At 69.9% G+C, this 55,011-nt stretch carries 59 protein-coding genes, 1 tRNA gene and 1 pseudogene (2 of these 61 only partly in view); 37 read left to right on the forward strand and 24 right to left on the reverse strand.

Features of this window, described 5'->3' with window-relative positions:
- The 3 genes from I4J89_RS21180 to I4J89_RS21190 all read left to right on the forward strand — a co-directional run.
- On the forward strand, positions 1-415 hold the 3' portion of the coding sequence (locus I4J89_RS21180; RefSeq protein WP_196415733.1) for a LuxR C-terminal-related transcriptional regulator. 2,249 nt of this gene lie to the left of the window's left edge; 415 of the gene's 2,664 nt are visible here — the last part of the coding sequence; its start codon lies off the left edge, out of view; the stop codon is at positions 413-415.
- Between the two features lie 3 nt (positions 416-418).
- Positions 419-1,297: an alpha/beta hydrolase gene (locus I4J89_RS21185; protein WP_196415734.1), complete on the forward strand. Its 879-nt coding sequence runs from the start codon at positions 419-421 to the stop codon at positions 1,295-1,297.
- 85 nt (positions 1,298-1,382) lie between these two features.
- On the forward strand, positions 1,383-2,036 hold the full coding sequence (locus I4J89_RS21190; protein ID WP_196415807.1) for a DNA alkylation repair protein: 654 nt from the start codon (positions 1,383-1,385) through the stop codon (positions 2,034-2,036).
- Here I4J89_RS21190 and I4J89_RS21195 read toward each other — a convergent pair.
- Positions 2,030-2,515 carry a hypothetical protein gene (locus tag I4J89_RS21195; protein ID WP_196415735.1) on the reverse strand — a complete coding sequence of 162 codons (486 nt, stop codon included), beginning with the start codon at positions 2,513-2,515 and terminating at the stop codon, positions 2,030-2,032. The genes I4J89_RS21190 and I4J89_RS21195 overlap by 7 nt on opposite strands.
- Positions 2,516-2,647: 132 nt before the next feature.
- Positions 2,648-3,016: a VOC family protein gene (locus I4J89_RS21200; RefSeq protein ID WP_196415736.1), complete on the reverse strand. Its 369-nt coding sequence runs from the start codon at positions 3,014-3,016 to the stop codon at positions 2,648-2,650.
- Positions 3,017-3,108: 92 nt separating this feature from the next.
- Here I4J89_RS21200 and I4J89_RS21205 point away from each other — a divergent pair, with 92 nt between their 5' ends.
- The 10 genes from I4J89_RS21205 to I4J89_RS21250 all read left to right on the forward strand — a co-directional run bounded on the left by I4J89_RS21205 (position 3,109) and on the right by I4J89_RS21250 (position 12,611).
- The gene (locus I4J89_RS21205) at positions 3,109-4,098 is read left to right on the forward strand and encodes a helix-turn-helix transcriptional regulator (protein WP_196415737.1); all 990 of its coding nucleotides are present in this window, start codon (positions 3,109-3,111) and stop codon (positions 4,096-4,098) included.
- 16 nt (positions 4,099-4,114) lie between these two features.
- Entirely contained in the window at positions 4,115-4,927 is an 813-nt protein-coding gene (locus I4J89_RS21210; RefSeq protein ID WP_196415738.1) for a metalloregulator ArsR/SmtB family transcription factor, read from the forward strand.
- Positions 4,924-5,511 carry a dihydrofolate reductase family protein gene (locus I4J89_RS21215; RefSeq protein ID WP_196415739.1) on the forward strand — a complete coding sequence of 196 codons (588 nt, stop codon included), beginning with the start codon at positions 4,924-4,926 and terminating at the stop codon, positions 5,509-5,511. The genes I4J89_RS21210 and I4J89_RS21215 overlap by 4 nt, the downstream gene beginning before the upstream one ends.
- A 147-nt stretch (positions 5,512-5,658) precedes the next feature.
- Positions 5,659-6,639, forward strand: a complete 981-nt coding sequence (locus I4J89_RS21220; RefSeq protein ID WP_196415740.1) for a LacI family DNA-binding transcriptional regulator — start codon at positions 5,659-5,661, stop codon at positions 6,637-6,639.
- Positions 6,640-6,661: 22 nt separating this feature from the next.
- Complete coding sequence (locus tag I4J89_RS21225) at positions 6,662-7,873, forward strand: ABC transporter substrate-binding protein (RefSeq protein WP_196415741.1); 1,212 nt, start codon at positions 6,662-6,664, stop codon at positions 7,871-7,873.
- A complete protein-coding gene (locus tag I4J89_RS21230; protein WP_196415742.1) occupies positions 7,870-8,913 on the forward strand; it encodes an ABC transporter ATP-binding protein in 1,044 nt (347 codons plus the stop codon). Before I4J89_RS21225 ends, I4J89_RS21230 begins: the two co-directional genes overlap by 4 nt.
- Positions 8,910-9,797, forward strand: a complete 888-nt coding sequence (locus I4J89_RS21235) for an ABC transporter permease (protein WP_196415743.1) — start codon at positions 8,910-8,912, stop codon at positions 9,795-9,797. Before I4J89_RS21230 ends, I4J89_RS21235 begins: the two co-directional genes overlap by 4 nt.
- Entirely contained in the window at positions 9,794-10,630 is an 837-nt protein-coding gene (locus I4J89_RS21240; RefSeq protein ID WP_196415744.1) for an ABC transporter permease, read from the forward strand. The genes I4J89_RS21235 and I4J89_RS21240 overlap by 4 nt, the downstream gene beginning before the upstream one ends.
- A complete protein-coding gene (manD, locus tag I4J89_RS21245) occupies positions 10,627-11,835 on the forward strand; it encodes a D-mannonate dehydratase ManD (RefSeq protein ID WP_196415745.1) in 1,209 nt (402 codons plus the stop codon). Before I4J89_RS21240 ends, manD begins: the two co-directional genes overlap by 4 nt.
- Before the next feature lie 323 nt (positions 11,836-12,158).
- The gene (locus I4J89_RS21250) at positions 12,159-12,611 is read left to right on the forward strand and encodes a MarR family winged helix-turn-helix transcriptional regulator (RefSeq protein WP_196415746.1); all 453 of its coding nucleotides are present in this window, start codon (positions 12,159-12,161) and stop codon (positions 12,609-12,611) included.
- Positions 12,612-12,623: 12 nt separating this feature from the next.
- Here the strand turns inward: I4J89_RS21250 and I4J89_RS21255 are convergent, their stop codons facing one another.
- Positions 12,624-13,238 carry a dihydrofolate reductase family protein gene (locus I4J89_RS21255; RefSeq protein ID WP_196415747.1) on the reverse strand — a complete coding sequence of 205 codons (615 nt, stop codon included), beginning with the start codon at positions 13,236-13,238 and terminating at the stop codon, positions 12,624-12,626.
- Between the two features lie 122 nt (positions 13,239-13,360).
- On the opposite strand from I4J89_RS21255, the gene I4J89_RS21260 reads away from it, so the two are divergent.
- The 3 genes from I4J89_RS21260 to I4J89_RS21270 are packed head-to-tail and all read left to right on the forward strand — an operon-like array spanning position 13,361 to position 15,119.
- Positions 13,361-14,272 (forward strand): SPFH domain-containing protein, encoded by a 912-nt coding sequence (locus I4J89_RS21260; protein WP_196415748.1) that lies wholly within the window; start codon positions 13,361-13,363, stop codon positions 14,270-14,272.
- Between the two features lie 3 nt (positions 14,273-14,275).
- Complete coding sequence (locus I4J89_RS21265) at positions 14,276-14,491, forward strand: type II toxin-antitoxin system antitoxin (RefSeq protein ID WP_196415749.1); 216 nt, start codon at positions 14,276-14,278, stop codon at positions 14,489-14,491.
- Between the two features lies 1 nt (position 14,492).
- On the forward strand, positions 14,493-15,119 hold the full coding sequence (locus I4J89_RS21270; RefSeq protein ID WP_196415750.1) for a GOLPH3/VPS74 family protein: 627 nt from the start codon (positions 14,493-14,495) through the stop codon (positions 15,117-15,119).
- Positions 15,120-15,128: 9 nt separating this feature from the next.
- On the opposite strand, the gene I4J89_RS21275 is transcribed toward I4J89_RS21270, so the two are convergent.
- From I4J89_RS21275 to I4J89_RS21295, 5 genes are all read right to left on the reverse strand, one after another.
- Positions 15,129-15,908, reverse strand: coding sequence for an ABC transporter ATP-binding protein (locus I4J89_RS21275; RefSeq protein WP_196415751.1), 780 nt, complete (start codon positions 15,906-15,908; stop codon positions 15,129-15,131).
- Positions 15,905-16,936, reverse strand: a complete 1,032-nt coding sequence (locus I4J89_RS21280) for a FecCD family ABC transporter permease (protein WP_196415752.1) — start codon at positions 16,934-16,936, stop codon at positions 15,905-15,907. Before I4J89_RS21280 ends, I4J89_RS21275 begins: the two co-directional genes overlap by 4 nt.
- Before the next feature lies 1 nt (position 16,937).
- Positions 16,938-17,966, reverse strand: coding sequence for a FecCD family ABC transporter permease (locus I4J89_RS21285; RefSeq protein ID WP_196415753.1), 1,029 nt, complete (start codon positions 17,964-17,966; stop codon positions 16,938-16,940).
- A gap of 8 nt (positions 17,967-17,974) precedes the next feature.
- The gene (locus I4J89_RS21290; RefSeq protein ID WP_196415754.1) at positions 17,975-18,982 is read right to left on the reverse strand and encodes an ABC transporter substrate-binding protein; all 1,008 of its coding nucleotides are present in this window, start codon (positions 18,980-18,982) and stop codon (positions 17,975-17,977) included.
- 95 nt (positions 18,983-19,077) lie between these two features.
- Positions 19,078-20,238: an ROK family transcriptional regulator gene (locus tag I4J89_RS21295; RefSeq protein WP_196415755.1), complete on the reverse strand. Its 1,161-nt coding sequence runs from the start codon at positions 20,236-20,238 to the stop codon at positions 19,078-19,080.
- A gap of 56 nt (positions 20,239-20,294) precedes the next feature.
- Between I4J89_RS21295 and I4J89_RS21300 the strand changes: the two genes are divergently transcribed.
- Entirely contained in the window at positions 20,295-21,140 is an 846-nt protein-coding gene (locus I4J89_RS21300; RefSeq protein WP_196415756.1) for a LacI family DNA-binding transcriptional regulator, read from the forward strand.
- Between the two features lie 328 nt (positions 21,141-21,468).
- Here I4J89_RS21300 and I4J89_RS21305 read toward each other — a convergent pair whose 3' ends face one another.
- Entirely contained in the window at positions 21,469-21,912 is a 444-nt protein-coding gene (locus tag I4J89_RS21305; RefSeq protein ID WP_309238402.1) for a hypothetical protein, read from the reverse strand.
- A gap of 102 nt (positions 21,913-22,014) precedes the next feature.
- Between I4J89_RS21305 and I4J89_RS21310 the strand changes: the two genes are divergently transcribed.
- The 4 genes from I4J89_RS21310 to I4J89_RS21325 all read left to right on the forward strand — a co-directional run bounded on the left by I4J89_RS21310 (position 22,015) and on the right by I4J89_RS21325 (position 25,694).
- Complete coding sequence (locus tag I4J89_RS21310) at positions 22,015-22,695, forward strand: response regulator transcription factor (protein ID WP_196415757.1); 681 nt, start codon at positions 22,015-22,017, stop codon at positions 22,693-22,695.
- Positions 22,692-23,936, forward strand: coding sequence for a sensor histidine kinase (locus tag I4J89_RS21315; RefSeq protein WP_196415758.1), 1,245 nt, complete (start codon positions 22,692-22,694; stop codon positions 23,934-23,936). The genes I4J89_RS21310 and I4J89_RS21315 overlap by 4 nt, the downstream gene beginning before the upstream one ends.
- A 144-nt stretch (positions 23,937-24,080) precedes the next feature.
- The gene (locus tag I4J89_RS21320; RefSeq protein ID WP_196415759.1) at positions 24,081-25,061 is read left to right on the forward strand and encodes an alpha/beta fold hydrolase; all 981 of its coding nucleotides are present in this window, start codon (positions 24,081-24,083) and stop codon (positions 25,059-25,061) included.
- A gap of 24 nt (positions 25,062-25,085) precedes the next feature.
- Positions 25,086-25,694, forward strand: a complete 609-nt coding sequence (locus I4J89_RS21325; RefSeq protein WP_196415760.1) for a TetR/AcrR family transcriptional regulator — start codon at positions 25,086-25,088, stop codon at positions 25,692-25,694.
- Positions 25,695-25,738: 44 nt separating this feature from the next.
- Here I4J89_RS21325 and I4J89_RS21330 read toward each other — a convergent pair whose 3' ends face one another.
- Both I4J89_RS21330 and I4J89_RS21335 read right to left on the reverse strand, forming a co-directional pair.
- Entirely contained in the window at positions 25,739-26,350 is a 612-nt protein-coding gene (locus I4J89_RS21330; protein WP_196415761.1) for a PepSY domain-containing protein, read from the reverse strand.
- A 98-nt stretch (positions 26,351-26,448) separates the two neighbouring features.
- Entirely contained in the window at positions 26,449-27,441 is a 993-nt protein-coding gene (locus I4J89_RS21335; RefSeq protein ID WP_196415762.1) for a CPBP family intramembrane glutamic endopeptidase, read from the reverse strand.
- A gap of 124 nt (positions 27,442-27,565) precedes the next feature.
- Between I4J89_RS21335 and I4J89_RS21340 the strand changes: the two genes are divergently transcribed.
- Positions 27,566-29,548 (forward strand): sensor histidine kinase, encoded by a 1,983-nt coding sequence (locus tag I4J89_RS21340; protein ID WP_196415763.1) that lies wholly within the window; start codon positions 27,566-27,568, stop codon positions 29,546-29,548.
- A gap of 20 nt (positions 29,549-29,568) precedes the next feature.
- Positions 29,569-30,192, forward strand: a complete 624-nt coding sequence (locus I4J89_RS21345) for a response regulator (RefSeq protein ID WP_230859373.1) — start codon at positions 29,569-29,571, stop codon at positions 30,190-30,192.
- A gap of 119 nt (positions 30,193-30,311) precedes the next feature.
- Here the strand turns inward: I4J89_RS21345 and infA are convergent, their stop codons facing one another.
- Both infA and I4J89_RS21355 read right to left on the reverse strand, forming a co-directional pair.
- A complete protein-coding gene (gene infA, locus I4J89_RS21350) occupies positions 30,312-30,536 on the reverse strand; it encodes a translation initiation factor IF-1 (RefSeq protein WP_196415764.1) in 225 nt (74 codons plus the stop codon).
- 40 nt (positions 30,537-30,576) lie between these two features.
- Positions 30,577-31,338 (reverse strand): GNAT family N-acetyltransferase, encoded by a 762-nt coding sequence (locus tag I4J89_RS21355; protein WP_196415765.1) that lies wholly within the window; start codon positions 31,336-31,338, stop codon positions 30,577-30,579.
- A 204-nt stretch (positions 31,339-31,542) separates the two neighbouring features.
- Between I4J89_RS21355 and I4J89_RS21360 the strand changes: the two genes are divergently transcribed.
- Positions 31,543-32,148, forward strand: a complete 606-nt coding sequence (locus tag I4J89_RS21360) for a hypothetical protein (RefSeq protein WP_196415766.1) — start codon at positions 31,543-31,545, stop codon at positions 32,146-32,148.
- A gap of 18 nt (positions 32,149-32,166) precedes the next feature.
- Positions 32,167-32,757 carry a DinB family protein gene (locus tag I4J89_RS21365; protein ID WP_196415767.1) on the forward strand — a complete coding sequence of 197 codons (591 nt, stop codon included), beginning with the start codon at positions 32,167-32,169 and terminating at the stop codon, positions 32,755-32,757.
- A 15-nt stretch (positions 32,758-32,772) separates the two neighbouring features.
- Here I4J89_RS21365 and I4J89_RS21370 read toward each other — a convergent pair whose 3' ends face one another.
- From I4J89_RS21370 to I4J89_RS21380, 3 genes are read right to left on the reverse strand one after another with little or no spacing between them, the layout of a single operon-like run.
- Positions 32,773-33,201, reverse strand: coding sequence for an MmcQ/YjbR family DNA-binding protein (locus tag I4J89_RS21370; protein WP_196415768.1), 429 nt, complete (start codon positions 33,199-33,201; stop codon positions 32,773-32,775).
- A gap of 8 nt (positions 33,202-33,209) precedes the next feature.
- The gene (locus I4J89_RS21375) at positions 33,210-34,157 is read right to left on the reverse strand and encodes a DMT family transporter (protein WP_309238403.1); all 948 of its coding nucleotides are present in this window, start codon (positions 34,155-34,157) and stop codon (positions 33,210-33,212) included.
- Positions 34,154-34,537 (reverse strand): winged helix-turn-helix transcriptional regulator, encoded by a 384-nt coding sequence (locus I4J89_RS21380; protein ID WP_196415769.1) that lies wholly within the window; start codon positions 34,535-34,537, stop codon positions 34,154-34,156. The genes I4J89_RS21375 and I4J89_RS21380 overlap by 4 nt, the downstream gene beginning before the upstream one ends.
- Between I4J89_RS21380 and I4J89_RS21385 the strand changes: the two genes are divergently transcribed.
- Complete coding sequence (locus tag I4J89_RS21385; RefSeq protein ID WP_373688147.1) at positions 34,536-35,234, forward strand: NADPH-dependent F420 reductase; 699 nt, start codon at positions 34,536-34,538, stop codon at positions 35,232-35,234. The two genes, I4J89_RS21380 and I4J89_RS21385, sit on opposite strands and share 2 nt — an antisense overlap.
- A gap of 16 nt (positions 35,235-35,250) precedes the next feature.
- Here the strand turns inward: I4J89_RS21385 and I4J89_RS21390 are convergent, their stop codons facing one another.
- Positions 35,251-35,433, reverse strand: coding sequence for a hypothetical protein (locus tag I4J89_RS21390; RefSeq protein ID WP_196415771.1), 183 nt, complete (start codon positions 35,431-35,433; stop codon positions 35,251-35,253).
- Between the two features lie 294 nt (positions 35,434-35,727).
- Between I4J89_RS21390 and I4J89_RS21395 the strand changes: the two genes are divergently transcribed.
- The gene (locus I4J89_RS21395) at positions 35,728-37,011 is read left to right on the forward strand and encodes an ROK family protein (RefSeq protein ID WP_309238404.1); all 1,284 of its coding nucleotides are present in this window, start codon (positions 35,728-35,730) and stop codon (positions 37,009-37,011) included.
- Here the strand turns inward: I4J89_RS21395 and I4J89_RS21400 are convergent.
- Positions 36,957-37,916 carry an NAD(P)-dependent alcohol dehydrogenase gene (locus I4J89_RS21400; protein WP_196415772.1) on the reverse strand — a complete coding sequence of 320 codons (960 nt, stop codon included), beginning with the start codon at positions 37,914-37,916 and terminating at the stop codon, positions 36,957-36,959. The two genes, I4J89_RS21395 and I4J89_RS21400, sit on opposite strands and share 55 nt — an antisense overlap.
- Positions 37,917-38,022: 106 nt before the next feature.
- Here I4J89_RS21400 and I4J89_RS21405 point away from each other — a divergent pair, with 106 nt between their 5' ends.
- Positions 38,023-38,664 carry a TetR/AcrR family transcriptional regulator C-terminal domain-containing protein gene (locus I4J89_RS21405; RefSeq protein ID WP_196415773.1) on the forward strand — a complete coding sequence of 214 codons (642 nt, stop codon included), beginning with the start codon at positions 38,023-38,025 and terminating at the stop codon, positions 38,662-38,664.
- A gap of 89 nt (positions 38,665-38,753) precedes the next feature.
- Positions 38,754-38,838, forward strand: a tRNA-Leu gene (locus I4J89_RS21410).
- A gap of 243 nt (positions 38,839-39,081) precedes the next feature.
- Here I4J89_RS21410 and I4J89_RS21415 read toward each other — a convergent pair.
- Positions 39,082-40,146, reverse strand: coding sequence for a tyrosine-type recombinase/integrase (locus I4J89_RS21415; RefSeq protein ID WP_196415774.1), 1,065 nt, complete (start codon positions 40,144-40,146; stop codon positions 39,082-39,084).
- Positions 40,143-40,487, reverse strand: a complete 345-nt coding sequence (locus tag I4J89_RS21420) for an AbrB/MazE/SpoVT family DNA-binding domain-containing protein (RefSeq protein WP_196415775.1) — start codon at positions 40,485-40,487, stop codon at positions 40,143-40,145. Before I4J89_RS21420 ends, I4J89_RS21415 begins: the two co-directional genes overlap by 4 nt.
- A gap of 1,488 nt (positions 40,488-41,975) precedes the next feature.
- Between I4J89_RS21420 and I4J89_RS21425 the strand changes: the two genes are divergently transcribed.
- From I4J89_RS21425 to I4J89_RS49635, 8 genes and pseudogenes are all read left to right on the forward strand, one after another.
- A complete protein-coding gene (locus tag I4J89_RS21425) occupies positions 41,976-42,317 on the forward strand; it encodes a histone-like nucleoid-structuring protein Lsr2 (protein ID WP_196415812.1) in 342 nt (113 codons plus the stop codon).
- Positions 42,318-43,372: 1,055 nt separating this feature from the next.
- Positions 43,373-43,561, forward strand: a complete 189-nt coding sequence (locus tag I4J89_RS21430; protein WP_196415776.1) for a hypothetical protein — start codon at positions 43,373-43,375, stop codon at positions 43,559-43,561.
- A gap of 397 nt (positions 43,562-43,958) precedes the next feature.
- Positions 43,959-44,768: a DUF2813 domain-containing protein gene (locus I4J89_RS49615; protein ID WP_230859312.1), complete on the forward strand. Its 810-nt coding sequence runs from the start codon at positions 43,959-43,961 to the stop codon at positions 44,766-44,768.
- Positions 44,759-45,355, forward strand: a complete 597-nt coding sequence (locus I4J89_RS49620) for an ATP-dependent endonuclease (protein ID WP_230859313.1) — start codon at positions 44,759-44,761, stop codon at positions 45,353-45,355. The genes I4J89_RS49615 and I4J89_RS49620 overlap by 10 nt, the downstream gene beginning before the upstream one ends.
- A 7-nt stretch (positions 45,356-45,362) precedes the next feature.
- On the forward strand, positions 45,363-46,442 hold the full coding sequence (locus tag I4J89_RS49625; protein WP_309238405.1) for a UvrD-helicase domain-containing protein: 1,080 nt from the start codon (positions 45,363-45,365) through the stop codon (positions 46,440-46,442).
- Positions 46,429-47,076 carry a 3'-5' exonuclease gene (locus tag I4J89_RS49630; RefSeq protein ID WP_230859314.1) on the forward strand — a complete coding sequence of 216 codons (648 nt, stop codon included), beginning with the start codon at positions 46,429-46,431 and terminating at the stop codon, positions 47,074-47,076. Before I4J89_RS49625 ends, I4J89_RS49630 begins: the two co-directional genes overlap by 14 nt.
- 233 nt (positions 47,077-47,309) lie before the next feature.
- Positions 47,310-47,708, forward strand: a pseudogene (locus tag I4J89_RS51975) (integrase); the annotation flags it as partial.
- A 301-nt stretch (positions 47,709-48,009) separates the two neighbouring features.
- Entirely contained in the window at positions 48,010-48,420 is a 411-nt protein-coding gene (locus tag I4J89_RS49635) for an integrase core domain-containing protein (protein WP_230859315.1), read from the forward strand.
- A gap of 294 nt (positions 48,421-48,714) precedes the next feature.
- Here the strand turns inward: I4J89_RS49635 and I4J89_RS21450 are convergent, their stop codons facing one another.
- The 4 genes from I4J89_RS21450 to I4J89_RS21465 all read right to left on the reverse strand — a co-directional run.
- Entirely contained in the window at positions 48,715-50,688 is a 1,974-nt protein-coding gene (locus tag I4J89_RS21450; protein ID WP_196415777.1) for an APC family permease, read from the reverse strand.
- Positions 50,689-50,831: 143 nt separating this feature from the next.
- Positions 50,832-51,761 carry a DUF389 domain-containing protein gene (locus tag I4J89_RS21455; RefSeq protein ID WP_196415778.1) on the reverse strand — a complete coding sequence of 310 codons (930 nt, stop codon included), beginning with the start codon at positions 51,759-51,761 and terminating at the stop codon, positions 50,832-50,834.
- Positions 51,762-51,951: 190 nt separating this feature from the next.
- Positions 51,952-52,629: a response regulator gene (locus tag I4J89_RS21460; RefSeq protein ID WP_196415779.1), complete on the reverse strand. Its 678-nt coding sequence runs from the start codon at positions 52,627-52,629 to the stop codon at positions 51,952-51,954.
- Positions 52,626-55,011 carry the 3' portion of a DUF4118 domain-containing protein gene (locus I4J89_RS21465; RefSeq protein ID WP_196415780.1) on the reverse strand. Its footprint extends 95 nt past the window's final position, so the window shows 2,386 of its 2,481 coding nt (coding positions 96-2,481); its start codon lies off the right edge, out of view; the stop codon is at positions 52,626-52,628. The genes I4J89_RS21460 and I4J89_RS21465 overlap by 4 nt, the downstream gene beginning before the upstream one ends.

Below are 55,011 nucleotides of genomic sequence, written 5' to 3' on the forward strand. Positions count from 1 at the left end.
CAACCCGTTCGAGGCGGCAAGGACGGCTCTGCTGCTGGGTGAGCGCCTGCGCCGCGCGAAGCGGCCGGGCGAGGCGCGGGCGCATCTGCGGATGGCGTGGGAGACGTTCGAGCGGGCCGGCGCGCGACCGTGGGCCGACCGCGCCCAGGGTGAGCTGCGGGCCGCCGGCGAGACCGGGCCCGCCCAGCCGTCGGCCGTGCTCGACGCGCTGACTCCGCAGGAGCTGCGGATTGCGGGCATGGTCGCCGACGGGTTGTCGAGCAAGCAGATCGCCGCCCAGCTGTTCGTGAGCCCGCGTACGGTCGAGTACCACCTGTACAAGATGTATCCGAAGCTGGGCATCGGCTCGCGTACGGAACTGGCGCGACTAGTAGTTCTACAGAAGGCACCGGTAGCGCGAGCGGACATGCTCTGACGCATGCCTGAAGTGAACATCTGGAGTGAAGAGTTCGGCGCCGTGACGGACGAGCCGATCCTGCTGATCATGGGTTCGATGTCGCAGGGCGTCCTGTGGCCGGACGAGTTCGTCGGCCGCCTTGTCGCCGGCGGCCGCCGGGTGATCCGCTACGACCACCGGGACACCGGCATGTCCGGCACGGTGGACTTCGCGGCGGAGCCGTACACGTGGGACGACATCAAGGACGACGTGTACCGCGTACTGGACGCCCACGGCCTGGAGAGCGCCCACCTGGTCGGCCACTCGGCGGGCGGCCTGCTCGGCCAGTTCGTCGCGGTGGAGCGGCCGGAGCGGGTGCGCTCGCTGACCACCATCGGCTCCTCGCCGCTCGGCGGCGGCGAGGGTCAGGTGATCATGCGGGCGCTGATGGGGCAGCCGCAGCCCGAGGGGAGCCTGCCCGAGCCGGCGCCGGAGTTCGTGGCCTTCTACCGCGCGCTGATCGCCGCCGCACCGCCGGAGGGCCGGCGCGCCCGGATAGACGGCATGATCGCCGAGCAGCGGGTGCTGCACGGCACCGGGCTGCCGTTCGACGAGGACGCGGCGCGGCGGCTGCAGGAACGGATCTACGACCGGGCCGGTGACCTGTCGGCGGTGGTCAACCACCGGCTGGCCGCAATGGCCAAGCCGGACTTCGAGCCGGTGGGCGTGCTGCACCAGCTGAAGGCGCCCACGCTGGTCATCGAGGGCAGCCACGAGCCGGCGAAGCCGGGCCACGGCGCGATCATCGCCGAGCAGATCCCGGAGGCGCGGCTGATGATCGTGGCGGGCATGGGGCACACCCTGCCGCCGGAGGTGCACGAGGAACTGGCCACCGCCATCCTCGCGCATACGGCGCGGTGACGCTTCGATCACCGGGCTTCTCGTAGGCTGGTTCCCACAGTGCCGGCAGGAGGTTGGCGTGACTGAGACGACGGTGGCCGAGGTGATGGCCGAACTGGCCGCGCTCGAGGACCCGAAGGCACGCGCGGTCAACGAGAAGCACGGTGACGACCACGGTGTGAACCTCAGCAAACTTCGCGCGCTCGCGAAGCGGCTGAAGGTGCAGCAGGACCTCGCCCGGCAGCTCTGGGCGACCGGCGACACCGCGGCGAGACTGCTGGCGCTGCTGATCTGCCGCCCAAAGGCGTTCGACCGCGACGAGCTGGACGCCATGCTGCGCCAGGCACGCACCCCGAAGGTGCACGACTGGCTGGTGAACTACGTGGTCAAGAAGAACCCGCACGCCGAGGAACTGCGCCTGGCCTGGTTCGCCGATCCGGATCCGGTGGTCGCGAGCGCAGGCTGGGCGCTGACCACCGAACGCGTGGCGAAGAGTCCCGCCGGCCTCGACCTGGCGGGTCTCCTCGACACCATCGAGGCCGAGATGAAGGGCGCCCCGGACCGGCTCCAGTGGGCGATGAACCACTGCCTGGCCCAGATCGGGATCGACCACGCCGAGTACCGGGCCCGCGCCCTCGACATCGGCGAGCGCCTGGAGGTGCTCAAGGACTACCCCACTCCGCCGAACTGCACCTCGCCCTTCGCCCCGATCTGGATCAACGAAATGGTGCGCCGCCAGCATGCGGCGGCAGGTCAGTAGCGAGCCACGACCTGCCGCACGGGATGACCGAGCGCGGCGGCGATCATCGCCAGTTCGCCGTCGCGCAGCGCACTCGCGTCGACGACGAGCGGGTCGCCGGTCCCCGCTCGTGCGGGTTCGGTCGCGAACAGCACGAATCTCGCGAACCCGGCCGGCTGGTCGTAGACCAGCCGGTTCAGATCGGACTCCCGGCCGCAGCAGGACGGGCGCACGCCCAGAGCCCGGAAGTTCGTGGCATACGCCTCGTCCATCCGCTCCTGCCACCATTCGATCGCCAGCTCACCGGCGCAGCCCGGACACCGTACGCCCTCGAAGTTCTCCCCCGGGTCGACGAAGACCGGATCCTCATGCCAGTCCATCGCCACTTCGCGGGCCCCGGGATACACCAGGGCGAGAACGGCCCGCGCCGCCCCGGCCGCCGCCGCGCCCGGAGTCCAGAACGGATCAGCCGGAATGACCGACAGGACGTTCGTACTCATCCCGGCCATGCTCCCCGTGCCTGGGCCCGGCGGTCGCGGTGGGGCCGGGACCAGGCAGGTGGCCGCGCGGGACAGCGGGCACGGCCGGGATTTCGGCGGGACTGCCGAACCCGTACCGATAAAGATCTGGAATCAGACCGCCGTGGAGATGCAGAAGGGGTGGCCGGCGGGGTCGAGCAGGACCCGCCAGCGGTCCGGCTGCGGCTGGAACTCGGGCTTGGTGGCGCCGATGCCGAGGACGGCGGCCTCGGCCGCGTCCAGGTCGTCGACGCTGAATTCCAGGTGGGACTGCTTCGGTACGTCCGGGGAAGGCCAGGTGGGCGGGACGTACTTGTCGACCTTGGCGAAGCCCAATCCGTTGGGGCCCATCTCGCCGAGGAAGACGAATTCGTCGCTGGTGTAGCTGATCTCCAGGTCGAGCAACTTGCCGTAGAAGGCGGCCAGGGCGGCCGGGTCGGCACAGTCCAGCGAGAAACCTGCGTAACGGGCGAGTGCGGACACGTCGTGCTCCTCTTCGTGTTGATCGGTACGACCACCACCCTGCCAAGCCTGACTGACATCTTCTGTCAGGCATCTGTGGCAGTCTTCGGGGCATGCGTGCGAGCCGGCTTCTCTCCCTACTGCTGTTGTTGCAGGACCGCGGCCGGCTGACCGCGCAGCAGATCGCCGAGGAACTGGACGTGTCGGTGCGCACGGTCTATCGGGACGTCGAGGCGCTGTCCGAGGCCGGGGTGCCGGTCTACGCGGAGCTGGGGGCGGGCGGCGGCTATCAGCTGCTGGACGGCTACCGCACCCGGCTGACCGGCCTCACCCCGCAGGAGGCCGGGTCGATCTTCCTGGCCGGCGTGCCGGACGCCGCGGCCGAGCTGGGTCTCGGGGCGGTGCTGACGACCGCCGAGCTGAAGTTGCGGGCGGCTCTGCCGGCGCGGTTGAACCGGCACGTGGGCGAGGTCCGCGATCGGTTCCATCTGGACGCGGCCGGCTGGTTCCGGGAGACCGAGACGCATCCGCATCTGTCCGCGCTGGCCGGGGCGGTGTGGAACCGGCGGCGCTGCCAGATGCGGTACCGGCGTTGGCGCGCGCCGCACGAGGTGGACCGGGTGGTCGAGCCGCTCGGCATCGTGCTGAAAGCCGGCGTCTGGTATTTCGTGGCCCGGGTCGACGGTGACCTGCGCACCTACCGGGTGGCGACGATCCTCGACCTGGAGGTGCTGGACGAGACGTTCGACCGGCCGGCGGACTTCGACCTGGCGCGGACCTGGGCGGAGTGGGCCGCCGACTTCGAGCGCCGGCTGCACCGGGACGTCGCCACGGTTCGGCTCGCCCCGGCGGCGCTGGACCGCGTTCCGTACCTGATGAACCGCGCGATGGCCCGCAACGTCCGCGACGCTCCGAACCCGCCGGACGCGGACGGCTGGACCACGATCACCCTGCCGATCGAGTCGGTGCGCCACGCGCATGCCGAGTTCCTGCGCCTCGGCGAGGACGTCGAGGTTCTCGAACCGGCCGAGCTGCGCGAGATGATGCGGGCCAGCGTGACCGCAATGGCCCGGCTTTATTCCTTGACAGGAATATTCTCCTAGGATAATACTTCCAGGCATGGAGGAACTTCTCACCGCGCTGGCCGATCCGGCCCGCTGGCGGCTGGTGACGCTGCTGGCCGAGCGACCCCGGCCGGTGGGCGTCCTGGCCCAGCTCGCCGGGGCACGGCAGCCGCAGACGACCAAGCACCTGCAAACCCTGGAGCGGGCCGGCGTCGTCGCCTCCCAGCGCACCGGCCAGCGCCGCGTCTACGCACTGCGGCCTACGGCCTTGCGCGATCTGGCGGCGGCGCTGGCCCGGCTTGCGGACGACGCGGAGCAGGCAGGCAAAACCTTTGATCGGTACGGGGTGAGCCTGCACGCCGAGCGACTGGCCGCCGCCGGCGCGGGGTGGGCCGACGGGCGCTCGTTCCGGTTCCAGCGATCCCTGACCGGGGACCCGGAGCGGGTCTGGCGCCACCTGACCGAGACGTCCCTGCTCGCCCGCTGGTGGACGTCCGACGACCTGCGCTTCTCCGAGCTGGTGTTCGAGGCGCGGCCCGGCGGGCGGATCGTCCAGGAATATCGGGACGCCGACGACACCGACGGCTCCGACCTGGTCGCCGGCCGCGCCGAGGGCGTGGTCGACGACGTGCTCCCCGCTCAGCGCCTCGCCTACCGCCTCTCCCCCTTGCTGCCCGGCGGCGGCATCGCCTTCACCGCCCACGTCGAGTTCACGCTGCACCCCTCCGGCACCGGCACGGACCTCGGCGTCCACTACCGCATCACCGACAGCACCATCGACTCCGCCGACTTCGTCGCGGGCATCGAGATCGGCTTCGGCCAGAGCCTCGACAAGCTCGCATCCACTCTCACCAGGAGCGTCGAATGACCCGTCGTGTCGTCACCAACATGAGCCTGTCCCTCGACGGCCAGTACGCCCAGCCGGACAACCCGATCGACATGAGCTGGGTGCTGCCGTACGCGGTGACCGACGTCGCCCGCGACCACCTGACCAGCCTCTATGAGCCGGCGACCACGGCACTGCTGGGCCGCACCAACGCCGAAGGCTTCCTCGGCTTCTGGCCCACCGTCATCGGCATGGAGGGCGCCGACCCGCGCGACCAGGCCTTCGCACAGTGGCTGGTCGACACCGACAAGGTGGTCCTGTCCTCGACGCTCGGCGCGGCGCCGTGGGAGCGCACGACCGTCGCCGACAAGCCGGCCGCCGAGGTGGTCGCCGACCTGCGGGCAGCCGAGGGCGGCGACATCCTGGTGCTGTCCAGTGCCAGCGTCATCAAGGCCCTGCTGGCCGCCGACGAGGTCGACCGGCTGGCCATCATGATCTTCCCGGTCTTTCTGGGCGGCGGCCCGCGCCTGTTCGACGACGGCCTGCCCGCCGGCAAGTGGGCGCTGGCCGGCCAGGCCGCGGGCGAGCACGGCACGCTGTCTCTCGTGTACGACCGCATCCGCTGACGTTCGGAGTGAAGGGCCTCCCGCACGCGCGGGAGGCCCTTTTCGCATCCGGGTCCCCGGCAACCAGCGCTTGACAATATTCCGGAAACGATTCCAGACTGGCCGCAACCCATCGATCTCCATCGAAAGATCAGGGGGGCGCCGGCCGTGGCAGTGACGATCAAGGATGTGGCGCGGCTCGCCGGGGTGTCGCAGTCCTCGGTCTGCCGGGCGCTGGCCGATCCCGACCAGGTGCGGCCGGAGACCCGTGAGCGGGTGGAGACGGCCGCGCGCAATCTCGGCTACGTGCCGAACCGCGCGGCCCGCAGTCTGATCACCGGCCGGACCGGCAACATCGGGGTGGTCCTCCCGGATCTGGCGAACCCGTTCTTTCCCAGCGTCGTCAAGTCGATCCAGACGCAGGCCCGCCGGTTCGACTACGCCGTGTTCCTCAGTGACACCGACGAGGACCCGGCGGTGGAGGTGCCGCTGATCCGGGCCCTGGCCAAGCAGGTGGACGGGTTCCTGCTCTGCTCACCCCGGGCCGCCGACGACGAGATCAAGGCGTTCGCCGGCCAGACGCCGATCGTGGTGCTGAACCGGCGGATCACCGCGTTCCCGTCGGTCACCGCCGACAGCGCGGACGGGATGCGCCAGGCGGTGGCGCATCTGCACGCACTCGGGCACCGGCGGGTCGCGTACGTGGCCGGCCCCCGCACCTCATGGTCGAACCGGGACCGGCTACGCGGCCTGAGAAGTGCCACCACCTCGTACCAGATGGAATTGATCGAGATCGGCAACGTGGCGCCGACCGTCCAGGGCGGCACCGCCGCGGCCGACCTGGTCATCGCCTCCCCGGCCACCGCCGTGCTCGCCTACAACGACCTGGTCGCGCTCGGCCTGCTGAACCGGCTCCAGGCCCGCGGCATCGACGTACCGGGCCGGATCAGCGTCGTCGGGTTCGACGACATCCTGCTCGCCGGCCTGGTCAGCCCCGGCCTGACCACGGTCGCCATCGCCAAGGAACACATCGGACGGGTCGGAGTGGAGCTGCTCCTGGAGCTGATGGCCGACGGGGAGCGCCCCACGGCCAGTCGCCGGGTGCTGCCCACCCAGCTCATCGTGCGCGGCTCCACCGGTCCACGCTAATCATCCCCCTCAGGAGACCACCATGCCGTCCAGCAGACGCCAGTTCCTCACTCTCGGTGCCGTCACCGTCACCGCTCCGCTGATCGTGGCCTGTAGCCCGCCAGAAGGCGAGAGCACGAACGCCGACGGGCCGGTGCCGGAGAAGCCCGCCCAGCCGGTCACCCTCAACGCCCTCGACGTCGCCGGCAACCTCCAGCTCACCCAGGGCATGATCGACGACTTCGTGGCCAAGAACGGCGAGGTGGTCACGAAGGTCACCTACACCAAGGCCACCGCCCCGGAACTGGTCGGCAAGATCAAGGCACAGCAGGACGCCGGCCGCGTCGACATCGACCTGGTGCTCACCGGCGTCGACGGGCTGGCCGCCGGCATCGACCAGGGCCTGTGGACACCGCTGCTGCCGGCCCACGCGGCGCGGCTCACCGGCATGCAGAACTATCTGCCGGGCGCCGCGAACATGCAGAAACTCGCCGGCGACCACGGTGTCACCGTCACCTACTACCCGTCCGGGCCGCTCATCGAGTACCTGCCCGCGAGGGTGCCCGACCCGCCGAAGAACGCGCAGGCCCTGCTCGACTACGCCAAGGCCAACCCGGGCGCGGTCCAGTACGCCCGGCCGTCCAACTCCGGGCCCGGCCGCACCCTGCTGATGGGCCTGCCCTACCTGCTCGGCGACACCGACCCGAAGGACCCGGTCAACGGCTGGGCCAAGACCTGGGCCTACCTGAAGGAGCTGGACGCCCAGATCACCCTCTATCCGTCCAGCACCAGCGAGACGATGAAGAACCTGGCCAACGGCTCGGCGAAGATCATCGCGTCGACGACCGGCTGGGACATCAACCCCCGGGTGCTGGGCACCGTGCCGAAGGACGCGCGGGTCGGCACCCTGGAGGGCTTCCACTGGGTCACCGACGCGCACTACGCCGTCATTCCCAAGGGCGTACCGGCCGACAAGCAGGCCGCCCTGCTCCTGCTGCTGAACTGGATGCTCACGCCGGAACAGCAGGCCAAGGCGTACGACAAGGGCTACTTCTACCCCGGCCCGGCGATCAAGGACGTGCCGCTGTCGATGGCACCGGCCGAGAGCCAGCAGGCCATCAGCGAGTTCGGCCGCCCCGAGTACGAGCAGCTCATCGCGGACAACCCCCTCGAGGTGCCGCTGGACGCCAAGGCCCTGGTCGCCGCCTTCGACCGCTGGGACCGCGAGATCGGCGGCTCGAAGGTGAAGAAGTGACCCGCTTCGAGCGGCTGCGCCTGGACGGCGTGACCCGCCGGTTCGGCGGGGTGGACGCGCTCGCCGGGCTGAGCCTGGAGATCCGGCGGGGCGAGTTCATCGCCCTGCTGGGCCCCTCCGGGTGCGGCAAGTCCACGGCGCTGAACTGCCTGGCCGGGCTGCTGCCGCTCAGCTCCGGCAGCATCTGGCGCGACGACACCCGGCTGGACACGCTGCCTCCGGAGAAACGCGGGTTCGGGATGGTGTTCCAGAACTACGCGCTCTTCCCGCACATGTCCGTACAGAAGAATGTCTCTTTCGGTCTGCAGATGCGCGGCGTGCCGCGCGCTGAGGCCCGGCGCCGCACCGCGGACGCGATCCGCCTGGTGCATCTGGAGGAGCACGCCCGCAAGCTGCCCGGCCAGCTCTCCGGCGGGCAGCAGCAGCGCGTGGCGATCGCCCGCGCGGTCGTGGTCGAGCCGTCGCTGGTGCTGATGGACGAGCCGCTGTCCAACCTCGACGCCAAGCTGCGCCTGGAGATGCGCACCGAGATCCGCCGGCTGCATCAGGCGCTGGGCCTCACCACGGTCTACGTCACCCACGACCAGGAGGAGGCGTTGTCGCTGGCTGATCGCCTGGTGGTGCTGCGCGACGGCCGGGTGCAGCAGATCGGCAGCCCGGAGGAGGTGCACACCCGGCCGGTCAACCGGCACGTGGCCGACTTCATGGGCTACCGCAATCTGCTGCCGGGCAGCGCCGACGGCGCTTACACCAAGATCAATAACACGGGGGTACGGGTAAAGGGCACTCCCATCGGCAGCGTCAGTGACGGCTCCCCGGTCGTCGCGGCGATCCGCCCCGAGGACGTGAGTCTCACCGGTGACCTGGAGGCCACCGTGGAGGTCGCCGAGTATCAGGGCCGGGAGATCGCCGCCGAGGTGCGGACCGACGATGGGCTGGTGCTGCACGTGCGTACCGGTCAGCGGCATGCCCCGGGTGACAAGGTGCGGCTGGGGTTCCCACCGGACCGGCTGTTGATCTTCCCGGCGGACGCCTCATGAGCACCGCGACGGTCGCGCTGCGGCACCGGCTCGCCGAGCGCGGCGTGGACACCCAGATGCTGCTGCTCGTGCCCGCCACGGTGTTCGTGGTGGCGCTGTTCATCTACCCGTTCGGCTACGGCCTGGCCGTTTCCCTGCAACCCCGCGAAGGCGGGATGCTCGCCGCCTACCAGGGGTTCTTCAGCGACGCCTACCAGCGCGACACCATCATGACGACGCTGTGGATCGCCCTGCCGGCGGCGCTGCTCAACGTCGCCGCGTCGGTGCCGATCGCCTACCGGATGCGCGGCCGGTTCCGCGGCAAGCGGCTGCTGACCACCGTCCTGGTCGTGCCGATCACCCTCGGCACGGTGCTCACCGCCGAAGGGCTGCTCAACTTCCTCGGACCGGCCGGCTGGTTCAACCGGTTCCTGCTCACCACCGGGCTGACCGACGCGCCGATCCGGTTGACCAACAACTACTGGGGAGTGTTCTTCTCGCTGGTCATCACCGGGTTCCCGTTCGCGTTCCTGCTGGTCCTGTCGTACCTGTCCGGCATCGACCCGAGCCTGGAACGCGCCGCCGCCACGCTCGGCGCCGGGTGGCGCCAGCGGTTCTTCCGGATCACCCTGCCGCTGCTCGCTCCGGGGCTGGCTACCACGTTCTGTCTGACGTTCGTGCTGGCGTTCAGCGTCTTCCCGTCGGCGATCCTGGTCGGCGATCCGTCCGGCAGCACCCGGGTCATCTCGATCGCCGCGTACGAGGCGGCCTACGTGCGCTACGACTACGCGGCCGCGTCCGCCGCCGCGATCATCATGGGCGTCGTCGAGCTGATCGTCATCGCGATCGTGCTCGGCCTGCGCGGCCTGCTTTACACCGGCTCCACGGCAGGGGGCAAAGGATGAGACGTTCCATCGTCGCCAGCCCGGCCGCCTGGCTGGTCTGGGGTGCTGTGATCATCTTCTTCATCGGGCTGGCCGGGGTGATCGGGTCGGTCGTGGTCAACTCGTTCGGGCTGCGCTGGTTCGACTCGTGGCTGCCCGAGGCCTACACCACCCAATGGTACGGCCAGGCCTGGGACGAGTTCACCCTGCTGCCGGTGCTCACCGTGACCCTGGTCGTGTCCCTGCTCGTCGTGGGCATCTCGGTCGCCGTCGGCGTGCCCGCCGCGTACGTCCTGGCCCGCCGGGCCTTCCCCGGCAGCCGGATCCTCTACCTGCTGTTCCTGCTGCCGATCCTGATGCCGCCGATCACCTACGGCATCCCGCTCGCGACGGTCCTCTACAAATACGGGCTCGCCGGGCACCTGTCCGGCGTGGTGCTGGCCAACCTGGTGCCGTCGATCCCGTTCGTCATCCTCACCATGACCCCGTTCATCGAGCAGATCGACCCGGCGATCGAACGGGCGGCCCGGATGTGCGGCGCGCGTACCCGTCATGTCTTTCTGCGCATCCTCGCGCCGCTGCTGATCCCCGGCATCCTGGCCGCCTCGATCCTGGTGGTGGTCCGCACCGTCGGCATGTTCGAGCTGACCTTCCTGACCGCCGGGCCGGACTCGCAGACCCTGGTCGTGGCACTGTTCTACTCGATGTCGGCGGCCGGCATCCGGGCCCAGCAGTCGGTGGACGCGATGGCCGTCATCTACTGCGTGATGATGCTGGTCCTGCTCGTGGTCGCGTTGCGGTTCGTCAACCCCACCCAGCTGGTGGCCCGGGTCAAGGAGGACCCGTCGGAATGAGGATCACGCAGGCGCGGGTCATCGTGACCTGCCCGGGCCGCAACTTCGTCACCCTGAAGATCGTCACCGACGAGGGGGTGACCGGGGTGGGGGACGCGACTCTGAACGGGCGGGAGCTGGCCGTGGCCGCCTATCTGACCGAGCATGTGGTGCCCGCGCTGATCGGGCGGGATCCGGCGCGGATCGAGGACACCTGGCAGTACCTGTACAAGGGCGCCTATTGGCGGCGTGGGCCGGTCACCATGTCGGCGATCGCGGCGGTGGACACGGCGCTGTGGGACATCAAGGGCAAGGTGGCCGGGTTGCCCGTCTACCAACTGCTCGGTGGGCGGTCGCGAGAGGGGGTAACCGTCTACGGCCACGCCAATGCTCCCGATACCGAGTCAGTCTTGTCCGAAATATCGGCCTATGTGGATCGCGGTTACCGGGCCGTTCGGGTGCAGACCGGCATCCCCGGTCTGGAAAGCACCTACGGTGTGTCCGGCGGCACGGCGTTCTACGAGCCGGCCGACGCCGCCGTTCCCACCGAGAACGTCTGGTCCACAGCGCACTACCTGGAGCACGTGCCGTCCGTCTTCGCGCGGGTGCGCGAGGAGTTCGGCCCGACACTGAAGCTTCTTCACGACGTGCATCACCGGCTCACCCCGATCGAGGCGGCCCGGCTCGGGCGTTCGCTCGAACCCTATGCGCTGACCTGGATCGAGGATCCGGTGCCGGCCGAATTACCGGAGGGCTTCCGGCTGATCCGGCAGCACACCACCACCCCGATCGCGGTCGGCGAGGTGTTCAACACGATCTGGGACTGCCAGCAGCTGATCACCGAGCAGCTGATCGACTACATCCGGACCACCGTGGTGCACGCCGGCGGCATCACCCACCTGCGGCGCATCTTCGATCTGGCCGCGCTGTACCACGTACGCAGCGGCTCGCACGGCGCGACCGACCTGTCCCCGGTATGCATGGCCGCCGCCCTGCACGTGGACCTGGCCATCCCCAACTTCGGGCTGCAGGAGTACATGCGGCACACCGACGAGACCGATGGCGTCTTTCCGCACAGCTACCACTTCGCGGACGGCTACCTGCACCCGGGTGAGGAGCCGGGGCTCGGCGTGGACATCGACGAGGAGCTGGCCGGCCGGTACCCGTACCGGCCGGCGTCACTGCCGGTCAACCGCCTGCGGGACGGCACCATGCACAGCTGGTGACGTCAACCGGCGCACGCTGCCGAGCGCGCGGTCCGGACATCGCCCCCGTGCGTCAGGAACCCCCGGTCGAGACGCGCTGCGAGCCGGTGCAGTGCGCCGGCGACGAGCAATCGGAGCCACCCCGGCGGACGGTCCGGCACTTCTGGACTGCATGGCAGGGCGGAGTGCATGAGCCGGGTAGCCGTGCCTTTGACCAGGGGAATCATGGGGAGATCCTGCATCGGACAGTCCTTTCTTCACGATCAAGTGCCCCGTAAAATCTAGTTGCAGACGCGGGCTATTGCAAGCGCCGGTAATCGGCAGAGGCGGTGTACTGTGGCGGCATGGAGGTGCAGGAGCAGGGCGTCGACGACGCCGTGGCATGCGCGCAGAGCTGGCGCGCGCTGGCCGGTTTGCACGCCCGGATCGAGCAGCGCCTGGAGCGCGCCTTGCAGGCCGCGCACCGGCTCAGCGTCGTCGAGTATTCGGTGCTTGAGCTGCTGTCCCGTCAGGACCGCTGGCACATGCGGATGCAGCAGCTGGCCGCCGCGGTCGTGCTCAGCCAGAGCGCCACCACCCGGCTGGTCGCCCGGATGGAGGACCAGGGCCTGCTGAGCCGCTACCTGTGTGAGAACGATCGCCGGGGCATCTTCACCGAGGTGACCGAGGCCGGCCTGCGGCTGCTGACCGAGGCGCGCCCGACCCACGACGAGGCGCTGCGCGCGGCGATGCGCGACGCCGAGCAGCTGCCGGAGTTCGCCGGCCTGGTCAGCGCGCTGCGCGGCCGGGCTACCTGACTGGCCGGCAGGTCAGGCGACGTCGTAGATCAGGTGCGTCGCGGTCGATGTCGGGATCACGCTGCGCTGCACCAGCGTGCGCGGCACGCCGCCGCCGAACAGTGGCGTCCCGGCGCCCAGCACCACCGGCGCGAGGTGCAACGACAGGGTGTCGACCAGCCCGGCGTCGAACGCCGCGCGGATCGTGGCGCCGCCACCCATCAGGACGACGTCGAGGTCCGTTCCACGGTCTGACGAAGCCGCCTCCGCGCGCTCCCGCGCGGCGGCGACGGCGTCCGGCACACCGGTGGTGACGAACGTCCAGTCGAGCTCAGTGAGTCGCACCGACTCCGGCGGCGAACTCGTCACGACGACGAAGGCCGGCTTCCCGACCTCACCAGCGCCGTAGCCGGTCTCGTCGTTCCAGCCGGTCGGCCCGTCGACCAGATCGAAGAGCCGGCGGCCGAGCACGACGGCGCCCGAGCGGGCGGTCGCCTCGCGCAGCAGCCGGCGATCCTGCGGGTCGGCGGAGAACGCCCAGGTGTGCAGGGCCTCGCCGCCGGTGCCCAGGCCGTTGTCCGGGCCGGGTTCGGGCCCGGTGACGAACCCGTCGAGGGAGATCGAGATGTCAGCGATGATTCGGGTCATGCCCTGGTAGACCGGCTCCGCCGCCGAAACTCATCGCGCCCGGACCACCGCATCACCTGGACCCGTTGGAAAAAGTGATATCACTTTGCTACTCTCGAGACACCACCTTGAGGGAGCCCAACATGACGGAACACCTTGATCTGCCCACCCCGCAGGTGCGCGAGCGCATCGCCCGCGGCGCCTCGGGCTGGCCGGTCCTCGCCCTGTCCGTGCTGGTGATCCTGCTCAGCATCGCCGTCTTCGTCATCGGCGTGCAGCAGGACGACTCCACGGTCGTCATCAGCCTGATCAGCGTGAGCGTGCTGCTCACGCTGGCCGCCCTGACCGCCCTGGCCGGGCTCACGCCGGTCGCACCCGGTGAGGCCCGCGTTCTTCAGCTGCTCGGCCGCTACACCGGGACCGTGCGCACCGACGGACTGCGCTGGGTCAACCCGCTCACCGCCCGGCGCAAGGTCTCCACCCGCATCCGCAACCACGAGACCGACGTGCTCAAGGTCAATGACGCCGACGGCAATCCGATCGAGATCGCCGCCGTCGTCGTCTGGCAGGTCGAGGACACCGCCCGTGCCGTCTTCGAGGTCGACGACTTCATCGAGTTCGTCGCCATCCAGACCGAGACCGCCGTGCGGCACATCGCCAACAGCTACTCCTACGACTCCCACGACACCGCCCGGATGTCGCTGCGTGACAACGCCGACGAGATCACCGGCCGGCTGTCGGACGAGATCGGCGTGCGGGTCGCCGCCGCCGGGGTGAAGATCATCGAATCCCGGCTGACCCGCCTCGCCTACTCACCCGAGATCGCGCACGCCATGCTGCGCAGGCAGCAGGCGAACGCGATCGTCGCCGCCCGGACCCGGATCGTCGAAGGCGCGGTGGGCATGGTGGAGATGGCGCTGGTCCGCCTCGCCGAGAACGACGTCGTCGACCTGGACGAGGAACGCAAGGCCGCGATGGTCAGCAACCTGCTGGTGGTCCTGTGCGGCGACCGGGACGCCCAGCCCGTGGTCAACGCGGGCACCCTCTACTCCTAGGCAATGGCTACCGAGCGGAAGAAGCTGCTGCTCCGGCTCGATCCCGCCGTGCACGACGCACTCGCACGGTGGGCCGGAGACGAGCTTCGTAGCACGAACGCCCAGATCGAGTACCTGCTGCGCAAGGCACTCGCCGACGCCGGCCGGCTCCCCGGCGGAGTCGGCCGGATGCGAGGGCCGGGCAGACCTCCCGCCACACCCGAGCCGGAAGAAGAATGACATGGCAGTACCCGGCACCCTCCCCCAGCGCGTCTTCCTGCTGGCCTACCACCCCGGCAAAGGCAGAGTGCCCTGGGACACCAACCTCGGCGCCATGCTCCGCGCGGCGGCCCTCGCCGACCTCTACCTCAAGGGCCACCTCACCGACGCAAACGGCCGCGCCACCACCGACGGCCCGCACCCCTGCCACGACTACCTGCTCGAGGCGCTCCTCGAAGAGATCGCCGAGTCCAAGCCACGCAAGTGGCAGTTCTGGGTCGAGCGCCGCCAGCGCGTCGCCGTGACCGCGGTACGCCAACAGCTCAGTGACGGCGGTTGGGTCCGCCTGGAACCACGCCGGATCCTCGGGCTGTTCCCCACGACCAGGGTGACCATCCGGGACCCCCGCGTCCGGAAGCAACTGCTCGGCCGGGTCAACGATGCCCTGAAGAGCCCCGTCGGCAGAGTCGACCCGGCCGACGCGGCACTCGTGGCCATCGTCGCCGCCGGAGATCTCAGCCACGTCCTCGACCGTCGGACCAGGCGCGCCCACAAACGGCGCATCCAGGAACTCACCGAGCTGACCGGACCGATCGGGCCGGCCCTGCGCAAGTCGATCCGGGACACCGCCGCCGCCGCGGCGGGCTAGGACCGCCGGTCAATCACGGGCCGGGACCACCATCGGGGTTCCGGCCACCGGGTCCGGGACGACCACGCAGGTCAGGCCGAACACCTTCTCGACGAGCTCGGCGGTGACCACCTCGGTCGGCGGGCCCTCGGCGACGATGCTGCCGTCGGCCATCGCGATGATGTGGTCGCAGAAGCGGCAGGCCAGGTTGAGGTCGTGCAGCACCACCACGACCGTCTTGCCGGACGCGGCGTTCAGCTTGCGCAACAGCCGCAGCAGATCCACCTGGTGGGCGATGTCCAGGAAGGTGGTGGGCTCGTCGAGCAGCAGCAGGTCGGTCTCCTGCGCGAGGGCCATGGCGACCCACACTCGTTGCCGTTGCCCGCCGGACAGCTGCCGGATCGGGCGGTCCACGAGATCGGCGGTGCCGGTGGCGTCGAGCGCGCGGGACACCGCGTCGTGGTCGCGTTCGGTCCAGCGGCGGAACCAGCCCTGGTGCGGGTAACGCCCGCGGGACACCAGGTCGGCCACGGTGATGCCGTCCGGCGCGACCGGGCTCTGCGGCAGCAGGCCCAGCACCTTGGCGACGTCGAGCGTGCTCATCTCGGCGATCGAGGCGCCGTCCAGGTAGACCGCGCCCTCGCGGGGGGTCAGCAGCCGGGCCAGGCCGCGCAGCAGAGTGGACTTGCCGCAGGCGTTGGCGCCGACGATCGCGGTCACCTTGCCGTCGAGGACCGTGAGGTCGAGGCCGGCCACGATGGGCCGCTCGTCGTAGCCGAGGGTGAGGCCCTCGGCGCGCAGCCGGGTCATCCGCCAGCTCCCTGTCGGTTCGTGGTGGCCAGCAGCCACAGCAGGTATGGTGCGCCGACCGCACCGGTCACCACGCCGGTGGGCAGCGGTGTCGGCATCAGATGGACGGCGACGAGGTCGGCGGTGAGCAGCAGCGCGGCGCCGGCCAGCGCGGCCGGCAGGACGCCGCCGCCGGCCGGGCCGAGCAGCCGGTCGGCGATCGGGCCGGCGACCAGGGCGACGAAGATGATCGGGCCGGCCACCGCGACGGCCAGGGCCACCAGGGTCACCGCCACGGCGAGCAGTCCGGCCCGGCTGAGCTCGGTACGCGTACCGAGCGCCCGGGCCGCGTCGTCGCCGAGTTCGAGGGCGCGCAGCTGCCGTTGCAGCAGCACCGCGAGAGGCAGCAGAACGGCCAGGGCGATCGACAGCAGCCGCAGTTCGCTGCCGCTGGCCTGGCCGACCGAGCCGGTCAGCCAGTGCATCGCCTGCCGGGCCTCGAACAGCTGGGCGCGGGTGAGCACGTATCCGGTCATGCCCTCGAAGAACACGGCGACGCCGATGCCGATGAGGATGAACCGGTAGCCGCTCACGCCGTCACGCCAGGCGAGCACGTACATGAGCAGTGCCGCGAGCAGCGCGCCGCCGAGGGCGAGGCCGCTGACCACGAGCCCGCCGGCCTGCAGCAGCACGATCCCGAAGACCGCGGCGAGGCTGGCGCCCGAGGTGATGCCGACGAAGTCCGGCGAGGCGAGCGGGTTGCGCAGCAGCTGTTGGAAGATCGTCCCGGAGGCACCGAGGGCCAGGCCGACCGTGAGCGCGGAGAGGGCGGTCGGCAGCCGCAGGCCGCGGACGACGAAGTCGACGCTGGGCTCGTCGCGCAGGTGCAGCACCGACGCGATGACCTCGCCGGCGCTGAGCCGGAAACTGCCCACCATCATGGTGACCACGAACAGGGTGGCCACCGCGCCGGCCAGCGCGGCCGTGACCAGCAGGGCTCGCGCGGTACGGCGCCGCCGGGTGGTCCGGAGAAGAACAGCGGTGGTCATCTCACGCCTCCGACAGCCGGCCGTAGCGGACGATGCCCACGAACACCGGCGCGCCGACCACGCCCAGCACGACGCCGACCTGGAGTTCGTCCGGCGCGGTCACCACCCGGCCGAGCACGTCGGCGAGCAGCAGCACGATCGGCGAGAGCAGCATCGAGTACGGCAGGATCCACCGGTAGTCCGGGCCGCACAGGAACCGCGCGATGTGCGGGACGACCAGCCCGACGAAGATGATCGGCCCGCAGGCCGCGGTGGCACCGCCGGCGAGCAGCGCGACCACGCCGAACGCCGCCGCCCGGGTGAGACCGACCCGCTGGCCGAGGCCGCGTGCCACGTCCTCGCCGAGGGCCAGCCCGTTCAGGCTGCGCCCGAAGGCGAGCGAGGCGATCAGGCCGGCGATCAGGAACGGCGCCACCCCGATCAGGATCGGCGCGTACCGGCCGGCGAGCGAGCCGACCTGCCAGAACCGGAGCTCGTTCAGGGCGTCCACGTTGGTCATCACGATGCCGGTGGTCAACGACCCGAACCCGGCGGCGATGGCCGCGCCGGCCAGGGCCAGCTTCACCGGGGTGGCGCCCTCGCGGCCCAGCGACGCGATCGCGTAGACCAGCACGAGCGCCGCGATCGCCCCGGCGAAGGCGAACCAGATGTACACCTCGACCCCGCGCAGGCCGAGCACGGTGACCGCGGTGACCACGAAGGCGGCGGCACCGGAGTTGATGCCCATGATCCCGGCGTCGGCGAGCGGGTTGCGGGTGACGCCCTGCAGGATGGCACCGGCTACGCCGAGCGCCGCTCCCACCAGAATGCCGAGCAGCGTACGCGGCACGCGCATCTCCAGGGTCACCGTGCTGCCGATCGACCCGTCGTCGTCCAGGCTGCCCAGGGCCCGCAGCACTTCGCCCAGGCCGATCGACCGCGAGCCCATCGTGATGCTGAGGAAGGCCACCACGGCCAGCACCGCGCCGAGAACGACGAGCCCCGGCCCGAGGGCCGTGGCTCGCCGAGAGGTTTGTACCGAGACGCTCATCGGTACGGCTAGGAGCCGATGTTCTCGTTCGCGGCCTTCACCGCGGTGGTCAGCTTGTCCAGCTCGGTGGCGAAGTCACCGTAGGTGTGCAGCCAGTACGCCGGCCAGGCCACGACAGCGCCCTGCTCGGCCGCCTTGATCTTGAACCAGGTCGGCTGCTTCTTGCCCCACTCCGCGTTGGCGGTCTCGGTGAAGGCGCGGCCGTCCCAGAGGATCAGATCCGGCTGGTACTTGTCGGCGTTCTCCCAGCTGAGGTTCTCCCAGTACGGAAAGCCCTTGTCCGGGCTGTCCGGGTTGATCACCTTGAGGCCGAAGCTCTGGAAGTCGAGCAGCTCGGGGGCGTACTCCGGGTTGGCGACGTAGACCTTGTCGTCGGCCGGTGACATCGCCGCGACGGTCAGGCCGGGCTTGGCCGCGACCGCCTCCTTGAACTTGGCGACGGACTCTTCGAACCGCTTCTTGGTCTCCGCGATCTTCGGGTCGTCCACCTTGGCGCCCAGGCTCTCCGCGAGATCCTCGTAGCCCTCCGCGAGCTGCAGGATCGACTTGCCCTGGGTGACGCCGACGACCGGGGCGAGCTCGGCGAGCTTCTTGCTCTTCTCGTCGACGCCCTCCTCGAGGCCACTGTGCGCCTTCTCAGCGGGCCACCAGTCACCGACGATGAGATCCGGGCGCAGCGCGGCCGCCTTCTCCACGTCGATCTTGCCCCACTCCTCGCCGAGGATCTCGATGCCGGTGAGGTCCAGGCTCTTGAGGTTGGGGTCGGTCTTGACCGACTCGTCGGCGTAGATGCCGACCGGTTTGATGCCGAACGACATCAGCGCCGCCGCCTCACCGGCGTGCGCGATGATCCGGGTCGGCGTCTTGTCCGCCTTGACCTCGGTGCCGGACCCGTCGGTGAACGACCAGGGACCGGCCGCCGCGGCGGCGGTGTCGCCAGAGGAGTCACTGGAACCACAACCGGCGAGCACGACGCTCAGCGCCGAGACAGCCAGAACCGTACGCCAAGCGCGCATTCTCGTCAGGTCCGTTCACATAGGGGAGCCTTAGTTAGGTCAGGCTAACCATAGTGTCTGTGGTTTACCAGAGTCGCTGCGGACCCGGCCCACCCTCAGGTGCGGACCATGCGGGCCGGGCCGGGCGTGTGTCCGGGTGCCACCGAGGCCTGCACCACCAGGGCGGCCGCGCCGATACTCGCCGCGTCGCGGGGCTGGGCGGAGAGCTCGACCAGCACCGCGTGACGCTGCCGGGAGTGGGCGGTGCGTTCCAGGTGGGCACGCAGCCGCCGGGCGTAGATGGATCCGGCGAGCGCGACGCCGGGGCCGGTGAGCACGACCCGGCCCAGGTCGAGCAGGTTGACCATCGAGGTGGCGGCGACGGCCAGGTGCCCGGCCGCGCGGTCGAGCACCTCGAACGCGGCCTGGTCGCCGTTCACCGCGGCGCGGGCCAGCGCGTCGTAGGCACTTGACGTCGTCGCCGAGCCGTCCAGGGACACGCCGGCGTCGGCGACGACGGCGGCCATCGAGGCGTACCGCTCCACGCAGCCGCGGTTGCCGCACGGGCAGGGCCGCCCGTCGTAGTGGATCGACAGGTGGCCGAGTTCGCCGGCGTCGAAGCTCGCGCCCCGGAACAGGGCGCCACCGAAGACGAACCCCGCGCCGATACCGGTGCCCAGGTAGACGCAGCCGAAGGCCTGCTCGCGGGAGACCCGCCGGCTCCAGAACTCACCGAGGGCGGCGGCCGCCGCGTCGTTCTCCACCATCACCGGCAGGCCGAGCCGGTCGGCCAGTTCGGCGCGCAGGGTGTGCGGGTCGGCAGTCTCGGCACTGCCCGGGTACGGCGTGGGCGCGACGATCGCCAGGCCCTCGATCCGGCTCCGCGGGAGGTCCAGCCCGGCGGTGAAGTCGTCGAACTGCCCGGCCAGCCGGTCGACCGGCTGGCGGGGCACCACCTCGCGGCCGACCACCCCACCGGTCAGGTCGACCGCCACGCAGGTGACCGTGTCCGGACCGAGGTGGAAGCCGATGCCGAACCGGTTGGCCGGCTTGATCGCGATCAGCGTGCGCGGCTTTCCGCGGATCGACCCGGTGGAGCCGACCTCGTGGATGATGCCGTCGGCGATGAGGTCGCGCACGATGTTGGAGATCGACGGCTGGGTGAGGCCGGTCAGATCGGCGAGCTCGACTCGGCTGATCGCCGCGGCGGAACGGATGACGTCGACGATGAGTGCCCGGCTGCCGGGCCCGGCGGCGGGCGTTTCGCGACGTGCCATCGAGGTAGTGTCTCCGGGGTCTGGTACCGACAGCGACACCCTACCTGGAGGAACAGGTGACACAGGCGCCCCGGCGGGTCGGGCTGGTGCTGGCGCGAGCCTCACAGGTGCTCGGCGAGGAGCCGTACTACCACGAGTTCCTCGAAGGGCTGGAGCGAGTGCTCACACCGTCGGGTGTATCGGTGCTGGTGCAGGTGGTCACCGACCGGGAGGCGGAGACCGCGACGTACGAGCGCTGGGCGGAGCAGTCCCGGGTGGACGGGGTGATCCTGGTCGACCTCGGCCCCGACGACGAACGGGTGGGCCTGGTCGCCCGGCTCGGGTTGCCGGCCGTGGTGATCGGCGACCCGTCGACGGCGCAGGGTCTGCCGACGGTGTGGACCGATGACGCCGGCTTCGCCCGGGAGGCGGTCGGCTTCCTGGCCGGGCTGGGGCACCGGGTGATCGGGCACGTGACCGGCCCGCCGGCGTTCGCGCACACCCAGCTGCGCCGCGGCGGGCTGGAGGCGGAGGCCGCCGAGCGGGGCATGACCGCGCTGGTGGCGGAGGGCGACTACTCGTACGAGGGCGGCCGGACAGCGGCGCTGGACCTGCTCAAGCGGAGCCCGGACCGGCCCACCGCGATCGTCTTCGACAACGACCTGATGGCGCTCGGCGGGCTGACCGCGGCCGGCGAGTGCGGGCTGCGGATTCCCGCGGACGTCTCGATGGTGGCCTGGGACGACTCACCGCAGTGCCAGCTCGCGGTGCCCGCGCTCTCCGCGATGAGCCACGACGTGGAGCAGATCGGCGAGCTGGCCGCACAGGCCCTGCTCGCCGCCATGGCCGGCGCTCCGGCCGCCGTCTACCAGGCCCCACCGGCACACATAGTGGCCCGCGACAGCACCCGCCCCCTCCACTAGACCCCTGGGCCCCTGTTTGCCGGTCCCGCTTCTTCTTCGGGGTACGCGTAACCGGTCGTCCCGCCGGAGCCGACCCCGTCCCCGTCCCCGCTCTCCCGGCGCGAGCCCCGCTTTCCCTCACCGCCCAACGCGACCGCCGGGAAACGGCAAGCAGCCCGACCGCTCCTCACCCAGCGCGACGGACTGGTGTTTCCCGGCGGCCGCGCTGGGGCCCGGACGTAAAGCCGGGCTTGCGCCGGGCAGGGCGAGCACCTGTCGGCTTCGGCAAGACGCCGCTCACCCGTACCCCGAAAGAGCGAGACCGGCAAGCAAACCTCAACCACCGCAGTCAGTCCTCGGTCTGCACGCGCAGCTCGGGAACCCCGTCCACGCAGGTCAGATCCACATCCACCCGGTCCTTCGGGTTGTCGACCGAACGGAACTCGCCCTCGTCGTCGTCCTGCTCGTGCACCGCGAACCCCTGAGCCGGCGCCATCGACAGGATCCGTTCGCAATCGGCCACCACGGTCCCGCCGCGCGTGGGGAAGGAGCGGCCGGTGGCCGGGCCCCGCGACGATGAGGGCGACGGTGACGGCGACGACGAGGACGGCGGCGCCGTGCCGAGTCCCTCGAGTTCCCGCTCCACCTGGGCCTCGCTGACCGGCGCGCCCTGCCGTGCGGTGAGATCGGCACCCACCAGGCCGATCCCCACCACGCCGACCAGCACGGCGAGGACCACGGCGAAGATCCAGCCGGCGGCGATCAGCAAGGGCTGTCGGTCGAAGAGTCGCACCTGCCCACTATGAGCCGGCCGGGGCTAAGGCAAGCACCCACCACGGATAAGGGACGGTTAAGAACCCACCGATCCGGCCGTCGCGGCGGATACCGTTTCGCCGTGGCCCGACTGCTGTTGATCGAGGATGACCCGGCGATCCGGAACTCGCTGCTACGGGCTCTGCGCGAGCGCGGGCACGCCGTCGCCGCGGCCGGTGCCGCCATGGAGGGCTTGCAGACCGCGCTCGCCGAACGCCCCGACCTGATCGTGCTCGACCTGGGCCTGCCCGACCTGGACGGCCGGGAACTGCTGCGGATGCTGCGGGCGGTGAGCCGGGTGCCGGTGATCGTGGCGACCGCCCGGGACGAGGAGACCGAGATGGTCCGGCTTCTCGACGCGGGCGCCGACGACTACGTGGTGAAACCGTTCACCGCGGCCCAGCTGGACGCCCGGATCCGGGCCGTCCTGCGCCGCGGCGGCGAGGCGGAGGGCACGCCGCGGCTCACCGTCGGCGGCCTGCACATCGACCCGGCGGCACGGACCGTCACCCTCGACGGCGCCGAGGTGGAACTGAGCCCGCGCGAGTTCGACCTGCTGCACCACCTCGCCCAGCGGGCCGGGCAGGTGGTGACGAAACGGGAACTGCTCAGTGAGGTGTGGCAGGTGCCGTACGGCGGGGCCGACAAGACGGTCGACGTGCACCTGTCCTGGCTGCGACGCAAGCTCGGCGAGACCGCACAGGAGCCGCGCTACCTGCACACCGTCCGCGGTGTCGGGGTGAAGCTGAGCGAGCCGGCGTGAGGAAACGTCTGACCCTGCTGGTCGCCGGCACCACCCTTCTGGTGCTGCTGGCGTTCCTCATCCCGATGGGAGTGCTGGTCCGGCAGGTGGCCGCGGACCGGGCGCTGAGCCGCGCCGACGACGTGGTGCAGACGATCGTGCCGCTGGTCGGGGCGGGTGATCTGAACGCGCTGCGGTTGACCGTGACGGCTCAGCCCGGGGTGACGGTCTTCCTGCCGGATGGCAGCGTGCTCGGCGCGCCGGCCGTGCCCACCGCAGCGGTCCGCCTCGCCGCGGCCCGCGGCCGCGCACTGACCGTGGTCACCGACGACGGTCAGGAGCTGGCTGTGCCGGTGGTCGGCGCGGGCGGCACGACCGTGGTGCGCACGCTGGTCACCGACGCCGAGCTGAACCGCGGCGTGAGCCGCGCCTGGCTGATCCTGGCCGCGCTGGGCCTGACGCTGGTGCTGCTCGGCCTGCTGGTCGCCGACCGGCTGGCCCGCGCCATCACCGCGCCGATCACCCAGCTCTCCGAGGTCTCCCACCGGCTCGCCAGTGCTGACCTGGCTGCCCGCGCCGAGCCGGCCGGGCCGCGTGAGCTGCGCGAAGTCGCCGGCGCGCTGAACCATCTGGCCGGCCGCATCCAGGAACTGCTCGCCGCCGAACGCGAACAGATCGCCGACCTGTCGCACCGCCTGCGCACGCCGCTGACCGCGCTGCGCCTGGAGGCCGAGTCGTTGCGCGACCCGGAGGAGTCGGCCCGGGTGGAGGCCGCCGCCGACCAGGTGGCGCGGGCGGTGACCGCGGTGATCCAGCAGGCCCGGCGCCGGGACGCGGCACCGGCGGCGGCCGGCTGCGACGCGGCCGCGGTGGTCCGCGACCGGGTGGCGTTCTGGGCGGTCCTCGCCGAGGACACCGGCCGCGCGCTCCGCCGGGATCTGCCGGCGGACGCGCTGCCGGTCGCGGTGGCCGCCGACGACCTGGCGGCCGCGCTGGACGCACTGCTCGGCAACGTCTTCGCGCACACCCCCGACGGCACCGCACTCACCGTCACGCTCACCGCCCGCCCGGGCGGCGGCGCCATCCTCACGGTCGCCGACGAAGGCCCCGGCTTCCCGGCCTCGGCGGCCCGGCGCGGCACCTCCGGCGGCGGCTCGACCGGCCTCGGCCTGGACATCGCACGCAAGGTCGCGGTCGCTTTCGACACCGGCGCCGGCGATGACGGCGGAGCGGTGGTCCGGCTGGAGCTTCCCGGTTCCTGACCTTTTTCGGTACGGGTGACGCACAGTCCCCGCTCTCCCCCGCGATCTCCGCACCACACCGGGCCGCAGCGCGGCCGCCGGGCTAACCGATCGGTTAAACTACTAACCATCCGGTAAGTGCCACCTCGATGAGAGGAGCCTCCCGTGACCGAGTCCCGCCCCCGCCGCCGGCGATGGCTGATCGTCGCCGGCCTCACCGTCGCCGCGCTTCTGCTGTTCACCGGCGGTTTCCTCACCCGCGGCAGTTCTCCGGTCGGCCACTTCACCTCCGCGGACGGACATGACCACTTCGTCGCCGCGTACGAGAAAGCCATGACCGACCTGCCCCAGCCCGCGGCCACGCTGGACATCCGCACCACCTACGGCCTGGTGCGGGTCTACCGGTTCGCCGGCGCCGAGCCGGGCGCCGAGCCACTGATCCTGCTGCCCGGCTGGGCGGCGTCCTCGCCGATGTGGGCCGACAACCTGCCCTCGCTGCTGCGGCTGCGGACCGTGTACACCGTCGACCTGCTCGGCGAGCCGGGCGCCAGCATCCAGGACCGGCCGATCGAGACCCACCGTGAGCAGGCCGACTGGCTGCACCAGCTGTTGCAGCGGCTGCCGGAGCCGCGATTCCACGTGCTCGGCATGTCGTTCGGCGGCTGGACCGCCACGAACCTGGTCGTGCACCGTCCGGAGAAGGTCGCCGGGCTGATCCTGATCGACCCTGCCGTCACCTTCGCCGATCTGCCCTTCGAAGTGATCGTCCGGTCGCTGCCGGCGTCGGTGCGGTGGCTGCCGAAGAGCTGGCGCGACGGCTTCAACAGCTGGACCGCCGGTGGCGCGCCGGTGGAGGACAGCCCGCTCGCCGATCTGATCGAGTCCGGGATGGGCAACTACGCGATCAAGCGGCCGGCTCCGGCCCGGTTCGACACGGAGCGGTTGCGCGCCATCGATGTCCCGGTGCTGGTGATCTTCGCCGGTGAGTCGGTCATGCACGACGCGCGGGAGGCCGCCCGGACAGCGTCGTCGACGCTGCGGCACCGTACGGTACTGACCTACGACGGCGCCTCGCACGCGATCAACGGGGAACAGCCCGACCGGATCGCCGCCGACGTGGCCGCCTTCCTCAGCACCACCGCCTAACCGTCGCCGATCCTCGGGAGCAGCATGCCGAACACGCCGCGCGCCGCCCGGGACGCCCGGCCGCTCACCTTCACCGAGCAGGCGCGCCGTGCCCAGTTCGTCGGCCTGACGATCCGGGTGATCGCCGAGCACGGCTACGCGGGCTGTTCCCTGCAGCGCATCGCCGACGCGGCCGGCGTCACCAAGGCCGCGGTCCTCTATCACTTCGCCTCGAAGGCGGCGCTGGTCCGGGCCGCCTACGAGGAGGTGATCGGCCAGCTCACCGCCGACGTCGGTGCGCTGGTCGAGCAGGCGGCGGGCCCGGCTCAGGCGGTGGAGGCGTACGTCCGCGGCCTCACCGGTCACCTCGCGGCGCACCCGGATCACGTCCGGGTGATCGTCGAGGCGCTCGACGGGGACACCGCGATCACGGACCGGCCCGCTTCGCCGTCGCGCTGGCAGGCGCTCGCCGCACTGATCGAGGCGGCGAAGGAGTCCGGGGCCTATCGTCGCGACATCGACTCACGCGTGCTCGCCATCGTCCTCGGTGGTGCGATCGACGGCCTGATCGCTGAGTCGCTGCAGGACACCGCCTTCGACGTGGTGGCGGCGGCCGATGCGCTGGTGGACCTGCTGCGGCGCAGCACCGGCTGACCGGCGCGGGCGCTCCGCCCGGCGGCCGAGCTCACCGCCTGCGATCAGTCGTCGTCGCCGTCATCGTCGCGGCCGCCGTGCCGGTCCCCGCCGTTGTCGTCGTCGTCATCGTCGCTGTCGTCGCTGTCGTCGCTGTCGTCGCTGTCGTCGCTGTCGTCGCTGTCGTCGCTGTCGTCGCCGTCATCGTCGCTGCCGCCGCGCCTGTCGTCGCTGTCGTCGTCGCGCTCGTGGCGCAGCACCTCGCCGGTCGTCACGTCCACGTCGATGTCGTGCTCGACAGAGCCGTTCAGCACCTCGACGTCCCACACCTGGCGGCCGTGCTCGGTCTCCCGCTCGACCTTCACCGCCCTCCCGCCGCCGGCCGCGTGCACCGCGATCGCCTTCGCGGCGTCCGCGCTGACCACCGTCCCGCTGTCGCCGCCGTTCCCGGTGCTCGCCGACCCCGACGGCGTGGCGCTAGCCGAACTCGACGGCGTAGCGCTCGCCGAACCCGACGGCGTCTCCGTCGGCTCGGGTGAGACCGTGGCCACCGCCGTCGTCGCGTCGGTCGACGGGCTCGGCGTCCCGGCGGCCGCCAACGCGGTGCCCGCAATCCCCAGCACCGCCAGAGCGCCGGTCGCCACAACAACCCCGGTACGCGTCCTCTTGTTCATCATCCTGCTGACCTCCTGCTCGATCCGACCTGATCAAGATCGCCGGAGGCCGGCTATCGGCACGCTGCGGTAACGCTAAGGCCCGGCTAAGACTGTTCGGATCACCGGCTGATCTCCGGGCGGCGCGCCGCATCGAGCTCCTGGCCGATCTGTCGAAGCTCCGGCACCGGCTGCCTCGGCACCTCGATCGGCACTGCCGGGGTGACCGCCGCGATCGCACGGCGACGGGCCAGCCACAGGATCACCGCCGCGTAACCGAACAGCACCGGCAGGTCCGCGACCGCCATCTGCCACGGCATGTCCGCCGCCGTCTGGTCCATCCCGAGCTCACCGTACGCGGCCGCCAGCACGGAGCTGACCAGGTTGTTCATCACGTGCAGCGCGATCGCCGCCTCCAGCCCACCGGTGCGTACGGTCAGCCAGCCGGCGACCAGACCGAAGAGCAGCAGGTCCGCGAAACCCCACGCGGTCCCCCAGCCGTGCAGCGCCGCGAAGACCAGGGCCTGCACCGCGATCGGCAGCCACGGCGAGCGGAACCACGCCCCGAACGCCTGCACCAGCCAGCCCCGGGTCAGGTACTCCTCGGCCGCCGCCTGCCCGGGCACCACCAGCGCCAGCACCAGCATCGACCCCGCGAACGGCCCCCAGCCCGCCAGATCCGCGCCGAGCCCGGCCTCCCCGCCGGTCGCCGCTGTCAGGCCGAGGCCGCCACCGAGGAACAGCAGGATCGCCACGAACGCCACCGGCAGGCAGACCATCAGCCACCGCCAGCGCAGCCGCCCGGCCACCGACGACACCGTTCCGGCCGGCCGCTGCTGGATCCAGCGGGCCGCGAGCAGCACCACCGGCAGCAGCACCGCGATGCTCAGGAACGCCACGGCCAGGTCGGTGAGCTCGCCGAAGCTGGGCACTCCGTCGGCTTCCGGCCGCCCGGCGACCGCCGCGGCCAGCGCAACGGCGAGAAAGACCGACATCGTCACGACGACCCCGGCGACCGCGATGAACAGGGTGCCGACGACCGGGCGCCACCATCGGTGCGCGGCGGTCCGGGCCAGGCGGTGATAGGGCGTCGACGGCGGCGGAGGAATCAGCATGGATGAAAGTGTGTCGTGTGGGCGCACGCGGCGGATCTGGCCGCGGCCGGATACCGACCCCCACCCTGGGGCATAGATCCGCCCTGCCCGAGGGCGGTGTCCGGCCCCGATAGGCTGTCGCATCATGGCCCGCTGGAGGAACTGGCTGCTGCCCGCGCTGCTCGCGGCGGCCCAGCTCGCACTCTGGCCCGGCGTCCTGCTGGCCCGCGGCGACCACCTCGATCCGGTACGCCTGACCGCCGTCACCACCGTCGTCGCGGTGATCGCCGCCGCCCTCGGCTTCCGTCACCGGCACCCGGTCGCCGTCGCCGTGGTCGTGGCCGCCGCCCTCGCCCTCGGCGGCTGGATCACGCCCGAGCAGGTGTTCTTCGTGCCGGAGGACACGCTGCTGGTGGTGTCCCTCGCCCAGTTCGTCACCGTGTTCACGGTCGCGGTGCGGTGCTCGCGGCGAACCACGGCGTTGGTCCTGGCCGGGCTCACCCTCTGGCTGGCGGCGGACATCGCGATCACCGGTGGCGACCCGTTGGACATCCCGTTCGGCGCGACGTTGTACGCGATCGTGGCCGCCGCCGGACGCCTGCGCGGCCGCTGGATCGCCGACCGGGCCTCGGCCGCCCACCGCCTCGCCGAGGCCGAGCAGGCCCGCCGCGAGGCCGCCGACGCCGAACGCCGGCGGCTGGCCCGCGAACTGCACGACGTGACCGCCCACCACCTCACGTCGATCGTGGTGAACGCGTCGACCGCGGAGTTCCTCGGCGACCAGCGCCCGGAGTTGCGCGCCGAGGCCCTCGCCTTCGCCGCCCGCACCGGCCGCGAGGCCCTCATCGACCTGCGGCGGCTGGTCGCGGTCCTGCCCGCCGGCCCGGCCGTCCCGGAGCCGGCGGCGGCGAGCCTGGCCGATCTCGCCGACGACTTCCGCCAGCTGGGCCAGCTGGTCACCCTCGAAGCGGCGGCTCCTGGCACGCTGCCGCCCGCCGTCGCCGAAGCGATGTACGGCATCGCCCGGGAGGCGCTCACCAACACGCTGCGGTACGCGCCGGGCGCCGCGGTCCGGATACGCCTGTTCACCGGCCCCGAGGGCACCGAGCTGCTGGTCGAGGACGACGGCGGTACGACGCCGGTCGCTTCCGGGCTGGGCAGCGGGCGCGGCCTCGCCGGGATGCGGGACCGCGCGGCGGCGCTCGGCGGGACGGTGCGGGCCGGGCACCGGGCGCACCGCGGCTGGACCGTACGCGCGGTGCTTCCCTCGACCGCGCCCGTACCCCATGGTTCTCGCCGTTTCTCCCGGTGGTTGCGCAGCCAGGTCCTGCTGGACGCGGCCCTGATGCTGCTCACGCTCGCGTTGCCGCTCTCCGGCGTGGCGGTCTTCGCCGAGGAGACCGGCAACGAGCCGGCCGCCACCGCTCTGGTCCTGCTGGCCGTGGTGGCGCACGCCGCGCCGCTGCTGTGGCGGCGGCAGCACCCGTGGACCGCGTTCACCGCGGTCGTGCTGACCACCTGGCTGGGCCCGCTGCTGCTGGTCACCGGCGTGGTGCCGGTCGGCGGCGGCTGGCTGTTCGTGTTCTCCGCCGGCGCCGACCTGGCCGCCGTCTACGCCGTCGCCGACCGCGGCGCCCGTCCCGGGCTGACCTGGATCGCCCCGCTCGCCGCCGTCTTCACCGGTGCGCTCGCGCTCGCGCTGCTGGTCGCGGTGGAAGCACCGGCGGACGGCGAGCCGGCGACCGACGAACCGCTTCTGGCACTGGCCATGCTGCTCACCTTCGCGGTCTTCGCCGCGGTGGTCCTCGCCGTGCCGGTGTTCGGCTGCTGGCTGGCCGGTCACGCCACCCGGCGCCGCCGGCAGCGCCGCATCGACCGGGAGGAGGGCGCCGTGGTGGCCGCCGCCGCTCAGGCTGAGCTGCGTGCCCGCGACGAACGGGCCCGGGTCGCGGCCGGTTTGCACGCCGCCGTGCTCCAGCACGCCGCGCGGGTGCCGGACGCCGCCGAGCAGGCCGACCTGCCCGCGGTGCTGGCCGCCAGCAAGGAGGCCCTGTCCGCGATGCGGTCGCTACTCGACGGCCTCGGCCCCGTGCCCGACCAGGAGGTGTCGTCATCGCAACCCGGGTGATCGTCGTCGACGACCAGCTGATGATCCGGGCCGGGCTCTGCGCCATCGTCGGCTCGCAGGACGACATGGAGGTGGTGGCCGAGGCCGGCGACGGCGCGACCGCGCTGGACCTGGCCGCCCGGCTCAACCCGGACGTGGTGCTGATGGACATCCGGATGCCCGGCATGGACGGCCTCACCGCCACCGCCCGGCTGACCGCCGGCGAGAACCCGCCCCGGGTGCTGGTGCTCACCACGTTCCACCAGGACGCGTACGTCTTCCAGGCCCTTCGGGCCGGCGCCTCGGGCTTCCTGCTGAAGGACTCCGACCCGGCCGAACTCGTGGCCGCGATCCGCGTGATCGCCGCCGGGGAGGCGATGCTCAGCCCCACGGTCACCCGGCGCCTGATCGACGCCTTCGCGACGGGTGCGGTCAGCACGGCCCGTTCCGGTGATCCCCGGCTGGACCGGCTGACCCCTCGCGAACGCGACGTGCTGACCCACCTGGCCACCGGCCTGTCCAACGCCGAGATCGGCGAGGCCCTGGGCATCACCGCCGGCACGGTGAAGGCCCACGTCAACGCCCTGTTGCCGAAACTCGGTGCCCGCGATCGGGTCCAGGCCACCATCGTCGCGTACGACCTCGGCCTGGCCCGCCCCCGCTAGATGCCTTCCGTAGTCAGGGTCCGCAGCGATGATCTTGCCTGACCCACGCTCACTGCTGTCTCAACGGCCGCCAGGCAGCACCCACGTTGGGCCGGACAAGTCCCTGACCACGAAGGTCTCTAGTTGCGGTACCGGAAGAGGATCCGGCCGCGGCTCAGGTCGTACGTGCTGACCTCCACCAGCACGCGGTCGAACGGCAGAATCTTGATGTAGTTCTTCCGGATTTTCCCGCTGATGTGTGCCAATACCTTGTGCCCGTTCTGCAGTTCCACCCGGAAGGTGGCGTTGCGCAGGCACTCGATAACGGTGCCCTCGAGTTGAATGCCGTCCGTTGCCTTGTTCATGTCCGCTCCACTCGATGAAGGTCAGTTGGGTGCGCGGGGATCAGCGCAGCACCAATTCCAGGTTGCTGCTGGTACGCCGGGCGCCCACGCCTTCGAACAGGTTGATCGCCGCTTCGTTCGACTGGTTCACGTCCGCGGACGCCGTCGCGATCCCGCGCCGGTGCGCCGAACCGAGTACCTGAGCCAGCAGCGCCCGAGCGATTCCCCGGCGGCGCCGGTCGGCCCGGACCGCGATCAGGCCGATGCGCGGCTGCCGGGGCAGCGGGACCACCCGCACCAGTCCCACGTACGCGCCGGACTGTACCGCCACCGCGTACCTGGCCGGATCCAGCACCAGGGCGCCGTCCGGCCGGGCCGGCACCTCCGCCGGCATGTTCTGCCATCCGAACGTCGCTTCGACCTCGTCGCGAATGACGCGGTCCAACTCGCGGAGCGGGCCCTCTTCCGCTTCGCCGGCCGCCAGCGTCGTCACGCCCGGCGGCGGCAGCACCGAGTCGAGCCCGGTGATCCGCGGGTCGGTGGGCACGACGTACTCCCACTCGCGGCGCCGGGGGCCGAAGCCGGTCCGCTCCCACCGGGACAGCAGGTCGAGATCGTCCTCGTCGACCACGGTGTACAAGGGCCTCGGCAGGTTCGCCAGCATGGCGCCGGCCAGTTGGTCGAAGACGGTGTCGTGCCATGCGTCGATGCTGAGGAAACGCCGCCCGTCGGGCCGGCGCGAAACCTCGCCGCGGCCGACCACCCGGTCGTCGCCCAGAGCGTGCCAATGCCGCTCCGCGATCTGCGTGACAGCAGAGTCCATAGGGTGTCACCTTTCTGGAGTGCCTCATCGAGGCGCTCCCGGCGACACCTAGATCAATCGCCCGACCGTGACGACGAGGGGAGCACCCACATCGAAAAAACGTTCACGGGTCTCACCTCCTCATGCTGTGCCACGGCCGACCGGCAGGCTATCGGTACGCACATCACCCTGTCCAACCATTTGCGGCCGTATATGGTGGCCGCGATGTCGCCCGCACCGACCGACCTGTGGTGGATCGGTGGATCGCCGTGCTCGGGCAAGAGCACGGTCGCCGGCATCATCGCGGCCGCCCGCGATGTACCGCTGTACTCCTGCGACGATGCCTTCGAACGGCACGCGGCTGCTGGACCCACCCTCAAGAAGGTCACCGCGATGAACATCGGTGATCGGCTCGCACAACCCATCGAGGTCCAGGTCGGCGACGTCGTCCGCCTCTACCGGGAAGAGTTCCCGCTCATCCTGGCGGACCTCGGCAACGCCGGCGCCCGCGTCGTCGAGGGCGCCGCCCTCCTGCCCGAACTCCTCGCCGGCATCGGAGTCCCCCGGGAGCAGGCCGTGTGGATCGTGCCGACCGAAGAGTTCCAGCATCGCCACTACCGCCAGAGGGCCTGGGCACACGAGCTTCTCGCCTCGCTCGCCCGGCCGGACCAGGCGTTCACCCGATGGATGCGACGCGACATCGCCTTCGCGCGCCTCGTCGCGGACCAGGCGCGCGATCTCGGCTACCCGGTCATCGTGGTCGACGGCACGACCAGTGCCACCCAGGTCGCCGCCGCCGTTCACGAACTCCTGTCCCGGCCGCGGGCGTGAGGTGGCATCCTCTTCGAGATGATCGCCTTCGACCCCAAAGCGGACCTTCGGCACTACCTCGATGCGGCCAGGAAGGCCCTGTTGTGGAAGCTGGAAGGCCTGGCGGAGTACGACGCTCGCCGCCCGTTGACCCCGACCGGCACCAACCTGCTGGGCCTGGTGAAGCATGTCGCCGGCGTCGAGGCCGGCTACTTCGGCGAGACCTTCGACCGGCCGTTTCCTGAGGCCCTGCCGTGGATGGACGACGACGCCGCCCCGAACGACGACATGTGGGCCACGGCGGACGAGCCGAGGGACGAGATCATCGCCCTTTATCGCCGCGTCTGGGCGCACTCCGACGCCACCATCGAGGCGCTCGATCTGGACGCGCTCGGGCGCGTGCCGTGGTGGCCGGCGGAGCGTGCGACCGTCTCCCTGCACCGGATCCTGGTGCATGTGACCGCCGAGACCAACCGGCATGCCGGCCACGCGGACATCGTCCGGGAACTCGTCGACGGATCGGTGGGCGTACGCCCGGACAACAGCAACCTGCCATCGCAGGACCGCTCCTGGTGGACCGAGTACCGCGCCCGGCTGGAAGAGACGGCCCGGCTCTTCCGACGCGACTGATCCCGCCGCTACTGGCTACGCCCCTGCTCTGCCGTGCGCGTTCAGCCAGGCGGCCGCCCGCCGTGCTGACGCGCGGGACAGCCACGCGTCCTGGATCACTTCGGCCAGCTCCGCCCGGGTCAGCTCGCCGACCCGGCAGGCCCGCAGCAGGACCGACGGATGGCCGTCGAAGTGCGGCGTGGTGAAGAACGGCGACGTCTCGTCCTGGATCAGCGCCTGCTTGTCCGCCTCCGACTCGACCCAGAAGACGATGACGTCCGGATAGCGTTCCCCGGTGTCGGGGTCGAACGCGTCCGGCCGGGGATTGCGGAAGAAGACGAAGGACTTGCGGCCCACCTGATAGACGGGGTTGTCGCCGGAGCCGTACTCGACGGTGACGAACGGCATGCTCGATGCCAGCTCGTGCACGTCGTCGACCCGAGCGGGACGATCTTCGTGAGACACGTCCCAACCTACCTGGGCCTACGCCGCAGCAGCAGCCCCTGCGAGACGGCGACGCCCACCAGCACGACGACGGCGCCGACCGGCTGGTTCCAGTGCAGGTGCTCGTGCAGGATCGTCACCCCGACCAGCGTCGCGAACACCGGCATCAGGTACGTCACCGACGTCGACGTGCTCACCCCGGCCAACCGGATCACCTGGAAGTTGAGCACGAACGCGATGCCGGTGCCGAGCGCGCCCAGCGCCAGCACGCAGAACACCACGTCGGTGGAGAGCCCGGCCGGGTTGGGCGGCGGGCCGGCCAGCAGCGGCGCCACCACCGTCAGCTGAGCCAGCGCCGCCAGCAGCTGGGCCGCCGCCATCGACACCCCGCTGCCGGCCCGCCCGGCGATGAACTTCTTCTGGTACGGAATCGCGACGGCGTAACACATCGCCGCGCCGAAGCACATGAGCTGCCCGGTGAACTGGGATCCGCCCAGCCCGCGCCACACGCCGAGCACCACGAGCACGCCGGCGAACCCGATGCCGAGGCCGGCCGCCTTGCGCACGGTCATCCGCTCGGTGCGGAACGCCAGCACCGCCAGCGGCAGCGCGACCAGCGGGGTAGCGGCATTCCAGATCCCGGCGAGCACCGACGACACCCGCTGCTCGCCGAAGCCGAAGAGGGTGAACGGCAGCACCACGCCGAGCAGCGCGACGACCATCAGGTGCCCCCACAGCCGGGCGTCGCGGGGCAGCCGGTCACGGGTGACCGCAAGCACCGCCAGCAGGATCAGCACGCCCGCGGCGACCCGGCCGAAGGTGAGCCACAGCGGGTGCAGCTCGCGGACCCCGACCTTGATGAACAGGAAGCTGGTGCCCCAGATCGCGGCGAGTGCCAGGTAGCTGGGCAGCCACTGGCGCGTCTCGGCGGGAGCCGGCACGGCGGGCGACAGGTCAGGAGCGGTCTGGGTGGTCACCCCTGACACTCTGCCCGAGGGGTACGACAATCTCGCGCCATATACCGCTCCTGAGCATCGACGACCGCGTCCGCGTACCGGGTTGCCCAGGCGCCCATCATCCGCATCGGTTCCAGCAGCGCGCTGCCGGCCTCGGTCAGCTCGTAGTCGACCCGTGGTGGCGCCTCCTGGTACGGCCGCCGCTCGACCAGGCCGTTGTACTCCAGCCGCCGCAGCGCGTCGTTGAGCACCTTGGCGCTGATCCCGCCGATCCGGGTCCGCAACACCGCCGGCCGCATCGGCCCGTGCGCGGCGAGTGTGAACACCACCACGCTGTCCCACCGGTTGGCGAGCACCTCGAAGGCCACCCGGGCCCGGCAGTCGGCGGTGTATTCGTCCATGACCGCCATCCTGCCCCGGGGGTCGGACACCATTCGGTGTGCATCGACCGGCCTACCGTCAGCCGGCATGAACGTAGGAATCCTCGGAACAGGCGGCATGGCGGCGGCGCTCGGCGGCGCCTGGACAAGAGCCGGGCACCGTGTGCTGATCGGCGGCCGTAACCACGAACGAGCGAAGCTCACCGCCGAGTCCATCGGCGCCGCCGCTCACGGCAGCCTCGAGGACGCGGCCCGCCACGGCGACGCCGTCCTCGTCGCCGTGCCCGCCGCAGCGGCGCCGCAGCTGGTCAGCGACCTGGCTGGACCGCTGGCCGGCCGCACCGTCATCGACTGCACCAACCCGATCGTCGCGACCAGCGACGGCCTGCTGCTCGATGAGCCGATGGCCGGGCGACTCGCGGCCGCCGCCGGCGGCGCGCACGTCGTCAAGGCGTTCAACCTCTGCCACGTCAGCATCTGGACGCTGCACCGGCCGGCCTTCGAGAACGTGCCGCTGGCCGTACCGTATTGCGCGGACCACCCGGCAGCGGCCGCCGTGACCGAGACCCTGATCAGCTCGATCGGATGCACGCCGGCGGCGTGCGGCGGGCTGGCGCGCGCCGCCTACCTGGAGGCGACCGCCGCACTGGCGATCGGCCTGTGGTGGTCGGGCGGCCAGCCACGCGCCATGTTCCCCCCGATGGGTCAGGTGGCATGAAAGCCGCGTCTATGGCCTAGTCGTCGTCGCCGTCGTCATCACCGTCGTCGTCATCGCCGTCGCCGCCCGGGCAGCCGGTGAGCGCCAGCAGCACACCAGCGGCACCGGCGAGCCCGACGGTCCGGCCGAAGAAGAGCCGCCGGCTCATCCCGACACCAGCCCGGACGTCGTCCTCTGAGGTGGTTCGCACATCCTCCATGACCGCATTCTTGCAGTGCCGGACCCGCCCGAACAGGGACTTGGTTCCTTCGTTCAAACCTAGGATCACCAACCCAACCTTCGGGGTACGCGTCACGCACAGTCCCGCCACGCCGCGCGAGCTGACAGCCACCCCGGGCCGCAGCGCGACCGCCGGGCCCCGGCAGGTGGTCGCGGCCACTTCTTCCTACTACCGGAAAATCCTTTCTCCAATCAGTACCGGATCGGCGGTGGAGCCATAGATTTCTAGCCGACACCGCGCCGGCTTTCGCTGACGGCCGGAGGAAGGAGCGCCGTGGCAAGCGAACGGATCAACGGCTTGGCGGCCGTCCTCAGTGCGGTGCGCGCCGGCACCGGAGTCACCCAGCCGATGCTCGTCGAGCAGGTCGGCCGCGGCCGCAGCGTGATCGCGCAGCGAGTGTCCGAGCTGGAGTCGGCCGGCCTCATCGAAAGCGCGGGGCTCGGGCCCTCCTCGGGCGGGCGAGCACCCCGGCGGCTGCGGCTGGCCGCCGAACGCGGGCTCGCGCTCGGGGTGGACATCGCGGCGACCGAACTGGTGGTCGGCGTCGCCGATCTCACCGGCACCGTGCTGGACACCCGCCAGCAGGCCATCGACGTCGCTGACGGCCCCGAGCCGGTGCTGTCGCTCGCCGAAAGACTCGCCGACGAGCTGGTCGGTACGCGTACCGCGCCAGTCTGGGCCATCGGGGTGGGCGTGCCCGGCCCGGTCGAGTTCCGCACCGGCCTGCCGGTCGTGCCGCCGATCATGCCCGGCTGGGACCGCTACCCGATCCGCGACCGCCTCGCCGCCCGCTTCCGCGCCCCGGTCTGGGTCGACAACGACGTCAACCTGATGGCCCTCGGCGAACTGCGCTCGGATCCGGACGCCGGCACCGCCGGGCACGTGCTCTACGTCCGCGCCGGCATCGGCATCGGCGCGGCCATCGTGATGGACGGCAAGCTCTACCGCGGCGCCAACGGCTCGGCCGGCGACATCGGACACGTCGCCATCCCGGAAGGCGGCAGCATCATCTGCCGCTGCGGGAACCTCGGCTGCCTGGAAGCCGTCGCCGGTGGCGCCGCCCTGGCCCGGGACGGCCGCATGCTCGCCGAGTCCCGGCAGAGCCCGGCCCTCGCCGCGGTCCTCGCGCAGGCCCGGGCTATCCGCCCGTACGACGTCGCCCAGGCCGCCGAGAAGGGCGACCGCGCGGCCCGGGCCCTGCTCCAGCGCACCTCGGCGCTGCTCGGCGGAACCCTGGCCACCCTGGTCAGCTTCTACAACCCGAACCTGCTGGTGCTCGGCGGCGGCATAGCCCGCGCCAAGGCGCGGGTGCTCGCCGCGATCCGCGAGGCCATCTACCGCCGGGCCCTGCCGCTGGCCACGCAGGACCTGCGGATCGAAGTGTCCACGCTGCCCGAGGAGGTCTCCGGGGTGACCGGGGCCGTACACCTGGCGCTGGACGAGGTCTTCTCCCCCGCCAACCTGGAATTGTGGCTGGAGGCCGGCTCACCCACCGCCCTAGATCATTCCGCGACCGTCACCACGACCTTGCCGGCCACCCGGCCCCGGTCGATCTGATCCATCGCCGCCACCGCCTCGGCCAGGGGATACACCCGGTCGATGACCGGACGCACCCGCTTCTCCACGACCAGGGCGGCCAGGGCGCTCAGATCGTCCCGGTTGAGCCGCGCGACCAGGCTGCTCGCCCGGCGGCCGGTCAGTTTCGCCGCCAGGATGCGGCGGGCCGGTCCGAGCCAATGCCCTCCCGTGCCGACCGACAGGCTCAGCAAACCACCGGGCGCGAGGGCTTTGCGCAGCACCGGAAGCGGATAGTTGCCGGCCAGATCGAGGATCGCGTCGAACCCCTCCCCCGGCGTCGCCTGCTTCTCGTAGTCGACCACCGCTTCCGCACCGATCGACTTCATCAGCTCGGCGTTGCGGCCCGCACAGGAGGCCGTGACATGGGCGCCCAGGTCGGCGGCGATCTCCACGGCGAACGTACCGACCCCGCCCGAGGCGCCGGTGATCAGGATCTTCTGCCCCGGCCGTACCCGGAGCGCGTCGCGTACCCCCTGAAGGGCCGTGGTGCCGCCCACCGGAAGCGCCGCAGCCTCGATGAAGGTCATGCCCGCCGGCTTGGGCGCCGCAAGGCGCGCCCGGACCCGTGCGAACTCGGCGATCGCGCCGGTGCCCTCGGCGAACACCTCGTCACCGACGCGCAGACCCTCGACGCCCGAGCCCACCGACTCGACGCGGCCGGCGAACGCCCGGCCGGTCACAAAATCCCGCCGCGGCCGGCGCAGCCCGCCGGCCGCGGCCCGGATCGCGAACGGATCGCCACGCAGCATCAGCCGATCCGCCGCGTTGAGACCGGCCGCGTGCACCCGGACCAGCACTTCACCAGAGCGGGGTACGGGCGTCCCGACGTCCCGCAGAGCGAGCCGGCCCGGCGTCCCGTACCCGAGTTGGACGAGCGCCTTCATCCTCAACCACCTTCCTGCTTACGCTGTAAGCTTACGACGTAAGCAAGAGTGCGGTACGGTCGCCTTGAACGCAAGTCCTACTTCCGTCACCCCCGGGGATCGATCGATGACAGCCACGCGCGAGCCGTTGAGCCGCGAACGCGTACTCAATGCCGCCCTGGCCCTGGCCGACGCCGGCGGCACCGACGCGCTCACCATGCGCCGCCTCGGCCAGGAACTGGGCGTCGAAGCGATGTCGCTGTACCGGCACGTGGCCAACAAGGACGCCGTGCTCGCCGGCATAGTCGACCAGGTGATCAGCGAAATCACCCTGCCGCCGCCGAGCGACGGCTGGAAGGCGGCGATGCGCTCCCGCGGTGTAGCCGCCCACCAGGCGCTGATCCGCCACCCATGGGCGCCCGCCCTGCTGATGTCGCGCACCAACACCGGTCCGGCCATGCTGCGCTACATCGACTACACCCTCGGGGTGCTGCGCGAAGCCGGCTTCTCCTGGCGGTTGACCGACTACGCGTGGAACACGATGGACAGCTACATCTACGGCTTCACGCTGCGCAAACTCAACTTCCCGATCGCCCAGCCCGACTACGCCGACGTGGCCTCCGCCCATGTGCACCTACTGGCCGGCGGCGGGTTCCCTTACATGGCCGAAATGACCCGTCATGTGATGGCCGGCAACCATCCCGGCGATCCAGACCTGACCTTCGGCCTGGACCTGATCCTCGACGGCTTGGAACGCCTCCGAGGCTGAGGCGCCGCAATATCATGTGGGTTCCGTGCCTGCTCACCACCCCCTGGGGTGGAGGGGGTGGAGGGGCTTGTTAAGTTCTTCGCCAGCAGGTCCGGGTGGCGGAATGGCAGACGCGCTAGCTTGAGGTGCTAGTGCCCTTTATCGGGCGTGGGGGTTCAAGTCCCCCCTCGGACACTTCCCAGTAGCACCCATGCATCACATGGGTGTTCATGGGCACATGATAGCCAGGCAGCGGCGACGGGCGGCGGGACGAAGCCTTCCGCGTAAGAAGCCTCTCACGGCATGGGCCGTTACATTTCCGCACGGTGGCCCCACCTCATCAGGTCGAACACCACGATGGTGATGGTCGTCACACTCGCCGGGCGACCCGCGTCTTCGGTAGGTCCCGCAGAGGGCAGCCGTCCTGACTTGCGGTGATCACGGCAGGGGCAGGCGCGTGTCGCGCAGTTCCTCGGCCGGTGCCAGGGGGTGCGATTCGCCGGTGAGGGCGGCGAGCGCGCGGGCGACTTCTTCCAGGGTGGCTTTGACGTAGGTGGCGGTTGTTCCGGCGTCGCTGCTGGGGTCGTGGTCTGCGTAGGCGCGGGCGACGGCGTAGCCGCAGTGGCGTTCGACCCAGGTCAGGGTGGTGTGCCGCAGCCAGTGCGCGGAGACGTGCCGGGTGGCGACCCAGGGCAGGTGCTCGCCGAGTCGTTTCCACAGGTAGTCGTAGCGGCGGCGGCCGACCGGCCGGCCGTTGCGGTAGCGCAGGAGCCGGCCTTGGGGGTCGTTGTCGCCGCGTTCGGCGTGGTGGTCGGCGAGGGCTGCTGCGAGGGTGGGTGAGATGGGCTGCCATCGGGAGGTGCGGCCCTTTTCGCGTAGCCACAGCAGGCACTGGCCGGTATCGAGGTCGCGGCGTCGCAGGGCGAGTGCTCCTCCGCGGCGGCACGCGGTTTCCAGGTGCAGGCGCAGCAGGAGTAGGTCGAGGTGAGGGTCGTCGCCGGTCTTGGCGGCGACCTTGATGATCTGCGCCAGGCTGTCGGGGTTGAGGGCTTGGCGGGTGGCTGCGGGCCTGCGTGGCTTTGGGACGCGGGCGGCGGGGTTGGCGGTTTCGCTGATCAGGCCGTCGGCGATGGCGTAGCGGTACAGGCAGCGCAGGGCGGCGATCATGTGCTCGGCGGCGGAGCCACCGCCGCGGGAATTGCTGCGGGTGACGGCTGCGGTGCGGGCTTGTTCGGCCAAGGTCTGGATCTCGAGGGCGGTGGGTTCGTTGATGCGGCGGCTTCCCCACTGGTGGCGCACGCGCTGCCAGTAGGTGCTGTACAGGGACCGGGTTCCAGGGGTTACCGCCGCGGCGACTTGTGGCACGTATTCGTCGAAGGTCGGGACGGGACGGCCAGGACCACGGGTTCCTGCCAGGAGTTGCTCCGGTGACAGGTCGAGCTGCTGCAGCAGGGCGTGTACGGCCTCGATCTTGGAGGTGGCGGGTTCCTCCGGTCGGCTCATGTGTCCGCGCCGGCGGACGGGGCGTGGGACCGCAGGAGTGCTGTGGCGAGCTGCGCCGGATAGATCCACAGTGTTGGGCCGTCAGCGACCAGCAGTAACTGGTCTCCTGCATCAATACGCGCCTGGCGCCGGATGGTGGCGGGCAGAACAAGATGCCCACTGCTGCCGACCGTTGCCTTAACGTGTTCGATCGGCTCGGCACGCGGCAACGTCTTGCCGGCCATGATGACGCCGGAGTCGGCGACGTGCAGTTCGACTACATGCCCGTGTTCCCACTGCAGTTCGCTGAACTGTCGGCGGCTGGCCAGACGGCCGTGCGCATCGACGCGCGTGACAGCCAAGCTGTTCTGCGCCCAAGGTAGGTCTTTCCGTAGTGACGGAGAACGCAGTTGCGGTTTTGCGGGTCTCTGCATCACCGTTGCCGCCGTCCTGGCCCGATTCACCGCGCAGTCGACGGTCCGCAGTGAGGCTGGCGAGGCACCGCTTTGCGATCCTGGCCTGGCACGGCGGTATTGCTGGCCCGGAGCGGTTTCGCCGTGGCCCCTTTTTGCGTCCTGACCTCTTTCACAGCTAATCCCATCGGGGCAGGGCTGCGGTAGTTGTCTGCGGTTGTCCGCTGGTCTCGGCGTACGGGTTCTGTTGCGACGATGCGAAGCCCGATACACCTGAGGTGCACAGCCTGGATTCCTCGCGCTCCGGATTCCAGGCAGGCCAGCGCCCTCGACGCCTCTGCTGCTCACGCTCGGTCACCGACTGAGCTCGGAGGCGCTCTGATCGGGGCAGAAGCTCACAGGTGATTGTGCGTCCGTGGCGCGACGCCGGGCGCCAGAAAGCGGATGGCGATCGTGTATAGCCATCGGCTGGCATCCCGGGCCGGACGCGATCCGGGCGGCGTGGCGATGAACAGCGCACTTGAGGCATCGGTGCCCCGCCTCGGTGACGAGGATTCGAGCGGCACGTCCCGGGCGGGTCGGATAAAGACGCAGATATGCCGCTCACGGGGCCGGCTCTATGGCGCGCGGGAGGCGGAGCAGGCTGCCCGTCTGATCGGGACCGGGCGTTCGAGCTGAGCGCGACCGGAGTGTGGTCGCCGCTGAAACGCAGCGTGGTCAACCTTCTCGCCCGACCCGGGCACCGCCCTGCTCACCGCCGTCAAGAGTGGGTTCAAACGCAGGCATTGCCGAATCCCCCGGATCGACGGCCACTGTTCTCCATGGTTGTCGTCCAAGTGGCGTTGACCACCGAAACAGGCTCAGCGGTATGGCCCGCGGCGGTCACTCTCATGGGCATGGCCGGGATCTGCGGTGCGCTCGTCTGGTCGCGGCGCCGCAACGCCGGCATCACAGGCCAGACCATTCGTCGAGCCCGATGGCTATGGAATAGGTGCTGGTACTGCCAGCGATGCGGGCACGTGTCGCTGCTGACCCCGGCAATTTCTCGAACCATCCCTGCAGGCGGATTGGCGACCTCCTTGGTTGACTTAGCAAACCGGCTCCAGTGGCAGTCCACCTCCTCTGCGTCACGGTGATCGAGGCCCCGAGGACCCCAGCTCTAGATGTGCCGAGCCTGCGGGCTGTACGGTTGCCCCATTAGGTGAAGGCCGTGGCCATACCTCTGACGGGCATGTTCGAACAGATCCGATACGAAGACAGGTATCGGCGTTCCGAAGCCAGTGCTGCTACGTCGCCGCTACGGATCGCAAAAGGTGCGATCCACCACCAGCGGACGGGACACGCAGCGATTCACCGGTGAGCGGCGAGAAAGGTTATAGTCGGGCGTTGGCCGCCCTCAACCGTACAACATTTCGGCGAAAACGGAGTATCACCCTCATGGCGAAGCAGATAGTCACCATTCTTACGGATGACCTCGACGGCAAGAAGGCAGACCGAACGGTCGAGTTCGGCCTGGACGGGGTCAACTACACGATCGACCTGTCCGAGACGAATGCAGGGAAGCTGCGGAAGGCGCTCGACCCGTTCATTTCAGCGGGCACCCGCCAAGGACGCAGCAACCCGCTGACCCGTCGAAGCCCGGGCCGGGGTACCGGCGCCGGCACATCGACTCGCGGAGAGAACCAGGCGATCCGCGAGTGGGCACGCAACAACGGCCACGAGCTGTCGGAACGCGGCCGCATCCCGGCTAAGGTCCTGGCGGCCTACAACAGCCGCTAAGGTCGCAATCGTTCGCGTTACGATGCCGCCTCCGGACCCGTACCCAGAAACGTCCGAGACGGCATCGTCAGGTATGACCCCGACTGTAAGAGCGGCCTCCCAGCGCGGGGGACGCGGTGCGCGGCGGCCAGGTGGAATAGGTCGACAGGCGCCACACTGCTACCCGGGCAGGGACGCGCGACCCCTTGACCCCCAGTCCCATAACGATTGGGTTAAGTAACATCAACTTGTGCCATTTCATATGCAGATCCGGACAGAACGACACCGCTGTGACGTCCGATTTCAACCAATCCCGGAGAAGTTGATCAAGGCTGTGACCAGGGATGTGACCACGCCCAATCAAGTGCGGCACCTGCCAGCCGATCCGGAACAATTGTCAATTCCCGCGAAAACGACGGCACCTTACCGCGGACGTGGGAGTATTCGGATTCTGCCCGGAATCGGGAATACGGAACGGCATCGAGGCGTCAGACTCGGTGACCACTTGACAGCTCATGAGAAGACCGTCTGTCCCCCACCAGCATTAAGCCCGGCTCTTCCTCATCGCGGGCGCCTGGTCCCAGAATAGCTCGCCATTCCGTTTCACGTTCATGTGTCGATGACCGGCCGCGACGGCGCGGACATGACCAGTTCGGCGATTAGGTCGCCCGCACCTTGCTGACATACGGGTAGACCAAACCCAGCAACCACCGGTAGTTGTAGCTGGTGTTCGGCTCCAGCTCCCGCGACAGCGGCCACCCCTCACAGACCACCTGCGTGGTGTCGCTCTGCCTCGGTCGGCCTGCCGGGGCATCGCGCTGCCGGCACAACCGGTCTTACACCCTTCCTCGCAGCGTTCTCCGTGACGGATCCGGACCAACGGGCCCGCATCCGGGCCCGTTGCTGTCGTGACCGAGCTCGGATAACGACGGCGTTCGCCTCGAGACGCAGGACGCGGCGAACATCCTGGAGCGTCGAGCGCCCTACGGCTGCGGCTCGATGAAAAGCGGTGCCTGGTGCCACGCCAAGTCGGGATCGACGTGAAGGTGGCGGCGCCAACCGAGAGATGACCAAAAGTGTTCCGCCTCCGCGGAGAAGGCAACAAGCCGTCGATCCGGATAGCGCCCACGGAGGAGTTCTATGACCGCGGTGCCGACCCCGCGGCCGCGATGGGCGCCGTGCCCTTCGATGTACTGGATTTCGAGAGCGATGGCCCCGAGGAATGGAACACCGGCATAGTCGACAGCTTTGAAGTCGTCGCCTAGCCTCAGCCGTGCTACCTCTTGCATGCCTTCCAGGGCTCGCACGAAGATGCTCCTGGAATGGGGAGGGACGGGACGGCCGTACCACCACTCCTGATTGAATCCGGCGCCTGCTTCGTCATGCGGGAACGGGGCCCAGAGGTGAGCGCCCGCTGGACGGCCGAGTTCAACGAGCACGAGGTCCATACGGTGATTCTGCCCCATGCGACCCGGATGGGAGCTGAGCAGATGGCGGTGCTGGAACTCGAACAACACCAAACGTCGCCGATCCGCCAACCTTCGAACTCATGGTGCTGGCGACGCGCAGCGTTAGGCTGCCTGCACTCGGGGACGCGACCGAACTCGACAGATGGGCGGCGCATACTGAGTGCTGGTGTGAAGACCTGATCTTGGAGGGTGGATGCTGGTCCGCCGGATAACGCTGAGCCACTTCCGCGGTGTGGCAGCGGGTACGGTGCGGCTGGACGGGAACGCGCTGCTCGTCGGTACGAACAGCGTCGGCAAGTCCACGGTCTGCGAGGCGTTGGATCTGGTTCTCGGCCCAGAGCGCATGTTCCGCCGTCCCGTAATCGATGAGTACGACTTCTACGGCGCGCAGTACCAGCCGCAGGACGGCAGCTCGCCCGAGGTGCGCATCGACGTGGTACTCACCGATCTCACGGCCGAGGCGGAAAGGCGATTTCGCAGCCACCTGCGCCGCTGGTCAGCGGCGCAGGGCGACTTCGCCGAGCCGGACGCTCCGACACCCCAAGAGGACGGAGACCAAACTGAGTGGTGCCTGCCGGTCGTGATCCTGGGACGGTTCAATCCGCCGGAGGACGATTTCGAGGGTGCGACCTTCTTCGCCCACCCCGAACTGGTTACCGACGACCTGACCGAGGAGTCCGCTGATCTGGGCGGTGGCCTAAAACCGTTCACCCGCGAGGACAAGCGGCTATGCCGCTTTCTCTACCTGCGGCCGAACCGCACGGGTAACCGCGCGTTAAGTTTCCAGCGAGGGTCGCTGCTGGACACGATCGTCCGGCTGGAGTCGGAATCAGCCGGCCAGCTGTGGGAGACAGCCCTGCGAGATCTTGCCGATGTGGTAATCGCCGGCGAAGAAACGGGCTTCTTCAAGGTCCGCACCGAGCTGCGCGGCCGGGTAGAAAGAAGTATCGCGAACACCACCGCCAATTCGCAGAGGCTGTTCTGGCCCGCGCTGTGCTGGTAGTGGAGGGCGCCACCGAGGTCGCTCTCTTCCAGGCCGCCGCGGACGTCCTCGACGCCGATCCCGCAGTCGATTACCTGCACCCTGACCTCGCCGGCGTTTCCCTGTTCAATGCCGGCGGTGATCATGCCGTACCGCTCTTCGCCCCAGTGTTCGCCGCGATGGGCAAGCCGGTGTTCGGCATCCACGATCAACCCACCAAGCCCCTCGACCCGGCCCTCAAACCCAAGAGCGACCAGTTCACTGACTACAAGGAAATCCCATACAGGGGAATCGAGACACTGCTAGTCGCGGAGACACCGATCGTTGTCCAGCGGCGCTTCGCCGCAGCCGTCGTCACCCGGTCCGACTATCCCGGTGGCGCGCCATTACTGCCGGAGGCGACCGAGGACGAGGTCCGCGCGCACGTTCGGCACCTCCTGCAAGCCAAGAAAGGCTCGTATGACGGGTACGCCGTGCTGCTGATCAACGAGTGCCGCAACGCCGCCGAGCTGCCCTCGTCGGTATCCGTCTTCCTCCAGACTATCGACGCCCACCTACTAGCGGCCTCGACATCTGAGGCGGAGCCCACAGCAGACCCAGAGAGCTGAGACGCTGGTGGAGCTCGACGAGACCCGCAAGGCAATCCTCGCCGCCTCCGGCCACCTGCTGATCCAGGGCGGACCCGGCTGCGGCAAAACCACCATCGCACTGATCAAGGCCAGTGAGGTCCTTGCCACGCTGGAGCCCGAACAGCGGGTCCTGTTTCTCAGCTTCTCCCGGGCCGCGGTACGCCAAATCTCAGACCGCATGCGCGGCACCCTCACACGGACCGTCCGCGACCGGCTCGAAGTCCGTACTTTCCACTCGTTCTTCCTAGAACTCGTCCGAGCCCACGGACCGCTGCTGAACGGCCGGCCCTCGTCTTTCATCGCTCCGGATCGGGAGCGGCAACTCAAGGCAGACTTCGCCGGTGACTGGGCGGTCGAAACAGAACGCCTCGCCCACGACGAAGGCCGCTACGTCTTCGACCGGCTCGCCGCGACCGCCGCCAACCTGCTGATCGCGATCGCCGCCGTGCGCATGCTCTACAGCGACACATACCCGCTGGTCATAGTCGATGAGTTCCAAGACACCAACAAAGATCAGTGGCACGCCGTGCGTGCCCTAAGCAACGCCTCGACGATCATCTGCCTGGCCGACCCTGACCAGCGAATCTACGAAGGCTTCGTGCCCGGCGTTGACGAGAAACGTATCGATCAGGCTATCGAGCAACTGGCGCCCAAGCCGTTCGACCTCTCCGGAGACAACCACCGCAGCCCCGGCGGTGGACTCCTCGACTACGCGAACGCCGTCCTGCGCAACGACCCCAGCCAGCCGAGCCCCCCCGAGCGTAAAGACCTGGTACTACCAATATCCGATCACCTGCGGACAAACCGCGCACACGGCCGTCGTCGCGGTCCGGGAGTTCCTGGAGCAGCAGCTCGGTCGTACGCCGACGATCGCGGTGCTCGCCTTCTCCAGCGCCCTCGTCGGCCGAATATCGGAGAAGATCTCGACCGATCAGCCCCATCCGACCACGGCGAACGTCGTGCTGCCGGCGATCGACCACGAGTTGAACTGGGATCCCGCCTTATCAGCGGCCGCCGGCTACGTCGTTGCGACGATCATGGAATGGCCCGGCTTGACCAAAGCTGAAGCCCTGGCAAGCACGCTGACCGCCATGGCCGACTTCTATCGAATAAAGCTGGCCGGCGGCACCAAAGGGGCACGCAACACCATCACCACCATCGAGAACGCAATCACCGCGATCCGCGACGGTAAACTCGTCCGCGCCAAGGCCGCGAAGGTGCTCCTCACCGGATTCGACTCGCCCCTGGAGCTCTCCGGCGATCCCGTCACCGACTGGCAGACCGCCCGCAAGCGGCTCCACGGCGCCAACGAGCTTGAGGAAATTTTCAACAAGGCGCGACTACTGCGGCTATTCAAGGCAACAAACCTACTCGCCTGGGCACTGGTCGACGTCTGGAATGGCCACGACGCCTACCCGGGCGCCGCGCTCGTGGTGCGACGGGTCCTCGCCAACGAGACGCGGGAGGCTGCCCAGGCCGAGCCCGTGCCGGTCAGCCTGATGAACATGCACAAGTCCAAGGGCAAGGAGTTCGACGCCGTCATCATCGCCGAGGGCCGCCACAACGCCCCTTTGCTCGACGCCTCCTGGGAACCGAGCCGCATACAAGCCGCTCGTCGGGTTCTGCGGGTCGCGATCACCCGAGCACGCTCGCTGGTGATCTTCGTGCGGCCGGCCGGTGCAACCGCACTGACGGGCTGACGGGCTGACGGGCGATCACATTATGGCGTCATCGCCACCAAGGCTTTCATCCCCTGGGCCGCGGAGTGCGGGCGCCTTCGTCGTGCGGTCGCGGCTCTGCTGGTGACGGTGTACCTGCCGAAATATACGTCTGCGCTGGTCAGTTACCACTTCGGTCACCGATCCGACGTTGGCCCTTCGGCCCGCGTCCTCTTTGTCCATCGTCGTTGGTGATTGCGCGATGATGCCGTGTCATGTTGCTGCGACTGGCCTACCTGGGCATCACCAACGCGTTCGCGCTGCTGCGGCTACTACCAGGCGCCGACCGGGACAAGGACGCGGAGATCCTCGCGTTGCGCCACCAACTCGCGGTACTGCACCGTCAACTCGGCGGACAGCGGATCCGGTTCAACTCAGCCGATCGGGCATGGCTGGCCGCGCTGCTGCACCAACTCCCCCGACCCACCCTGCACCGTCTACGGCTGCTGGTGCGGCCCGACACGATCCTTCGGTGGCACCGCGACCTGCTCGCGCGCCGCCACGCAGCAGCGTCGCGTCCCCGACGACGAGGCCGGCCACGTACCATCCGTTCGGTCCGTGCCTTGGTGCTGCGCTTGGTCCGGGAGAACCCGTCCTGGGGCTACCGGCGGATACACGGGGAACTGCTCACCCTCGGGGTCAAGGTCGCCGCGTCCACGGTCTGGGAGATCCTGCGCGAGGCGGGGATCGATCCGGCCCCAGACCGGGCCGCCACCACCTGGGCGCAGTTCCTGCGCTCGCAGGCCGAGGCACTGCTGGCCGCAGACTTCATCGAGACGGTCACGCTGACCGGCACGAGGCTTTACGTCCTGGCGGTCATCGAACACGGCAGCCGCCGCGTCCGGGGTCCTCGGCGCAACCGCGCATCCGAGCACCGCGTGGGTCACCCAGACCGCCCGCAACCTGGTGATGGACATGGAGGACGCGGGATGCCGGGTGAAGTACCTGATCCGCGACCGGGACGGCAAATACCCGGCCTTGTTCGACGCGGTTCTCGCGGACGCCGGCATCCACGTTGTGCTCAGCGGGGTACAGATGCCCCGGATGAGCGCCGTGATGGAACGCTGGGTGCGGACCTGCCGACGCGAACTGCTCGACCGAACTTTAATCTTCAACCAGCGATACCTGCTGCATGCGCTGCGCGAGTACGAGCTCTTCTACAACACCCACCGACCGCACCAGGGCATCGCCAACGCCCGGCCACTGGCCCCGCTCCCCGAACCGGTGCTCCGACAAATCCACGTCGGTGCGTCGTTCAGTGCACGGATGAACAGGGGCGCCGTGGCCCAGCGGCTGGAGCTGCGTACGGACCGGGCAGGCGAATGAGGCGGCCTATGCCTCTAACCAGCTGGGTACTCGGTCAGCGGCGGCTGATTGTCACAGCGACTGTCGCAGGCTTAGCCTCACGAATCCGGACCCTCCCGCCCTCGGTGGAGCGACTTGGGCGCGGTCAGCGGCCACCAGACGAGGAGTGCCACCCCGGCAACCGTCGCGAGGAAGACGGCCGCCACCGACAGCAATCCCAGTAGTAGTTGAACCGCGATCGAATCCACGTCCCGAGGTCCTCCCTTGGCTGTCGTTCTGCGATGTCGATCAGGGCTGCGGCAGGTCTAGGAAAGGTCAGCCGACGTGGATGCCGGGGCGGTGGTCGGGATCTGGTTCGTGTTTGCGGATGATTTCGCGGACGACGGGTGCGGTATCGCCGCGGCCGAGCAGGAAGTACCGGAACATGTGGACCAGGGGGCTGCCTTCGGCCCAGGCGAAGTAGCAGTGCGGGCGTACCTCGGTGGTCTCGTTCAGCGCGAGCAGGACCGCGGCGATGGCGTTGGGCCCGGCTGGGGCGTTGGCCCGCAGGATGCGGTGGCCGTCGACTTCGACGCCGCGCACGTGCAGGGTTTCGCTGAACTCCGACGGATCGATGACGTCGATCTCCAGAAACAGCACGTCGGCGGTGCCGGGAACGGGGTTGTGGCCGCGTTGTTCGCGTTCCTTGTCGGCGTACTCGGCGGCGTCGCCGGCCTGTCGGCGGTTGGCGATGATGTTCAGCGCACCGTCGAAGGCCAGAGAATTTGTGATCAACCGGCGGGCGGCCGGGTCGAACTCGATACGGTCGGCGCGTAGTTCGGTGGTGCGCGATACGCGGGAGATCAGTGACACGGTGATGATGCCGGCGATGAACATGCCGGAGATGGCGATGCCGTCCGGTTTGTCGATCACGTTCTTGGCCAGCGCGTACAGCAGGACGGCGGTGAGCGCGGCGAAACCGGCCGAGGCCAGGTACTGCTTGCGACGTATGACGGTGACGGTGACGGCGAAGGCACCGGAGACCATCATGGCCAGGATGCCGGTGGCGTAGGCCCCGGCCTGAGCGTTGACGTCGGCGTCGAAGGCGATGGTGATGACCACGCAGAGGGCGGTGTAGACGAGCACGACCGGGCGCACCGCGCGGCCCCATTCAGGCGCCATGCCGTAGCCGGGCAGGTAGCGAGGCACGATATTGACCAGCCCGGCCATCGCGGAGGCACCGGCGAACCACAGGATGAGGATGGTGCTGATGTCGTAGGCGGTGCCGAAGGTGTCGCCCATGTGCTCGTGAGCGAGCCAGGCGAGGGCGCGGCCGTTGGCCTGCCCGCCGGGCTGGAACTCGCCGGCCGGGATCAGCACGGTAGTGACGAAGCTCGCCGACAGTAGATAGACGCTCATGATCACGGCCGCGGCGGTGAGCAGTTTGCGGGTGTTGTGGATTCGCGAGTTCAGCCGTTGCGGCTCGTCGCCGCCGTCGACGGCGACCAACGGCATCATGCTGACGCCGGTCTCGAAGCCGGACAGCCCCAGCACCAACAACGGGAACGCCAGCAGAGCAGGGCCTGCCAAGCCGGTGATCCCGCCGCCCTCGGTGAGCGCAGTGGTCCAGGCGGAGAACGCACCGCCGGTGGTGAACACCTCGACTAGCCCGACAACAATGATCACCGTGTTGAGGGCGAGGAATGCTGCGACCAGCGGAATCGCCACCGTCACGGCTTCGCTGAAGCCGAGCAGAAAGACGCCACCGAGCAGCAGCAGTAGGGTCACGGTGATCGCGACTTCGTGGCCGTGCAGCACGCTGGGGAAGAACGGGTTCTCGACGATGTGCACGCTGGCGTCGGCCGCGGACAGGGTGATGGTGATGATCCAGGAGGTGGCGACGAAGCCGAGCAGCACCAGGACGAACAGTTTGCCGCGCCAGAACGGCAGAAGTTTCTCGAGCATGGCGACCGAGCCGGCGCCGTGCGGACTTTCCTTGGCCACCCGCCGGTACATCGGCAGCATGCCGAGCAGCGTCAGGGCGACGATCAGCAGGGTGGCGAGCGGTGACACGGCACCGGCGGCCAGGGCGGCGATCGCCGGTACGTAGGCCAGGCTGGAGAAGTAGTCGACGCCGGTCAGGCACATGACCTTCCACCAGGCGTGCGGCTTGGCGTGACTTTCGCCGGCCGCCGGCCCGCTGGGCTGGACCTGGTGGCGCAGCAACCAGCGGGACAGTCCGCCGGTGGCCGGTTGTCGGCGTGCTGGGGTGTCCACCACTGCCGGTACCGCGAACTCGTCGATCTCCATCGCTTCCTTCTCGCCAAGCCCACCAGGGCGTGAAATACGGTGGCCGCCGCGGCGATGACGCCCGGGCCTTGGATGTCCTCAGCTGCGGGCCGCTGCGGCAACAGCACGAAACGGCCGGGAAAGAAGACGTCGGGGTAGCACGTTCAGGGGCCTCGACGCGAGCGCTTGCCAGCCACCTGTTGCACCAGCAAGGTGAGAACCCCGGCGGTCACGATCGCCGCCACGTTGATGATCAACTGCAGGGCCGAACCGTACGCCTCGTCGCGAACGCCATAGGCGAGCGCGACGGCGGCGTTGGCCGCTGCCGGGATGGTGGTCACCGAGATCAGGACACCGACCAGTGTCCCGGCCTTCGCCGAGGTCAGCGACAGCATGCCGGCGACGCCGCCGAGGAATCCGATCACCCAGGACAGGGCGTCGGGGCGCCAGATGAAGTCCGTCAGCGGCCGCTGGGCCAGCAGCATCGACTTGTCGACCAGGCCGGCGGCGGTGAGCAGCCACACCGCCGCAACGGTGATGAGCATGGCCACCGTGAAGCCGGCGCCCAGCGCGAGCAGCGAGCGGCGCACCAGCGCCGACCGGCGCTGGACCAGGCCGACACAGAGAGCGGCGAGCGGCCCGAACTCGGGGCCGACGACCATGGAGCCGACGATGAGGATCGGCTGGTCCAGCAACACTCCCACGGCCGCGATGATCATCGCGATGGTCATGAACGCGAGAAGCGAGGCCGACAGCTCGGTTTCCTCGCCGGTCTGTTGTTCGATCTCGTGCCACACCACCGCGTCCACGCCCAGCCCGGGAGTGCGTCGGGCGGCACGCTGGGCCGACGCGGACAACGCCGCGTCGACGCGCTCGACGACGATCGCGCCGTCGTGTTCCAGCCCGAAGTCGCGCAGGCGGTCCAGGATCGTGCTGGCGCCTTCGCGGACGACGTCGAACTCCACCACATCACCCTCGGGGGAGCGGGCGGCGCCAGGCAGCACGACGAGATGGGTGACCGCTTCGTCGGCCGCCAGTGAGCTCTGCACCTGCTCGGTGGTCTGCTTCGGCGCGATCACTCGCACATGCAGCACGTAGACCCCTCGCAGCTACCGTCAAAGCAAAGTCCGCCGATGCCACCCGCGCGATGACATCGCCGGCGGAGCCTCATATGAGCCCACCGGCAACCGCCGACGTTAGGGCGGCCACGGACCCCGGGGCACCAAGCCGAGGCGTTCTTTCACACTTTATTAACGCGGGCAGCGAGGCGGAGACGGCACACGATCAGGGTTTGAATCGGTAACCCATGCCGGGCTCGGTGAGCAGGTGTTGGGGATGAGCGGGATCGATCTCGAGTTTGCGGCGCAGTCTTGCCATGTACTGGCGCAGGTAGTGGGCCTCGGTGAGGTATTGCGGTCCCCAGACGTCGTGCAGCAGCGCCCGGTGGCCGATCAGCTTGCCGGGGTGGCGCAGCAGGTACTCCAGCAGCCGCCACTCGGTGGGACTTAGCCGGATCTCGGTGTCGCCGCCGGTGATGGTGCGGGTGGCGAGGTCGATGGCGTACCGGCCGATCGTGACGGCGGAACCGTTGTCGGCCGCCTGCTGGCCGCGGCGGGTGATCGCGCGGATACGAGCGAGTAGCTCGTCGACGCCGAACGGCTTGGTGACGTAGTCATCGGCGCCGGCGTCCAGGGCGTCGACCTTGTCCTTACTGCCGGCGCGGCCGGACAGCACGACGATCGGGACATTGGTCCAGCCGCGCAGCCCGCGAATGACGTCGCCGCCGTCCATGTCGGGCAGGCCCAGATCCAGCACGACCAGGTCAGGGTGCTCGCGCGCAGCCAGATGCAACGCGGAGGCGCCGTCGGGTGTGGTGCCGACGTCATAGCCGCGGGCCCGCAAGTTGATACGCAGCGCCCGGACCAGCTGGGGGTCGTCGTCGACGATCAGGATGCGGGTCACGTACTGCTCCCGGTGGGCAGGGTGAGGATCATAGTCAGGCCTCCTCCGGGTGTGTGGTCGGGGACGAGTGTGCCGCCCATGGCCTCGGTCAGACCCCGGGCCAGCGCGAGGCCGAGGCCGACGCCGGTGTGGTTGTCGCGATCACCGAGGCGCTGGAACGGCAGGAACACGTCGTTCCAGCGGTCCTCGGCGATGCCGGGTCCATGGTCGATGATGCGCAGTTCGATGCTGGCGCCGAGGACGCTGGCGGTGACGACGGGTGCCTTGCCGGCGGGGCTGTAGCGCAGCGCGTTGGTGATCAGGTTGACCAGGATCCGTTCCAGCAGGCCGGGGTCGGCGTGTACCAGGGGCAGGTCGTCGGGGATGTGCACGGCGACGCTGCGAGCTTGTGGCCCGATGTCGTCGAGTGCGCGCGGTACGACGTCCTCGGCGCCGACGTCGACGGCGTTGACACCGAGCGCGCCGGCCTGCAGCCGGCTCATGTCGAGCAGGTTGGTGACCAGAGCGGTGAGCCGATCCAGGGACTCATCGGCGGTGGCGAGCAGCTCGGCCCGGTCGTCGTCGTCGAAGACGACTTCTTCGCTGCGCAGCCCTGCCACGGCGGCTTTGGCCGAGGCCAGTGGGGTGCGCAGGTCGTGGCTGACCGCGGCCAGCAGCGCGGTGCGCATCCGGTCGGCTTCGGCTAAGGGTTTGGCGGCGGCGGCTTCGGCGGCGAGCCGTTCCTGGCGAAGCGCGAGAGTGGCCTGTGCCGCAAAGGCCTCGACGATGCGCCGATCGGAGGCTTCAAGTCGGTGGCCGTGCAGCAACATGGTCACCGTGTCGTCCACCTTGACCTCGACGTCGGCGTCCCGGGCGGCGGGCTGCGCCTGGCCCACGTGGGCGACGGCGACACCCTGGTCGAGCAGGGTGACCGAGGCGAGGGTGAAGGTCTCCCGCAGTCGTTCCAGCAGGGCTGTCAGGGGGCGTTGACCGCGTAGCACGCTGCCGGCGACAGTGGCCAGGGTTTGGGCGTCGGCGCTGGCTTGGGCGGCCTGGCGGGTGGTGCGTGCGGCGGTGTCGACGACCCAGCTCACCGCGATGGCGATGACGACGAAGATGGCCAGGGCGAGCAGGTGGCCGCCTTCGGCAATGGTGAAGCGGCCGAACGGCGGGGTGAAGAACCAGTTCAGCAGGAGTGAGCCGGTAATGGCGGCGAGTAGCGCCGGCCACAGTCCGCCAATCAGCGAGACCCCGATGACGGCGGCGAGAAACAGCAGGATGTCGTTGGTGAGCGACAACGCCGGGATGGATTTCAGCACAGCGGTCAACGCCGGCAGGCCGGCGGCCACTGCGGCGAAGCCGGCGATCCGGCGGCGGCGGGACAACGCTGTGGGCTCGCGGCGGCCGCGGCGTCCTTGCGCGGCGCGTTCGTGGGTGACCAGGTGTACGTCGATGGAGCCGGACAGGGCGGTGGTGGTGACGCCGACGCCGGCGGAGAACAGTTGGGCGAGTTTGCCGCGACTGGAGACGCCGAGCACGATCTGGGTGGCGTTGACCGCGCGGGCGAAGTCCAGCAAGGCGCGCGGGATGTCGGAGCCGATCACCTGGTGGTAGCTGCCGCCGAGGCTCTCCACCAGCACTTGCTGATGGGCTAGCGCGGCAGGGTCGGCACCGGCGAGGCCGTCGTTGCGGCTGACGTGGACGGCGAGCAGGTCGGCGCCCCTGGTACGGGCGGCGATGCGGGCGGCCCGCCGGATCAAGGTGTCGCCTTCCGGGCCGCCGGTCAGCGCGACCACGATGCGTTCCCGGGTCTCCCAGGTGGCGTTGATGTGATGGTCGGTGCGGTACTGGTCGAGCTGCTCGTCGACCTTGTCGGCGAGCCAGAGCAGGGCGAGTTCGCGCAAGGCGGTGAGGTTGCCGGCGCGGAAGTAGTTGCCCAGGGCGGCGTCGATCTTCTCCGCGGCGTAGATGTTGCCGTGCGCCATCCGGCGGCGCAGCGTCTCCGGGGTCATGTCGACCAACTCGACCTGTCCGGCGGCGCGGACCACCGCATCGGGAACGGTTTCGCGTTGCTCGACGCCGGTGATCTGGGCGACGACGTCGTTGAGTGATTCCAGGTGCTGAATGTTGACGGTGGTCAGCACACTGATACCGGCGTCGAGCAGCTCGGCCACGTCCTGCCAGCGTTTGGTGTTGCGGCTGCCGGGGGCGTTGGTGTGCGCGAGTTCGTCGACGACGGCGACCTGCGGCCGGCGGGCCAGCACGGAGTCGAGGTCCATCTCAGTAAGTTCAGTGCCCCGGTATTCGATGGCAGCTCGCGGCACGACCTCGAGGTCGCCGAGCATGGCCGAGGTGTCTTTACGGCCGTGCGTCTCAACGACGGCGACGACGACGTCGGTGCCG

Origin of the sequence: Actinoplanes aureus, assembly GCF_015704865.1 — a bacterium.
Classification (GTDB): domain Bacteria; phylum Actinomycetota; class Actinomycetes; order Mycobacteriales; family Micromonosporaceae; genus Actinoplanes; species Actinoplanes aureus.

Bases quoted from the DNA above. Each gene is read 5' to 3' on its own strand.
- I4J89_RS21325 (WP_196415760.1), top strand. From the start codon at position 25,086: ATGCCGAACACGCCGCGCGCCGCCCGGGACGCCCGGCCGCTCACCTTC.
- I4J89_RS21250 (WP_196415746.1), top strand. From the start codon at position 12,159: ATGGAGGTGCAGGAGCAGGGCGTCGACGACGCCGTGGCATGCGCGCAG.
- I4J89_RS21360 (WP_196415766.1), top strand. From the start codon at position 31,543: ATGTCGCCCGCACCGACCGACCTGTGGTGGATCGGTGGATCGCCGTGC.
- I4J89_RS21190 (WP_196415807.1), top strand. From the start codon at position 1,383: ATGGCCGAACTGGCCGCGCTCGAGGACCCGAAGGCACGCGCGGTCAAC.
- I4J89_RS21295 (WP_196415755.1), bottom strand. From the start codon at position 20,238: ATGGCACGTCGCGAAACGCCCGCCGCCGGGCCCGGCAGCCGGGCACTC.
- manD (WP_196415745.1), top strand. From the start codon at position 10,627: ATGAGGATCACGCAGGCGCGGGTCATCGTGACCTGCCCGGGCCGCAAC.
- I4J89_RS21450 (WP_196415777.1), bottom strand. From the start codon at position 50,688: ATGGAGATCGACGAGTTCGCGGTACCGGCAGTGGTGGACACCCCAGCA.
- I4J89_RS21390 (WP_196415771.1), bottom strand. From the start codon at position 35,433: ATGGAGGATGTGCGAACCACCTCAGAGGACGACGTCCGGGCTGGTGTC.
- I4J89_RS21425 (WP_196415812.1), top strand. From the start codon at position 41,976: ATGGCGAAGCAGATAGTCACCATTCTTACGGATGACCTCGACGGCAAG.
- I4J89_RS21385 (WP_373688147.1), top strand. From the start codon at position 34,536: ATGACCGCCATCCTGCCCCGGGGGTCGGACACCATTCGGTGTGCATCG.
- I4J89_RS21205 (WP_196415737.1), top strand. From the start codon at position 3,109: ATGCGTGCGAGCCGGCTTCTCTCCCTACTGCTGTTGTTGCAGGACCGC.
- I4J89_RS21290 (WP_196415754.1), bottom strand. From the start codon at position 18,982: ATGCGCGCTTGGCGTACGGTTCTGGCTGTCTCGGCGCTGAGCGTCGTG.
- infA (WP_196415764.1), bottom strand. From the start codon at position 30,536: ATGAACAAGGCAACGGACGGCATTCAACTCGAGGGCACCGTTATCGAG.
- I4J89_RS21330 (WP_196415761.1), bottom strand. From the start codon at position 26,350: ATGATGAACAAGAGGACGCGTACCGGGGTTGTTGTGGCGACCGGCGCT.
- I4J89_RS21405 (WP_196415773.1), top strand. From the start codon at position 38,023: ATGACAGCCACGCGCGAGCCGTTGAGCCGCGAACGCGTACTCAATGCC.
- I4J89_RS21280 (WP_196415752.1), bottom strand. From the start codon at position 16,936: ATGACCACCGCTGTTCTTCTCCGGACCACCCGGCGGCGCCGTACCGCG.
- I4J89_RS21210 (WP_196415738.1), top strand. From the start codon at position 4,115: ATGGAGGAACTTCTCACCGCGCTGGCCGATCCGGCCCGCTGGCGGCTG.
- I4J89_RS21265 (WP_196415749.1), top strand. From the start codon at position 14,276: ATGGCTACCGAGCGGAAGAAGCTGCTGCTCCGGCTCGATCCCGCCGTG.
- I4J89_RS21275 (WP_196415751.1), bottom strand. From the start codon at position 15,908: ATGACCCGGCTGCGCGCCGAGGGCCTCACCCTCGGCTACGACGAGCGG.
- I4J89_RS21335 (WP_196415762.1), bottom strand. From the start codon at position 27,441: ATGCTGATTCCTCCGCCGCCGTCGACGCCCTATCACCGCCTGGCCCGG.
- I4J89_RS21365 (WP_196415767.1), top strand. From the start codon at position 32,167: ATGATCGCCTTCGACCCCAAAGCGGACCTTCGGCACTACCTCGATGCG.
- I4J89_RS21255 (WP_196415747.1), bottom strand. From the start codon at position 13,238: ATGACCCGAATCATCGCTGACATCTCGATCTCCCTCGACGGGTTCGTC.
- I4J89_RS21185 (WP_196415734.1), top strand. From the start codon at position 419: ATGCCTGAAGTGAACATCTGGAGTGAAGAGTTCGGCGCCGTGACGGAC.
- I4J89_RS21225 (WP_196415741.1), top strand. From the start codon at position 6,662: ATGCCGTCCAGCAGACGCCAGTTCCTCACTCTCGGTGCCGTCACCGTC.
- I4J89_RS21415 (WP_196415774.1), bottom strand. From the start codon at position 40,146: ATGAGCCGACCGGAGGAACCCGCCACCTCCAAGATCGAGGCCGTACAC.
- I4J89_RS21380 (WP_196415769.1), bottom strand. From the start codon at position 34,537: ATGGACGAATACACCGCCGACTGCCGGGCCCGGGTGGCCTTCGAGGTG.
- I4J89_RS21400 (WP_196415772.1), bottom strand. From the start codon at position 37,916: ATGAAGGCGCTCGTCCAACTCGGGTACGGGACGCCGGGCCGGCTCGCT.
- I4J89_RS49635 (WP_230859315.1), top strand. From the start codon at position 48,010: ATGGAGGACGCGGGATGCCGGGTGAAGTACCTGATCCGCGACCGGGAC.
- I4J89_RS21195 (WP_196415735.1), bottom strand. From the start codon at position 2,515: ATGAGTACGAACGTCCTGTCGGTCATTCCGGCTGATCCGTTCTGGACT.
- I4J89_RS21355 (WP_196415765.1), bottom strand. From the start codon at position 31,338: ATGGACTCTGCTGTCACGCAGATCGCGGAGCGGCATTGGCACGCTCTG.
- I4J89_RS21260 (WP_196415748.1), top strand. From the start codon at position 13,361: ATGACGGAACACCTTGATCTGCCCACCCCGCAGGTGCGCGAGCGCATC.
- I4J89_RS21240 (WP_196415744.1), top strand. From the start codon at position 9,794: ATGAGACGTTCCATCGTCGCCAGCCCGGCCGCCTGGCTGGTCTGGGGT.
- I4J89_RS21235 (WP_196415743.1), top strand. From the start codon at position 8,910: ATGAGCACCGCGACGGTCGCGCTGCGGCACCGGCTCGCCGAGCGCGGC.
- I4J89_RS21285 (WP_196415753.1), bottom strand. From the start codon at position 17,966: ATGAGCGTCTCGGTACAAACCTCTCGGCGAGCCACGGCCCTCGGGCCG.
- I4J89_RS49615 (WP_230859312.1), top strand. From the start codon at position 43,959: ATGCTGGTCCGCCGGATAACGCTGAGCCACTTCCGCGGTGTGGCAGCG.
- I4J89_RS21340 (WP_196415763.1), top strand. From the start codon at position 27,566: ATGGCCCGCTGGAGGAACTGGCTGCTGCCCGCGCTGCTCGCGGCGGCC.
- I4J89_RS21345 (WP_230859373.1), top strand. From the start codon at position 29,569: ATGATCCGGGCCGGGCTCTGCGCCATCGTCGGCTCGCAGGACGACATG.
- I4J89_RS21270 (WP_196415750.1), top strand. From the start codon at position 14,493: ATGGCAGTACCCGGCACCCTCCCCCAGCGCGTCTTCCTGCTGGCCTAC.
- I4J89_RS21215 (WP_196415739.1), top strand. From the start codon at position 4,924: ATGACCCGTCGTGTCGTCACCAACATGAGCCTGTCCCTCGACGGCCAG.